The organism is Roseitalea porphyridii (genome assembly GCF_004331955.1).
In the GTDB taxonomy this organism is placed as follows: Bacteria; Pseudomonadota; Alphaproteobacteria; order Rhizobiales; family Rhizobiaceae; genus Roseitalea; species Roseitalea porphyridii.
Window position 1 is genome coordinate 2189223 of the sequence record NZ_CP036532.1, and the last position, 55574, is coordinate 2244796.

The window sequence follows — 55574 nt, forward strand, 5'->3', positions numbered from 1 at the left end:
CCTGCCCGGCAAGATCGACACCGACCGCATCCGCCAGACGATGGTCTACGCGGCCGAAAAGCGCGGCGTAGAGCTCGACGACGAGCGCCAGCGGCAGATCGACCAGATCCCGGCCCGGCGCCTCGGAACCCCCGAGGAGTTCGGCGCGACATGCGCGTTCCTGTGCTCTGTCCATGCGGGCTATATCACAGGCCAGAACGTCAAGCTCGACGGCGGCGTCTATCAGGGGGCGTTCTGAGGCCCGCTGCGACGATCGGATTGAAGTGCGCGCGCGGCCGGGCTACCGCTCGCCCATAACACACGACCGGAAAGGATCGGGCATGAGCGCGGATACGGACGAGGCGACACGGCCGGCAGGCCATTCGGATCTGGACGAGAACGCGCTGTTCTTTCACCAGAACCCGGTCCCCGGAAAGCTCGAAATCCGCGCCACAAAACCACTCGGAAACCAGCGCGACCTGGCGCTCGCCTATTCGCCCGGCGTTGCCGCGCCCTGCCTTGCCATCGCCGCCGAGCCGGACCGCGCCGCCGACTACACCGCGCGCGGCAATCTCGTCGCGGTCGTCTCGAACGGGTCGGCCGTGCTGGGGCTCGGCAACATCGGCCCGCTCGCCTCAAAGCCCGTCATGGAGGGCAAGGCGGTCCTGTTCAAGAAGTTCGCCGGCATCGACGTCTTCGATATCGAGATCGACGCGCCCGAAGTGGACCGCATGGTCGATGTCGTCTCGGCGCTCGAGCCGACCTTCGGCGGCATCAATCTCGAGGACATCAAGTCGCCCGAATGCTTCGAGGTCGAGGAACAGCTTCGCGAACGGATGGGCATCCCCGTCTTTCACGACGACCAGCACGGCACGGCGATCATCGTTGCGGCCTGCATCCTCAATGGGCTCGAACTGGCCGGAAAGTCGCTCGATCAGGTCAAGATCGTCACCTCGGGCGCCGGCGCGGCCGCGCTCGCATGCCTCAATCTCCTGGTCTCACTCGGCGCGAGGAAGGACAACATCATCGTCACCGACATCGACGGCGTGGTCTATAAGGGCCGCCCCGGCGACATCGACCGCTGGAAGGCCGTCTTCGCGCGTGACACGGACCTGCGCACCCTCGAACAGGCCATCGACGGCGCGGACGTGTTCCTGGGCCTGAGCGCGGCGGGCGTTCTCAAGCAGAGCTATCTGGCGAAGATGGCCGACAATCCGCTGATCATGGCGCTTGCCAACCCGGTCCCGGAGATCATGCCCGACGAGGCGCGCGCCGCCCGCCCCGACGCGATGATCTGCACCGGCCGCTCCGACTTCCCCAACCAGGTCAACAACGTCCTTTGCTTTCCCTACATCTTCCGGGGCGCGCTCGACTGCGGCGCCCGGACGATCAACGAGGAGATGAAGGCCGCTGCCGTCAAGGCGATCGCCCAGCTTGCGCGCGAGGAGCCTTCCGACATCGCCGCCCGCGCCTATTCGGGCGAGACGCCGATCTTCGGGCCGGACTATCTGATCCCCTCGCCGTTCGACCAGCGGCTCATCCTGCGGATCGCCCCGGCCGTCGCGAAGGCGGCAATGGACAGCGGCGTCGCCAGCCGGCCGATCCAGGACATGGATGCCTATCGCGACCGGCTGAACCGGTTCGTGTTCCGCTCGGGCCTGGTGATGAAGCCGATCATCTCGGCCGCCCAGACCGGCGAGACGCAGCGCGTCATCTACGCCGACGGCGAGGACGAGCGGGTGCTGCGCGCCGCCCAGATCGTGCTGGAGGACCGCATCGCCCAGCCGATCCTCGTCGGCCGGCCCGACGTGGTCGAGGCCCGCCTCAAGCGCTACGGGCTGCGCATCCGGCCCGGCACCGACTTCGAGCTGATCAATCCCGAGAACGATCCGCGCTACCGCACCTATGTCGACCATCTCATCGAGATCGGCGGGCGGCAGGGCTTCACGCCCGACTATGCCCGCACGCTGGTGCGCACCAACGCCACCGTGATCTCGGCGATCGCGCTGATGCGCGACGAGGCGGACGCGATGATCTGCGGTCTCGACGGTCGCTACGAACGCCATCTGCGCTCGGTGCGCGCCATCGTCGGCGTGCGGGAGACCGCGCGCGACCTTTCCGCCCTGTCGCTGCTGATCTCGGGCAGCGGCATGACCTTTTTCACCGACACCTATGTCACGATCGAGCCCAAGGCCGAGGAACTGGCCGAGATGACGATGCTGGCCGCCGAGGAAATCCGGCGGTTCGGCGTCGAGCCCAAAGCCGCGCTTCTGTCCCACTCCAACTTCGGCTCGCGCGACAGCGCCTCCGCCGCCAAGATGCGGCGCGCGGTGGAAATCCTGCACAAGACGGCGCCCGACCTTTGCGTCGATGGCGAGATGCACGCCGACAGCGCGCTGAACCCGGAACTGCGGGCGCGCGTGCTGCCCCACTCGATCCTGCACGGCGAAGCCAATCTTCTGGTCTTCCCGGACCTCGATGCGGCCAACATCACGCTCAACGCGGTCAAGTCGATGACCGACGCGCTCCATGTCGGCCCGATCCTTCTGGGCACGGCCCGCCCCGCCCACGTGCTGACGACGTCGGTGACGTCGCGCGGCGTCGTCAACATGACCGCGATCGCGGCCGTCGAGGCGGTGCAGCGGACGTCCGAGGCGACCGCGTGATCTTCACGTCCCGTTAACGTTCATCGTAAATTCAGGTCGCCCGCGACATGCTCGCCCTGACAGCTTAATGTTCTGGCCGTGCGTATCGGCAACCATGCGCACGGGGCGAGGTTTTGCGTTCATGGTTTCGCGCGTACACAGCGGCTGCTTGGCATGCCTTTGGCTGATTGCCATTGCAATCGGCGCGGCGGCACTGGTCGGCGCTTCGACCGGGCCCGCCCAGGCGCAGTCCTGCCGCGCGCTGCAGTCGCAGCTGGCCAGCGCCCGCAGCGGCGGTGGCAGCCGCGCCCAGTACCGCCGCTACGCCGAGGCGGCCCAGCGCCAGGCCCGCGAGCTGACCCGCGCCCAGCGCATCTATCACAGCCAGCGTTGCGCGCAGTCGGGCTCGCGCCAGTGCTACACGCTCGCAGACACCATCCGCCGAATGCAGTCGAACCTCGCCGAACTCGAACGCGTCCGCGACCGCAATCGCGGCGGCGCTTCCCAGCGCGAGATCCGGCGGCTCGAACGGGCCGTCCAGAGCGCGTGCCGCCCGCGCGAGACCCGTACGGCGGCCGTGCGGCGCGAGCCCGGAACGCGCGTCAAGGTGGAGCCCCGCGCGCCGGCCGCCACGATTCGACCGACCCCGCAACCCAGCTTTTCGGGCAACAACCGGACGCTGTGCGTGCGCACCTGCGATGGCTATTTCTTCCCGATCTCGTTTGCCACCAGCGCTTCGAACCTCGAGCGCGACGCGGCGATCTGTTCGGCCCTGTGCCCGGCCGCGCCGACCAAACTGTTCGTCCACCGCAGCGGCGACGACGAGGGCCCGCAGAACATGACGGCGCTCGACGGGACGCCCTACACCGACCTCGAGACGGCCTTTTCCTTCCGCGAGCGCAAGCGGAGCGCCGATTGCACCTGCGGACAAGCCAACATCGCGCTGATCGGGGTCGAAGGCGCCGAGCCCGCCGAAACCGAGGCCACGCAGACCCGGGACGAGGAGACCGTCCCGACGCTGCGGCCGGCACCCCGGCCCGATGCGGCGGCGGACCCCGAGACGGCGATGAATGAAAGTCAGGGGCTGACCGTGCGACGCATGGTCGACATCGCCCGCTCGGTAAGCGTCGGCGAAATCTACGATGTCGCCGAGGGACGCGACAAGATCAGGGTCGTCGGCGGAGAATTTCTTCCCGACCCAGAAGAGGCAATAGATCTGACAGCTCCGGCCCCCACGCCCTTCCCGTAAGCGCGATCCTGAGCGGCATGAACAGCGCCCGCCCCTTGCGGCCCGACTGCGCCTTGGCCGCGTCCGTCCAGGCCTTCCATGTCGTGCCGTCGACCTCGCCCTCGGGCAACACGTCGAATGCGTTCCGCGCATAGTCGAGATCGTCGCCGTCGAGCGCCGCCTCGTCCGTCGGCCCCGCCACGATGATCGGCCACCAGTCAGCCGCTTCGGGCACCTTCTTCACATTGGCGCGGATCATGGCCCAGAACGTTTCGGCGCGGCGATCGTCCACGTCGATCCCCGCATCGGCGAGCCGGTCGCGGACGGCGTCGAAGGCGAGCCCGTGCACGAGCGTCTCGTTGAGACCATCAAGATCGGCGGAATCGAACTTCGCCGCCGACCGGCTGGCCGCCCCGATGTCGAACGCCTCGGTCAGCGCATCCATGTCCGCCATCGCCGAAATCGCCGTGGACGAACCCGTCAGCACGGCAAGGCTCGCCACGGTCATCGGCTCGAAGCCGGCCCCCGCAAGGCTCTTGATCGACAGCGCGCCGCTGCGTTTGGAAAGCCCCTCGCCGCTCGCCGCCGTCAGCAGGTTGTGGTGACCGAAGGCCGGCGCTTCGCCGCCAAGCGCCTCGAACAGCGCGATCTGGGCACCGGTGTTGGTGACATGGTCGTCGCCGCGAATAACGTGGGTGACCTCCATCTGCATGTCGTCGACGACCGACGGCAGCGTGTAGAGGTAGGATCCGTCGCCCCTGATCAGCACCGGATCGGACATCGACGCCAGATCGACACCCTGCGGGCCGCGAACAATGTCGGCCCAGTGCACGTCGGTGCGTTCGGGTGCAAACGGATCGTCGTCGAAATTGGGCAGCAGGAACCGCCAGTGCGGCGTGCGCCCCTCGGCCTCGTAGGCGGCCTTTTCGTCTTCGGTCAGCTTGAGCGCCTCGCGGCCATAGACCGGCGGCAGCTTCCGAGACAGACGGATCCTGCGCCGGCGTTCGAGCTCGTCGGGCGTCTCGTAGCAGGGATAGAGCAGGCCCGCCCGCTTCAGCTTTTCGGCGGCGCCCTGATAGGCATCCATCCGTCGCGACTGATAGGCCGTGCGGTCGGGCTCGATGCCGAGCCAGCGCAGGTCGGCGGCGATCTGGTGGGCGAACTCGGCCTTCGAGCGCTCGGCGTCCGTGTCGTCGAACCTGAGGATGAACCGGCCGTCGTTCTGCCGCGCGAACAGCCAGTTGAACAGCGCCGTGCGGGCGTTGCCGATATGGATGTGGCCCGTCGGCGACGGGGCGAAGCGGACGGTGACACTCATGGCGCCCGCTTACGGAACCGTCGGCTGGTTGGCAAGCACATGCGCCCGGCGCCGCGCCAGAAGGCGTCGCGACGCGCCGGTCATGACGATCGCAACACCGGCGCAATAGACGCCCATCGCGACGATCTGCAGCGGATAGCTCACCCCGAGATCGATCAGCGCGCCGGTCAGGCCCGGCCCGACCGCGGTGGCGAACACCATCATGGCGACGATCACCGCGCGGATCGCGCCAAGCTGCCGCGTGCCGTAGATCTCCGGCCAGATGGCGCCGAACAGCGTCGACGAGAAGCCATAGGAGACGCCCAGAAGCGCCATGAAGACGAACGCGCTCCATTGCGCGTCGAGCAGGCCAAGCGCCAGGCACGCAAGCGACAAAGGGACCAGGAAGACCGGCAGCAGGGCCGTCGCCGAGAACCGGTCGATCAGCGCCCCCGCAATCAGCACGAAGACGATCGTCGTCACGCTCATCACGGCGAAGGAGGATGCGAAGACCGGCAGCGACCAGTCGCGCAGTTCGACCAGATAGACCTGGTGGAAGAAGATCGTCGTGCCGATGAACGGCGGCGCCAAAACGCCCGTCAGCAGCACCCAGAACAGCGGATCGCGCATCACCTCGCTGCGCGTCCAGTCGCGTGGCGCGATCGCCGTGGCGTCGGGCGCGTCCGATTGCGGCGAGCGTTCGCGTGCGGTCAGCGCGGCGATCGCCGGCAGCGCGACGATGACGAGCACGGCGGCCGCGACGAGCCACGCATTGCGCCAACCGAGCGCGGCGGCGACGGCGACGAAGGCGAACGGGAAAACCGCTTCGCCGGCATTGTGGCCCAGCGTGACCAGCGAGACCGCCCTGCCCCGGTTGGCCGCGAACCAGCGGCCCGTCGCCGTCAGCGCGTTCTGGGTCATCATGCCCTGGCCGAACAGGCGCAGCATGTAGATGACGACGACCAGCACGACCAGATGCGCCGAAAAGGCCATGCCGACCGCACCCGTCGCCAGAAGCGGCACGATGATCAGCGTCACCGTCGCCGCGCCGTAGCGGTCGGTGATCCGTCCCAGCCAGGGCAGCGTCAGCGCGCTGGCAAGCGTGGCGAGCATGTAGAGCCCGCCGAACTGGCCGTGCGTCAGCCCGTATTCGGCCCTGATGTCGCCGGCCGAAAGGGAGATGAAGAAGGTCTGGCCGAAGGACGAGAAGAAGGTCAGCAAAAAACCGCCGACGATCCACCGGGCATTGTTGGCCACGAAGCGGATAAATGGCATGAAAAGGCCTGCATTGAAAACGCCTTCCGCCCTAGCGTGCCGCCCGCAAAGAGGCAAGCCGCGCGGACGCGCGAAACCGACAGGGGACAAGACCATGGAACTGGAACACCGCCACGATCCGGCGGCCATCGCCGCGCGCCTCGCCCGTGGTGCCCGTCCCAACTATCTGCGCGACTGGGTCTACGGCGGCATCGATGGCGCCGTGACGACCTTCGCCATCGTTGCCGGCGTGGTCGGCGCGGCGCTTTCGGCCAACATCGTCATCATTCTGGGGCTCGCCAACCTGATCGCCGATGGCGTGTCGATGGCGGCGGGCAACTATTCGGCGACCAAGACCGAGCATGACGAGCTCGAACGCACCCGCGAGATGGAGCATCGCCACATCGCCATGGATCCCGACGGCGAGCGGGAGGAGGTGCGCCAGATCTTCCGCGCCAAGGGGTTCGAGGGCGAGACGCTGGACCGGGCCGTCGAAGCCATCACCGCCGACCGCGAACGCTGGATATCGACCATGGTCACCGAGGAGTTCGGCCTGAGCGAGAACGTGCGCGACCCGCTGACGGCGGCCGGGGCGACCTTCGCGGCCTTCGTGGCCTGCGGCGCGGTGCCGCTCGTGCCCTATTTCCTGTTTGACGCGGACGTCGCCAGCCCCGTCGCGCTCGTCATGACCGCGTCGGTCTTCTTCATGATCGGCTCGATGAAGAGCCGCTGGTCGCTTCAGCGCTGGTGGGTCTCGGGGCTCGAAACGCTGACCATCGGCTGCGGCGCGGCGGCGTTGGCCTTCGGCATCGGTTATGCGCTAAGAGGGTTCGGGGCAGGCTGAACGATTGGGGGAGTGAACCGCATGATCCGCAGATCAATGGCAGCGCTGGCGTTGGCGGTTCTTGCCGGCATGGGCACAACCAGGGCGCACGCGTCGCCGGGCTTCGATTTCGTGTGCTATGACCGCGACATCGTCGCCTCGGTCGGGCTCGATCTGGAATGGGCGAACGCCTATCTGGAGATCGGCGGCGAGGAGATCGTCCTGCCCGCAGCCGGCCAGGGCAACGCGAACAGGGACGCTTTCGCATTCTCCGGTGACGGGCTGTCGTTCCAGGGCTTTGCGCCCGAGGGTCAGTTGACGCTGGCCGACGGGCGCACGTCGCGCTGTTACCAGACCCGCAACTCGATCAAGACGATGGCGCTCTACGGCTCCGACAACAACTTCAGATGGTCGGTCTATGACGCGCGCGGCACTGGCAGCGGCAACGTTCGCGCCGCACCCTCGATCTTCGCGGAGAAGGTCGCTAGCCTCGGCGACGGCGAACCGGTGATCATCAGGCAGAACACCGACGAGTTCATGGACGGCTTCTTCTGGTTCCAGATCGAATTCGGCGAAGGCGAAACCGGCTACATCTGGGGCGCGCTGTTGTGCACCGATGCGGACATGCCTGAGCTGAACACGACCGTGCGGTCGTGCGATTAGCACCCGTCTGTCAGGGACTTATGATCGATCCCTGAATCGGTTCGTGATCGGATAGCGGCGGTCGCGGCCGAAATTCTTGCGCGTGATCTTCACGCCCGGCGCCGATTGCCGGCGCTTGTATTCGGCCACATAGAGCAGGTGCTCGATCCGGTGCACCAGTTCGCGGTCATGGCCGCGCGCGACGATCGCATCGACCGCCATCTCGTGTTCGACCAGACACTCCAGAATGTCGTCGAGCACGGGATAAGGCGGCAGTGAGTCCTGATCGGTCTGGTCCGGCCTCAGTTCGGCCGAGGGCGCCTTTTCGATGATGTTGACGGGGATCACCTCGCCCGTCGGCCCCAGCCCGCCCGGCGGCATGTGCGCGTTGCGCCAGCGCGCCATCGCGTAGACCTGCATCTTGTAGACGTCCTTGATCGGGTTGAACCCGCCATTCATGTCGCCATAGAGCGTGGCGTAGCCGACGCTCATCTCGCTCTTGTTGCCGGTGGTGACGACCATCGACCCGAACTTGTTGGAGATCGCCATCAGGATCGTCCCGCGCGTGCGGCTTTGCAGGTTCTCCTCGGTCACCCCCTCATTGGTGCCGGCGAACAGGTCCGACAGCGCCTCGAAGAAGCCTTCGACGGGCGCGTGGATCGGCACGACGTCGTAGCGGCAGCCGAGCGCCCTGGCGCACGCTTCCGCGTCGGCGATCGAATCGGGCGCGGTGTAGTCGTACGGCATCATCACGCAGCGCACCCGCTCCTCGCCGAGCGCATCGACGGCGAGCGCGGCGCAGATCGCCGAGTCGATGCCGCCGGACAGACCCAGCACAACGTTCGCGAAACCGTTCTTGTTCACATAGTCGCGCAGGCCTGTCATGCAGGCGCGGTAGTCCGCTTCAAGCGTGTCGGGAATGACCGACTTCGGCCCATCGGTGCAGACCCAGCCATCATCCGAGCGGCGGAACGTGACCACCGCGACCTGCTCCTCGAACTGGCTCATCTGGAAGGCGAGCGTGCGGTCGGCGTTGAACGCGAACGAGGCGCCGTCGAAGATCAGATCGTCCTGACCGCCAACCTGGTTGGCGTATATCATCGGCGCGTCGCTCTCGATCACCTGGCGCAGCACGACCTGGTGGCGCACATCCATCTTGTCGCGATAGTAGGGGGAGCCGTTCGGCACCAGCAGGATCTCCGCCCCGCTCTCGGCGAGCGTCTCGCACACGCCCATGTCGCCCCAGATGTCCTCGCAGATCGGAATGCCGATCCGCACGCCGCGGAAGTCGACCGGCCCGCGTATCGGCCCGGGCTCGAACACGCGCTTTTCGTCGAACTCGCCATAGTTGGGCAGATCGACCTTGAACCATTCCGAGGTCACCTTGCCGCCGTCGAGCACCAGGGCAGCGTTATGCCGCTTGCCGTCGCGCAGGAGCGGAAGACCCATGATCACGCCCGGACCGCCATCGGCGGTGTCCTCGGCCAGCGCGCGCACGGCCTTCTCGCAGGCCGCAAGGAAGGCCGGCTTCAGAACGAGATCCTCGGGCGGGTAGCCGGCGATGAAAAGCTCGGTGAAGACGACCAGATCGGCACCGTGGCGTGCCGCGTCGGCGCGTGCCTTGCGCGCCTTGTCGAGGTTGCCGGCGATGTCGCCCACCGTCGGGTTGAGCTGCGCGATCGCGATGCGGAACGTGTCGGAAATAGCCGTCATGGCGTTTGCCCTAGCCCGCCGCGAACCGCCGCGCAACATGGCCCCGCGCCGCAGCTAGAACGCCTCCAAGGCCCGCTGACGCCCGTTCAACTTGGGTCGATGGCGTTTTCCACTGTGTGGAACGATACCAAAGCTGTGTTTGACAGGGCCATGGTGAAGAACATAAGCGTATTTCGAGCCGGCTTTGCCATGAATTGCCGGCTTTTCGGGGGCGAAACTTCTTATGACAATGCATGTCGCTGACGGCCCGTTCGGCGGGCTGGAGCGGCGCTTGAGGGAGCGCGTCGAATACGCGCTCCTGCGCCGCACGTTCGACAAGGGCGAGCATCTTTATGCTGCCGGGAACGAGTATGCCGGCCTGTTCTGGCTGCGTTCGGGCGTGGCGCTGGCCTACAACCGGCGCGGCGACCGCTACGAATTCGCCGTGCCGCTGCACTGGGGCTTGTGGGGTGCGCCGAGCATCATCTCCCGCAAGCACAACAGCACGCTGGAAGCGCGAACCCGCTGCGTCGTCGACTGGCTTCCGCCCGAAGCGACGCGCGCGCTGATGGAAGAGGCCGAGTTCGTGCGCCTGGTCGCCAAGTGGACCGCCGACGACTATGCGATGCTGCTCGATATGCTCGCCGTCATGAGCATCGGCCGGTCCGAGGATCGCCTTTTGGGTTACCTGACGCGCATCCACGCCTTCGCCGTCGCAAATCCCGATGCCATGGCTGGCGCACAGTCCGCCTCGGGCATCGCGTGGCCCTTCACGACGGTCCAGCTTGCGGCCTTCCTCGGCCTGTCGCGGCCGCATCTGAGCGCCATCCTCGGCCGCCTGAACGGCGATGGCCGGGTCCGTATCGCCGACCGGCTGCTCTATATGCCCGAGCCGCAGCGCCGGGAGGGCAGCGCGGTGGACGGCGAAGCCGGAGCGGGCGATCAGTCCCGGCCCTGATAGACCGGCAGACCGTCGCAGATCTCGTAGTAATCGCCCTTGTCGGCGGCGAAGATGTGGTGGCTTGCGGCGAGGCCGCTCGGCAGGTCGAAACCGCCTGCCATGATCGACATGCCCTGCCCGCCCTCGCGCCGCCAGAACAGGAGCGATCCGCAATGGCGGCAAAAGCCGCGTCGCGCGTCGGGCGAGGCCGCATACCATGTCAGGTTATCGCCGCCCGTCACGGTCAGCGCCGCCGCGTCGCAGCGGGTCGCCGCCACGAAATGACCGGACTGTTTGCGGCACTGCGTGCAGTGGCAGTAGATGACCTCGCGCAGCGGTCCATCGACCGCAAAGCGCACCGCGCCGCAATGACAGCCGCCGGTTTTCATGTGCGTGGCTCCGCTGGCCGTGCGCGCCGGGCGCGCACGGCGGCCGGTCTCAGGCCGTTGCAGCGACACGCGGCGCCGCGCCCTTCCGCCCGTCCTTGAGCCGTTCGGCCACAAGGAACGCCAGTTCGAGCGACTGGTCGGCATTCAGACGCGGATCGCAATGGGTGTGATAGCGGTCCGAAAGCTGCTCCTCGGTCACCGCGCGCGCCCCGCCCATGCATTCGGTCACATCCTTGCCGGTCATCTCGATGTGGATGCCGCCCGGATAGGTGCCTTCGGCCTGATGAACGTCGAAGAAGCCGCTCACCTCGCCCAGCACGCGATCGAACGGCCGCGTCTTGTAGCCGTTGGCCGTGATCGTGTTGCCGTGCATCGGATCGCACGACCACACCACCTTCTTGCCCTCGCGCTCGACCGCGCGGATCAGCGCCGGAAGGTGCTTTTCCACCTTGTCGTGGCCGAACCGGGCGATCAGGGTCAGGCGGCCGGCCTCGTTGTTCGGATTGAGCGCGTCGATCAGGTTCAGAAGATCGTCCGGCTCGAGCGACGGGCCGCACTTCAGGCCGATCGGGTTCTTGATCCCGCGCGCGAATTCGACATGGGCGTGGTCGGCCTGCCGCGTGCGGTCGCCGATCCAGATCATGTGACCCGAGGTCGTGTAGTAGTCGCCAGAGGTGGAGTCGACCCGCGTCATCGCCTCCTCGTAGCCCAGAAGCAACGCCTCGTGGCTGGTGTAGAAATCGGTCTCGCGCAGCCGGGCGTAATTCTCTGCCGTCAGGCCGATCGAAGCCATGAAGTCGAGCGTCTCGGTGATGCGGTCCGCGAGTTGCTCGTACCGTTCGCCTTGCGGGCTGTTGGCGACGAAGCCCATGGTCCATTCATGGACGTTGTCGAGCCGGGCATAGCCGCCCTGCGCGAAGGCGCGAAGAAGGTTCAGCGTCGCTGCCGACTGCCGGTAGGCCATGATCTGGCGTTCCGGATCGGGAATGCGCGAGGCCTCGTTGAACTCGATGCCGTTGATGATGTCGCCCCGGTAGGACGGAAGCTCCGTGTCGTCGCGCTTTTCGATGTCCGACGAGCGCGGCTTGGCGAACTGACCGGCGATGCGGCCCACCTTGACCACCGGCTTGGACGCGCCGAACGTCAGAACGACCGCCATCTGCAGGAAGACGCGGAAGAAGTCGCGGATGTTGTCGGCGCCATGCTCGGCGAAGCTCTCGGCGCAGTCCCCGCCCTGCAGCAGGAACGCCTTGCCTTCGGCCACCTCGGCCAGCCCTGCCTTCAGCGAGCGCGCCTCGCCGGCGAAGACAAGCGGCGGAAAGCTGCGGAGACGGTCCTCGACGGCCGTCAGCCTGTCCTGGTCGGGATAGGCGGGCACCTGCAAGATCGGTTTGCCGCGCCAGCTCTGGGGTGTCCAATTGTCTGCCATGATCGTTACGCCTGCTCGTCCAAGGTCACGCGCATCGCGCGCGATGGGCTCTATAGAGCACGCATGACGGCCATGTCACCCCGCAAAGGCGGGCAAAGGTTCAGCCCTGTCGCTGCAGGAAGCCGTCGACATGGTTCAGATCGGCCGTCACCTCGTCGATCAGCGCCAGTTCGTCGGGCGCCAGCTTGACCGATCGCGGATAGAGCGGAGACGCGCGGTCGCGCACGATCGGCGTATCGAAGGCCGCCGTGCTCTTGACGAACCCGCGCGCGCCAGGTTCGCCGAACTGATGCAGATAGCCCTGCAGAACGGCGTCCAGATAGCTTTGCAGGATATGGTGCTGCGTGCCGCCCCGCGCCGGCGGCCGCGCCACATAGACGTAATAGGGAAGATCGGGCAGGTCCGCGCCCTCGCGCGCGAGGCGCAGTTGCGACCGGTCGAGCCGCACCCGGTCATAGCCGTGCTCGCGCTCGTCGACCGAGGGCAGGCTTTCGACGTGGTCGAAGACGAGAAGCCCGCTCAGCTCGGCCGCGCCGTGGTCGGCGTGATAGGCGCTCAGGAAGGAGACCGGATAGCGCGACCGGTCCGATCGTTCCTGCCAGCGGCGCCCGAAGCCGGACAGATGCGCCCGCTCGCAATGGATGACGTGCGTGCGATGGGTATGCGCGTTCACGAGCGAGCCGTAGCCGAAATAGGCCACGACGTCCTTCCTCGCTGCCAGTGTCGTCAGATCGTAGGCCATGGATCAGGCTGCGATGCGCTCTCCCTGCCGCACCAGATAGGTCGGCTTGTAGAGCGTGACCAGTTCCTCCGACGCGGTCGGATGAACGGCCATGGTCGCGTCGAAATGATCCTTGGTACAGCGCGCCTTCAATGGAATGGCCAGAAGCTGCGCCATTTCGCCGGCGCCCGGCCCGATCACGTGCGCGCCCACGACGATCCGGCTGGCCGCGTCAACGATGAGCTTCATCATCATCTTCTCGCGGCGGTCAGGCAGCACGTTGTGCATCGGCCTGAACTCGGTCTTGTAGATTTCCAGTTCGCCGTACCGTTCGATCGCCTGCGCCTCGGTCAGCCCGACCGTGCCGATCTCGGGCTGCGAGAAGACCGCCGTCGCGACGGTCTCGTAGTCCGGCCTCGTCGGATTGTCCTTGAACGCGGTTTCGAGAAAGCACATCGCCTCGTGGATCGCGACCGGTGTCAGCTGCATCCGGTTGGTCACGTCGCCGACCGCCCAGATGTTCGGCACGCTCGTGCGCGAATAGTCGTCGACCACGATCGCGCCGCGCAGGTCGGTTTCAACGCCGACCGCCTTCAGCCCCAGATTGTTGGTGTTGGGCCAGCGGCCGATCGCCATCATGACCTGGTCGACGACCATCTGCTCGCCCTTGGACAGGTGCACGTTCAGCCGGCCGTCCTCGCGCCGCGCGACGTCATGCAGGATCTGGTGGCAGATCACGCGGATGCCCTTGGCGACCATCGTGTCCTGCAGATGATCGCGCAGATCCTCGTCGAACCCGCCCAGGATCTTCGTGCCGCGATAGATCAGCGTCGTCTCGACGCCGAGCCCGTGGAAGATGTTGGCGAACTCGACCGCGATGTAGCCGCCGCCGGCGACGATGACCGAGCGCGGCAGTTCGTCCATCCGGAACGCCCCGTTCGACGTGATGCACAGCTCGTGGCCGGGAAGATCGATCGGCAGGTTGGGATGGCCGCCCGTGGCGATCAGGATCTGGTCCGCCGTCACGGTTTCGTCCGTGGCCTCGAGCCTGATCGTATGCGCATCGACCAGATGGGCGCGCGTGTCGTGGATCGTCACGCCGTTGCCGGTCAGCCCCTTGCGGTAAAGGCCCTCGAGACGTTCGATCTCGCGATCCTTGTTGGCGAGCAGCGTCGGCCAGTCGAACGTGACCGGTCCGACCTGCCAGCCATAGCCCGGCGCATCCTCGAAATGCTCGGAGAACTGGGAGGCGTAGACGAACAGCTTCTTGGGCACGCAGCCGCGAATGACGCAGGTGCCGCCCATCCGGTATTCCTCGGCCAGACCGACGCGCTTGCCCATGGCGCCGGCAAGGCGCGCGGCCCTGACGCCGCCCGACCCGCCGCCGATCACGAACAGATCATAGTCATGGTCGGCCATGGCCGGTCTTCCTTTCGACGTCGGTCTATTCGGTCGCGTTCTCGGTTTCCGTCTCGCCTTCGGCCTGCGGGGCCTGACGCAGGCCCGATTCCCGCAGGCGGTTCGAGACCGCCTCGAGAAGGTCGCGCTCGATGCCGCGCTGCCAGACGGCGGCCGCCTGCGTGACCTCGCGCGCGGCGATCGGCCCGTTGCGCAGCAGCGACTGGCCCGCCTCGGTCTGATAGAACGCGGCGATGGCCCGAAGATCATCTTCGGTCATCGCGCGGGCATAGATTTCGGCCGCCTCCCGCTCGAGATCGGCACGCCGCGCCGCAAGGGCGAGCGTCTCTTCGTCGACGAAGGTCAGGATCTCGTTTTCGAGATCGGGGTTGTTGGCGATCAGCTGCGCCTTGAGCGCCTCGGCCACCTGCGGCAGGATGTCGTCGTAGCGATCGGTGGCGTCGATCGCGCCGATCGCCGCGCGGGCCGCCTGAAGGTGGCTGTCGCTGACCTCCTGCGCGCTTGCCGGCGCGATGGCGACGAGCGCGCACGTAGCTGCTGTCAGAACTGCTTTGTGAAACGATTTCAATGGCATCTGTCTATCCCGTGATGAATGGCCGGCCAACCGCTCAACCGCATCGGCCTGCCCGATTTGTTCCGCTCATGGCACAGTCAGTTCGCGCACGCCAGCCTCGCCGGCGAAGATGGCGCGTGAGGCCATGGACAGGAAAAGCCCGTGCTCGACAACGCCCGGTATGGCGTTCAGAGCGCACGCCACCGCCTGTGGGTCGGAAATATGGCCGAAAGATGCGTCCGCGATCAGGTGTCCGCCATCGGTGATCAGCGGTTCGCCACGGCTGGCCGTCCGCAGCGCCACCTCTCCGCTGGCGCCATGGTCGCGGGCCACCGCCTCGATCGCCCGCCTTGTCGCCTCCGCCCCGAACGCATTGATCTCCACGGGCAGCGGAAACCGGCCGAGCGCCTCCACGCACTTGCTGTCGTCGGCGATCACAATCATCCGCGCGGCCGCGTGGGCGACGATCTTCTCGCGCAGCAGCGCGCCGCCACCGCCCTTGATCAGGTTGAGGGCGGGATCGATCTCGTCGGCGCCGTCGATGACGAGGTCGAGCTCGGGAACGTCGTCGAGCGATTCGAGCCGTATGCCGCCTTCCAGACACAGCCTAGCGGTGCGCTCGGAGGTCGGCACGCCGATGATCTCAAGCCCCTGACCGACCGCTTCGGCCAGAAACGCGACGAACTTCTCCGCGGTCGAACCCGTGCCGATGCCCAGCCGCATGCCGTTTTCGACATGGTCCATCGCCGCCCGCGCGGCGGCGGCCTTCATGTCGTCCGAACCCATTGGCGCGCTTTTCCCCTTGCCTGACCCGGCGGCTGCGTTAACACGGCCTGACCGCAACGCCAACCGCCGACCATGCGCGCCGGACGCCGCGACCGCACGAGGATCAATGCCCCCGCCCATCATCGTCTTCGATCTTGACGGCACGCTGATCGACACGGCGCCGGACCTGCTCGACAGCCTCAACCACGTCATCACGGCCGAGGGGCTGGCGCCCGTGCCGCCCCACGAATTGCGCGCCCATGTCGGCCATGGCGGCCGCGCGATGCTGCAGCACGTCCACGCGGCGCAGGGACGATCGCTCGACGAGCGGACGCAGGAACGCCTGTTCGACGCATTCATCGACCATTACGTCGCCGGCATGCCCGGCGCCTCCCGGCCCTTCGACGGAGCCCTCGCCTGCATGGACCGCTTCGCCCGGCAGGGCTGGCTGATGGCCGTATGCACCAACAAGCTCGACGGGCTCTCGCGAACGCTGCTGACCGCGCTCGGGATCGCCGACCGGTTCGCGGCGATCTGCGGCGCCGATACCTTTGCGATGCGCAAACCCGATCCGGGTCACCTGTTCGGCACGATCGACCGCGCAGGCGGCGAGGCGGAGAACGCCGTGATGGTCGGCGACAGCCGGACCGATATCGACACGGCGAGAGCCGCCGGCATTCCGGTCGTCGCGGTCGATTTCGGTTATTCGACCGAGCCGGTGAAGACGCTCGGACCGGATCGCGTGATCAGCCATTTCGACGCGCTGACCGTGCAGATGGCGCGGGCGCTCATCGACGCGCGTCCCGTTCAGACGGCGCGGCCCGCCGCGAGCCGTCGCTGAGCGCCGAAGGCGCGGCACACAGGGTCCCTGCGTGCCTTCCCTCGCCCCCGTTTGATGCTTGACTTGGCCACGGACCGCCGCCTATATCCCGCGCCGGTGCGGGCCCTTGGTCAAGCGCCTTTCGGGCGATTAGCTCAGCGGGAGAGCACTGCCTTCACACGGCAGGGGTCGCTGGTTCAATCCCAGCATCGCCCACCATTCGTTTCAACAGGTTGAGCGATCGATCGACGGTGCCTTGCGGCGGGCCCGACGCCTCAGATCCGCTCGAAACCGGTGCTCGTGGCATCGGGCGCCGGCACGCCCAGTCCGAGCACATAGACCGGCGCGTCGAGCACCGGATCGTCGAGCTGGCACAGTTCGGCGATCGCCCTGTGCGCGAGCGCAGCGGTCGGGCACGCGGTGAGCCCGTGATGGGTCGCCGCGAGCATGATGTTCTGGCCGATGTGGCCCGCTTCGATCAGCACGACCCGATAGGCATTCGGATCGGAATATTTCCACATGGTCCGGCCGAACGAGGCGCACAGAAAGATCAGGCAGGCCATGTCGTCCATCCAGGGCTGGTCGCCGACGAGCGCGCTCGGGCGGACCCCCGCGCCGGAGGACAGGGGCAGCAGGGACCGGTCTGCGGCGCTGTAGTGATAAAGGCCGGGCGCCAGCCCCTCGACACGCCGCGCCAGCACGTAGGCCTCGTAGGGATTGCGAGCGCCACCGGACGGCGTCATCGTCAGCGGCAGGACGCCGGCCTCGTTGCGCGTGTGACCGACCACGCCAAGCCCTGCATAAAGGCAGTCCGCCACGGCGCCAGCGGCGATCGGCGCCGTGGTGACCTCACGGTGGGTTCGTCGCCGCGCCATCAGCGCAAATAGTTCCGACTCCTCCGACTGCGGAGCGAACGCGATCGCGTCATCGCGCCCTTCGTGCCGGCGAACCAGTTCCGGCTGAGGCACGGTCCGCGCCTTTTCGACCTGCAGCCGCTCGAGTTCGGCGACGGACACGGGCGGATTGTCCTGCACCGAGAAATGCAGAAGCGCCGCCGGCAGCGCCCACTCCCAGTCGCGCACATAGGCCGTCTCGCGGGCCTCCTCGGGCGAGCCCTGTCGCAGCAGCACGCCGCAGGCGACGAGCTGTTCGACCAGCGCATCGGAGGCATCGTCGTCATCGATCGCCGACTTGACCGCCTCGGCGTCGGCCCATTCGGAAAGGCGCGACAGAACGTCGATCAGGTGCGGCGCGCAGCTGAATGTGGTCTTCTGAAGATAGTTGAATCCGATCAGATCGGCGCCGTCGTTGGTGAACACGAGCGTGCGGGCAGCGCGGAAGGCCATCACCGATCCCCAAGGAGACCGCGGCCGCCTCGCCGGCGGCCGCGCTCGATGTCAGCGCTTGTCGAAAAGGTTGGCCGGCTTGACGAACGGCGACTTCTTCTGCGGCTGGATCAGGGGCTGCTTGGTCATATCTTCCACTCCATGCTGGATTCGCCACGGGTCGTGACGCTGCGGAAGATTTTGCCGGAATGGTTAACAAAATCTTAACTTACAAAGTAATTCCAAGTTTACATCTGTAAACTTCCAAACTGACAAAAGTTATCACATTTTATTGTTTACGGCAGCCGGGCGGCGTGCTATCGAATTCGTGGCCTAGCGGGTGAGGGCCATCCAGCAACATCGAAGTATGTCGGAATTTCGACATGAATTGTGCTTGATTGCGTGATTGGCCGCAAGCGCAACATGGCGAATCCAGAAAACCGCCCAGTCTTTCCAGGCCTTCAAGGCCCCTTCATCACGTAATGTCGCGCCGCCCCTCGGTTTGCGTTGTGCCGCGGCGACAGGCGTACTGTGTAGGCATGCTTGCAGTCACTGGCGACAACGAGGTCGCGTCCGCTCCGGCTATTGGCCGAGCAGCGCACGCATGCGCGTCATCTCCTGGCGAACGATCGGCGGCACGTCCCTGTCGGTGATCGACATCGTGCGCGGTCGTTGCAGTGCCTCGCGCAGCGTGGAGACGGGGCACAGCGTCATCACGGCGGCCGCCACGGTACCGCCATCGACGTTCATCACCATCGATTGTCCCCGATAGAGCGGCACCGATGTGGCCTGCTTCTTGAGCGCGACGATCGACGGCTCATATGTCGGCAAGCGGTTGATCCCGCAGAGATAAATCGCATCGGCGGCCTGCACCGCGATGCCCCGGTGGTCGCCGCGGAAGAACCGCCAGTCGACCTGGTCACGCTGGTAGAAACTGGTGATCCGCCGGAATTCGACGGTCCCTTCCACATGCCGGGTCAGGACAAGCGAGCGCAGCACGGCATCGCGTTCGTTCGGATAGGAAAAGTACAGATCGAACCAGCCCTCGGGCAGGTCGGGGGGATCGGTGTGGGAAAGCGCCGCGATGATCTCCTGCGCGTAGCGGTACTCCCGCGACGACGTATCGGCGCGAAAGTCCGGATCGACGAGATCGGTCTCCTCCACCTTGAAGTACCGGCTCATGCGGGCGAGCGTCCGTTCGGTCGGAAGGCTCTCGGCCTGCAGATGCTTTGCCAGTTGCTGCCGCGTGATACCCAGTTGCCGGGCGACCTCGGAATTGTTGCCCTTTTCCGCGCAAAGCATGTTGAGGTTACGGGAAAAAACCTCGCGCACCTTCATCGTCCCACCCCCGATCGTCTTCAGGCACGACGCCCTGATCAGGGCTCATATGAAGCCTGGCAGTTACCATAGAAGCAAGGGACCCTACAGGCGAAACCTGTAGGGTCCCAAGGCACGGCCTAGCGGGTGAGGTCTAAAACCGCGCGCCGTGAATTTAATGCATTGTCGCGCGGCGTCTACAGCCAATGCAGCATTATTTGTCACAAACCAGATGTTTTTCTTTCATCGGCATTCGAAAATCTGGCGGTAAGCCATACCCTTGCGTGTACCGGGCGGGACAAAGAAGTGCCGATTTGTGCTATTCCGGCACAGCGCGCGGCGGTCATGCCGCCGTCGACAGCCGCTTGGGGTCCTCGTAGAGCATCGTGATGTCGGCCAGCGCCACCGGCGGCTGGTAGTAATAGCCTTGGAAAAGGCGGCAGCCGGCCACCGACGCCCGTACATTGTCGTCGCGCGTCTCGATCCCCTCGGCCACGACGATCCTGTCCATCTGCCCGGCGATCTGCGTGACCGCGCTGACGAACGTGTCCGTCACGATATCGGTGCCGATGTTCTGGATGTAGGATTTGTCGATCTTGATGATGTCGAAGGGCAGCCGCCGAAGCTGGTTGAACTCGCTGTAGCCCATGCCGAAATCGTCGAGCGCGATCTTGAAGCCGGCGCGCTTGATCTCGGCCATGCGGGCGACGAAATCGTCCGACGTGTTCAGCATCGCGCTCTCGGTGATCTCCAAGATCACCCGGTCGGGCGCCACGCCATTGCGTTCGAGCACCTCGATATAGTCGCGCAGGAACGCATCGTGCTTGAGCTGCCAGGCCGAGATGTTCACATTGACCGGCACGCCCGGCAGTTGCGGCATGTCCTCGCAGACCCGCTGCATCACATAAAGGCCCAGATCGTGGATCAACCGCGACTTCTCGGCGACCGGAATGAATTCGGCCGGCGAGATGACGCCGCGCACCGGATTGTGCCAGCGCACCAGCGCTTCGAGCGAATTGAGCTGACCGTCCGCGTCGACGATCGGCTGGTAGTGAACCGTCAGTTGCTTGAGCAGCAGCGCAGCGCGCAGTTCGCGTTCGATGAAGCGTTCCTGACGCATGTCCGCCAGGATCTCGGTCGAGAAGACCGACCAGGCGCCGCGCCCGTTGCGCTTGACCTCATACAGCGCAAGGTCGGCGTACGAGAGAAGTTCGTTCAGATTGCAGGTGTGTGAAGGCGCCATGGCGATGCCGAGCGAAGCGGACACCGACTGGCGGCGATTGTTGATGAACAGCCCCTCGCGCAGCGCGGCCAGATAGGCATCGCAGGCCTCGCCGACATAGCTTTCGGGGATCTGTTCGTCATGGGACATGAAGACGGCGAGCTCGTCGCCGCCGAGCCGGCCGACCGTGGCGTCCGGAAAGGTCTCGCGCGCAAGGCGCGTGCAGAAGCCCAGCACTTCGTCGCCGGCCGGATGGCCGAACACGTCGTTGACCTGTTTGAAGTGGTCGATGTCGATGATGACGAAAGCGACCGAACCGGAGGTGCGTCGACGCTCGAGTTCGCTTTGCAGCTTGCGCAGGAACTGGCCGCGCGCCAGCGCGCCGGAGACCGGATCCTTGGCATGTTGCCGGGTGAATTCCCGATGGACCGCCTGATAGTCGCGCAGCCGGCGCGCCATGACGAAGTAGATGAGCACGGCGAGCACGAGCGTCACCGCGTTGCCGACCGTCTCGATCCGCGCCAGCGAATAGCCGGGCATGGCGGCCAGCAGCGCCGAGTCGGGCACCAGGTGATGGACGGAATGCAGCACGGCGACGAAGGCCAGCGCGGCGATCAGCAGTCTTTCGAAGGTCGTGGATGCCGGACTTGTGGCGGGCACTCGCGTTCTCGACACGGGACGAAACCTGGTCGCGGACATGACGGCGCAAACCTTTCGCACGTTGCACCCGTCTGTCGGACCGGTGCAATGGTTACTCGAAAAACATGCCGTCTGACGGCTGCCCCATCCCACGCATCATGCGTGCCCCATGATGATCGGTGATAAAGCAGCGACGTCTATGCTTCCTTAACAGCCACCCCGCGAATTGTCCGGGGTTTGCTATACTGGGAGCGCCCGGAGACACCGCGCGATCGGCTGCGGCGGCGGGTCAGTTCTTCTTGGCAAGCCCTTCGAAAAGCAGCGCAACCGCCTCCGCCCCCGGATCATTGTGGCCGGCAAGGCTGTCCGATGACAGGTAGCTCGCCCGGCCTGCCTTGGCCCGGGTGATCGCGGCGGTGGCATCGGCGCCTTCGCGCGCCGCCCGGGCGGCCGGTTCGAGCCCCTTGTCGAGCGCGGCCAGCGCCGGCGCAAGCGCATCGATCATCGTCCGGTCGCCAGGCGCGGCGCCACCGACCTGCATGATCCGGTCGAGCCCTGCCGACAATGCTCCCACCGCGTCCTTGCCGTTCGCCGAAGCGTCGCCGGCTGCGGCAAAGAAGATCGCCAGAAGAACACCGGACGAGCCGCCCATCGTCTGGCTGAGTTCGCTGCCGAGCGCGCGATAGAGCTGGGTCAGGTCGGCCAGCGGCATCCGGTCGAGCGCCGAGGTCAGCGCCCGGCAGGCCGTTGCCAGCGTCGAACCCGTGTCGCCGTCGCCGGACTTGGCATCGAGTTCGTTGAGCCGGGCTTCCGCCCCGAGCAGGATCGTGCAGCACTGCTCGATCAGCGCGCGATGACCGGCATGGTCGGACGCCATCGGCTGGATCGGGGACAACCCGTCGGGAAGCGGGACGATCTGCGGTTCGCTCACTTCGGCCATCCCCGGCCACGCGACCGGCGCGACCGGCGCCTTGAGCGCGTTCAGTTCGTCCACGCCCACCGGAAGCAGCGAGACCGAAAAGCCGCGCATGTCGAGCGATGTCATCAGCGGCGCCGGCCCGATCATGTGGCTGACCTTGCCGGCGATCGACGACCGGCACAGTTCCTCGGCCAGGACCGACATTTCGAGCGGCGTGGTCGAGCCCAGATTGTTCAGCAGCGCGACATGGTGCGCATCGCGCAGATGCGGCTTGAGCTTTTCGGCCACCATGTCCATCGCATGGCGCGCGCCCTCGAAATCGACCTGCTCGACGCCGGCTTCGCCATGGATGCCGAGCCCCAGTTCGGCCTTGCCGGCGGCGATCCGGTCCTCCTTGGGCGAACCGGGCACCGTGCAGGTGTCGAGCGACATGCCGATCGAGAAGACCCCGTCGATGGTCTTCTGCGCGAGTGCGGCGATCGCGTCGAGCGAGGCGCCCGCCTCGGCCGCCGCGCCGGCGATCTTGTGCACGAACAGCGTGCCGGCGACGCCGCGCGGCTGCGGCAGGTCGGGCAGCGCCACGTCGTCGTCGACGACGACCATCGCGACCTTCAGGCCGAACGCGCGCGCCCGTTCGGCGGCAAGGCCGAAGTTCAGCCGGTCGCCGGTGTAGTTCTTGACGATCAGCAGGCACCCCGCCTCCCCGGTCACGGCGAGGATGCCGGCAAGCACGGCATCGACCGAGGGCGAGGCGAACACGTCCCCGCACACCGCCGCGGTCAGCATGCCCTGTCCGACGAAGCCGGCATGGGAGGGTTCGTGACCGGATCCGCCGCCGGAGACCAGCGCCACCTTCGACCGGTCCCAGTCGGTGCGCACGACCACCTTGATGTGCGGGAAGCCGTCGAGCCGCGCGAGGCGCCCGCCGGCATTGCGCAGAAGCCCGTCGATCGCCTCGGTGACGACGTCTTCCCTGGCGTTGATGAACTGCTTCATGGCCCCGTACTCCGCTTAATGTACCCGATTGCCGGCCGCGTCGAAGAACAGCGCGTCGCGCGGCGTCACGTGGACGCTGTCGCCATGGTCGAGCGTCGAATGGGCATCGGCGAGCGTCGTCAGCACCTGGCCCTCGACCTCCACATGGACCCGCGTCTGGTCGCCCAGATGCTCGACCCGGATCACCGTGCCCGCCTTGCCCCCCTCGCCGTTCATGACGATGTGCTCGGGCCTGAGCCCGATCCGCGCGGCGCCGGCCGGCGCGCCGCCGAACAGCACCGCCGGCACCAGATTGATGCGCGGCAGGCCGAGCCGCGTGGCGACATATTCGCTGACGGGGTTCTCGTAGATCTCGCGCGGCGAGCCGAACTGGACCAGCCGCCCCTCGTCGAGCACGCCCACATGGGTCGCCATCGTCATCGCCTCGATCTGATCGTGCGTGACGTAGAGCAGCGTCGCGCCCAGATCGGACTGGATCCGCTTGAGTTCGACGCGCAGATCGGCGCGCAGCTTGGCATCGAGCGAGGACAGCGGCTCGTCCATCAGATAGATGGCCGGATCGCGCACCAGCGCCCGGCCGATCGAGACGCGCTGCATCTCGCCGCCCGAAAGCTGGGTTGCCTTGTTGTCGAGCTTGTGCGGAATGCGCAGCACTTCCGCGACGGCATTGACCTTGCGCTCGACCTCGTCGGCCGGCGTTCTCAGGATCGGCGATTTCAGCGGAAAGGCGAGGTTCTCGCGCACCGTCATGTGCGGGTAGAGCGAATATTGCTGGAAGACCATCGCCACGTCCCGCTGGGCGGGCGTTTCGCCGACGACCGGGCGTCCTCCGATCATGATCTCGCCCCGGTCGGGCCGCTCAAGGCCGGCGATCAGCCGCAAAGTTGTGGTCTTGCCCGCGCCCGTCGGGCCAAGCAGCACGACGAACGCACCGTCCGGCACGTCGAGATCGATCCCGTCCACGCCGACCGTGTGGCCGAAGATCTTGGTGACGTCGCGCAGGATCACCTCAGCCATGACCGAGCACCTCCGCATTCAGGTTCGACCGGAGCGCCCGCCCCGTCTGATCATCGAAGACGGTCAGCGTGCGCGGCAGCAGATCGAGCCCCACCGTTTCGCCCGGCCGGACGGACTGGGCGGCGCCGGTGCGCGCCTTGACCTCGCCATGCGCGGTCTCGATCGTCACGATCTGCGTCGTGCCCAGATACTCGGCCGCCAGAACCTCGCCGCGCAGCCCCGCCGTGTCCGAAAGGATCACATGTTCGGGCCGGACGCCGAGCACGAGCTTGCCGGCCGCCGCCTCGTGCTGCACCGGCACGGCGATGTCGGCGCCGTTCAGCGTGACCTTCGAAGCGCCTTCGGTGACCGTGCCATCAAAACGCAGGAAGTTCATCGGCGGCGATCCGATGAAGTCGGCAACGAACATGGTGGCGGGCTTGTCGTAGATCTCCTGCGGCGTGCCGAACTGCTCGACGACGCCATGGTTCATCACCACGATCTTGTCGCCCATCTGCATCGCCTCAAGCTGGTCGTGCGTGACATAGACGGTGGTCGCGCCCATCCGGTCGTGCAGCGCGCGCAGTTCCTCTGCCATCCGCTCGCGGAACTCGGCATCGAGCGCACCGAGCGGCTCGTCCATCATGAAGGCCTTGGGATCGCGCACGATCGCCCGCCCGAGCGCCACCCTCTGGCGGTCGCCGCCCGAGAGCCCGCCCACCGGCCGGTCGAGGATGTTCTCGATGCCCAGGATCCGCGCCACCTCGGCAAGCTTGTCCTTGATCTGGGCGCGCGGCATGCCCTGGCTGACCAGCGGATAGGTGATGTTGCGGCGCACGTTCATGTGCGGATAGAGCGCGAACATCTGGAAGACGAAGGCGATGTCGCGCTGGCTCGCCGGCTTCTGGCCGACCTCCTCGCCGTCGATGTAGATCTCGCCCGACGTCGGCAGTTCGAGCCCGGCGATCATGCGCAGCGTCGTCGTCTTGCCGCAACCGGACGGGCCCAGCAGCATGAAGAACTCGCCGTCGGCGATCGTGAACGACGAGGACTGCACGGCGGTGAAATCGCCGAAATCCTTGCGCAGGTTCTTGATCACTATTTCTGCCAACCGCCCTACTCCGGAAAATGGCTGACGATCAGGAACATGACCGTGCCCGTGAGCGTGACGATGAACGAATAGGTGAACGCCCAGATCACGAAGGGCTGCATCAGCATGAACACGCCCAGCGCGATCAGCACGGTCGCCACCATCTCCCAGGGACCGCGCCGCAGCGCCAGCAGACCGCCGACGAACGTCCGCCGCGTCGGCGTGCCCCGATCGCCACCGGGCCGCGCGGCCGGCGGTTCGAAGATGCCCTGGTCATCCTCGGGCGGGACGTTGCCGTAACCGGGACCGCTCATTTGCGCACCGCTCCGAACGTGATGCCGCGCAGCAGGTGCTTGCGCAGGGCGACCGTGAAGATCATCACCGGCAGCAGGAACAGCGTCGCCCCGGCCGCGACCGCCGGCCAGTCCTGACCGCCGACACCGATGATCGTCGGGATGAAGGGCGGTGCGGTCTGCGCCGTGCCCGAGGTCAGCAGCACCGCGAAGGCATATTCGTTCCACGAGAAGATCAGGCAGAAGATCGCCGTCGCAACGATGCCCGTCATGGCCTGCGGCAGCACGACCTTGTAGAAGGCCTGAAAGCGCGTGTACCCGTCGATCAGCGCCGCTTCCTCGTACTCGCGCGGGATCTCGTCGATGAACCCCTTGAGCAGCCACACCGCCAGCGAGATGTTGACCGCCGTGTAGAGCAGGATCATGCCCAGATGCGTGTCCGAGAGGCCGAGGTTCCGGTACATCAGGAAGATCGGGATGGCGACCGCGATCGGCGGCATCATGCGCGTCGACAGGATGAAGAACAGAAGATCGTCCGACAGCGGTATTCGGAACCGCGAGAACGCGTAGGCGGCGAGCACGCCCAGAAACACGCTCAGAAAGGTCGAGCCGAACCCGATGATGATCGAGTTGAGGAACCGTTCGCCGTAACGCGACGGGCCGACGATCACCATGTCGTACTGGCGCACGATCTCCTCGTACCAGGTCTCGGGCGGGTTGGCCGCCAGGAACTCATCGGTCTGTCGCGTGCGGGTTGTGAACAGGTTCACATAGCCCTCGAGCGTGGGCTCGAACATGACCTTGGGCGGATAAGAGATGGCGTCCGCCGGGCTCTTGAAGCCCGTCGCGATGATCCACACGAGCGGGATCATGGTGATCAGCGCGTAGGCGATGACCAGCGTGCCGGCGACCCATTTCTGCCGCTTTGACGGCTCGGTGACCGAATAGGCGCTCATCGCTCCTTCACCTTGTTAAGGGCCTTAACGTAGATCGAGGCGAGGCCGAACACGGTCACGAACAGGATCACCGCATAGGCGGACGAGTAGCCCGTGCGCCACTTCTCGAAGGCCTCGCGCTTGAGGTTGATCGAGGCCAGTTCGGTGATGCTGCCCGGCCCGCCGCCGGTAAGCTGGACGACAAGATCGAACATCTTGAAGTTCTCGATGCCCCGGAACAGCACGGCCAGCATCAGGAACGGCAGCACCATCGGCACGGTCAGCGTCCAGAACTGCCGCCACTTCGACGCGCGGTCGATCTCGGCCGCCTCGTAGATGTATTCGGGAATGGATCGCAGCCCGGCAAGACAGATCAGCATGATGAACGGCGTCCACATCCATGTGTCGACGATCACAATGGCCCACGGCGCCAGCGTCACCGAGCCGATCATCTCGAACGAGGACGGATCGGCGCCGATGAAGAAGGCGACGATGTAATTGAACAGGCCGATCTGCGGCTGGTAGAGGAACGTCCAGAAATTGCCGACCACGGCCGGCGACAGCATCATCGGCAGCACGATGATCGTCGTCCACAGATCGTTGCCGCGGAACTTCTTGTTGATCAGGTAGGCCAGGGCAAAGCCGATCAGCACCTGGAAGAACAGCGTCCAGAACAGGAAGTGCGCCGTCGCCTGCATGTTCAGCCAGATGTCGCTGTCGGTCAGGATGCGCTCGTAATTGCGCAGACCAACCCACTCGACTTCGCGGTTCAGCCGGTTGGCGCGATAGTTCGTGAACGACAGGTAGATCGTCCAGATCAGCGGGAAGATGTTGATCGCCAGCAGAAGGAAGATCGTCGGCCCAACGAACAGCCACGCGATCGCCCGGTCCGACAGGCCACGCACCTTGCGGGCGACGCGGGGCGGCGTGCGCTGGGCGAGCTTGTCCATCGCGGTATCGGTCATCGAGACGCAAAGCCTCCGCCCGTGCCGGGGGCACGATCATGAAAGGAATGAAGCAACAAGGCAACGTCCCGGCCGCACCAGATCGGCGGCGCGGCCGGGAGGCCGGGAGTGATCAGAGCTTGCCTTCGTCCTCGAAGACCTCGGTCCAGTCCTCGATAAGCTTGTCGAGCGCCTCCTGCGCCGTGCCCTGGTCGGCAACGACGTAGTCATGCAGGCGCTTCTGCATGGCCAGCAGCAGTTCCGCGTAGGCCGGCTCCTGCCAGAAGTCCTTGACGTTCTCCATCGCCAGCAGGAAGTCGCCGGCGAACGGCGCGCTGTCTTCGAAGCCCGGATCGGTCAGCACCGAATTGTGCGCCGAGTAGCCGCCGAGCTCCCACCACTTGGCCTGCACGTCGGGCTGTGCGAACCACTTGATGTATTCGAGCGCCGCATCCTGCTTGTCCGAATAGGACACGACCGAGATGCCCTGCCCGCCCAGCGTCGAGGCCGGCACGTTCTGCGGCGGGTTGACGAAGAAGTCGATCTTGTCACCGCCCACGTCCGGATCGGCGTAGAGGCCGGGGAAGAAGGCGAACCAGTTCATGGCCATCGCCACCTGGCCCGATTTGAAGGCGTCGAGCGACTGTTCCATGTAGGAGTCGGTGTAGCCGGGTGGGGTGCAGCACTCGTAGAGCTCCTTGTAGAACTCGAGCGCCTCGACCGCCTCGGGCGAATTCACCGCCCCTTCCATCTGGTAGGTGCCGGGCTCGGTCTCGTATTCGAAGCCCCAGGTGTACAGCGCGCCGGTGGCGCCCATGGTGATGCCTTCCGAACCGCGCTCGGTGAAGATCGACACGCCATAGCGGGTCTGTCCGTCGATCTCGCGCTCCTGGAAGAACTTGGCGATCTGCATCAGCTCCATCTGCGTTTCGGGCTCGCGGAGCTCCTGGCCGGTTTCCTCCATGTAGGCGGCGCGGATGTCCTCGTTCTCGAACCAGTCCTTGCGGTAGAACCAGCCATTGGCGTCACCCATCGCCGGCAGCGCGTAATAGTTCGGCGTGCCTTTGGGCCAGGTCGAATATGCGTAGACGGTCGCCGGTGCGAAGTCGTCCATCGAGATGCCTTCGGCCTCGAAGAAGTCGTTCAGCTTGACGTAGTGGCCGTTTTCGGCGCCCCCGCCGATCCACTGGCTGTCGCCGATCAGAAGATCGCAGAGCTTGCCGCCCGAATTGAGCTCGTTGAGCATGCGGTCGGCGAAGTTCGGCCATGGCACGAACTCGAAGTTCATCGTGTGGCCGGACTGGGCCTCGAAATCCTTGGACAATTCGACCAGCGCGTTGGCCGGGTCCCAGGCGGCCCAGCAAAGAGTCAATTCCTCGGCCTGCGCGGCGTTCGCGCCCATGAGGCCGGCCGTCGACATGGCGGTTGCCATCAACAATGCACGTTTGATCATCGGTTTCCTCCCTGACGAAGCGATATCGGGCGCAAACCCGGATCGGGCCTCCCATGCGCCTGGCTTCAGTCGAAGCCTAATTGAAGTACGTACCTCATGTCGAGTCCGAATTTTTGCCGCCCGGTAGAAAAATCCGGGCGGCATTGTCGTACGGACCCTTCAGATGGCCAGTTTCGTCCAGGCGGCGTTGCGCCTGGATGACCGAACGCAGGCATCGACGAAGGCGACGCCGACCAGCCCGTCCCGGACCGTCGGGTGGATCACCGCCGGATCGGGCGTCTCGCCTGCCGCCCGGGCGCGGATCGCATGCGCGGCCTCGGTGTAGATGTTGGCGAAACCCTCCAGATAGCCCTCCGGATGGCCCGGCGGCACGCGACTGACGCGACCGGCCGCCTCGCCCGCGCCGGCACCGTTGCGGGTGATCAGCCGCTTGGGCTCGCCGAGCGGCGTGAACCACAGATAGTTCGGGTCTTCCTGGCTCCACTCGAGCCCGCCCTTGTCGCCATAGATACGAAGACGCAGCGCGTTCTCGTTGCCGGGCGCGACCTGGCTCGACCAGAGCGTGCCCTTCGCTCCGCCGGCAAAGCGCAGCATCACGTGGGCGTTGTCGTCGACCCGGCGGCCCGGCACGAAGCTGTCGAGATCGGCCGCCAGTTCGCTCAGTTCGAGCCCGGAGACGAACAGGGCGAGATTGAGCGCATGGGTCCCGATGTCGCCGGTCGACCCGCCCGCGCCGGACTTGTCCGGATCGGTGCGCCAGGCGGCCTGCTTCATCCCGGTCGCTTCCAGCGGTTCGGCAAGCCAGTCCTGCGGGTACTCGGCCTGAACGAGCCGGATCGTGCCCACATCGCCGTCGGCCACCATCTGCCGCGCCTGCCGCACCATCGGATAGCCGGTGTAATTGTGCGTCAGCACGAACAGGGCATCGGATTTCTCGGCCAGATTGACGAGCTTTCGGGCATCAGCGAGCGTCGCGGTCAGCGGCTTGTCGCAGATCACATGGATGCCGCGCTTGAGGAATTCGCGCGCCACCGGATAGTGCATGTGGTTGGGCGTGACGATGGCGACCGCTTCGATCCCCTGCTTGAAGCGCGCCTCGCGTTTGGCCATCTCCGTGAAATCGCCATAGACGCGATCGTCCGGCAGACCGAGATCGCGGCCCGAGGCCTTCGATTTCTCCGCGGTCGAACTGAACGCCCCGGCAACGAGCTGAAAGTGCCCGTCGATCCGGCTCGCGATGCGGTGCACCGCGCCGATGAACGCGTCGCGCCCGCCGCCGACCATGCCCAGCCGGATCGGCCGTCCGGCGATGTCGTCCCTGCCTTCGATTGCCATGATGTCCTCCCTTACGCGTTGTGTTCGGCGGCCGCCCAGCCGCGCCGGATCAGGTCGATCGCCTCGCTGAAGACCTGTTCTTCGCTGCCGAACAGCGGACGCCAGACCTTCGTGGCGGCGGCGATGTCGGGCAGTGCATGGCCGAACGCCTCGACCGTCAGCCAGCCGTCATAACCGGCCCGGCGAAGCGCATCGAACGTCGCCTGAAAGTCGATGTGTCCCCTGCCCGGCGTACCGCGGTCGTTCTCGGAGATGTGGACGTGTGCGATCCTGCCCGCCGTCTCCGCGATGACACCGACCGGGTCTTTCTCCTCGATGTTCGCGTGGAACGTGTCGTAGAGATAGCCGTATTGGTCCGCGCCGACCGCGTCGGCCAGCGCCGCCGCCCGCTCCGCCGTGTTCAGCGCGTAACATTCGAACCGGTTGAGCGGCTCGACCGCGATGGTCAGGCCCGCGCCGGCGGCGTGGGACGCCATGGCGCGATGCGCCTCCACCATGCGCTGCCACTCGTCCGGCGTCGGTCCCGTTCCGCTGAAGACGCCGAGCGGCTGATAGAACGGCCCGCACAGCACCTCGGCGCCGAGCGCGGCCGAACAGTCGACCAGCCATTTCAGATAGTCGATCCCGGCCTGGCGGCTCGCCGGATCGTCGCTCATTGGATTGCGCGCCTCGTCCTGCACGATGGCGACCACGGTGCTGTCGAGCCCGAGCCCGTCGAGCCGGGCCTTCAGGGCCGCATAGTGCGCCTCGTCGCCCTCGAACACGGGCACCTCCACCCCGTCATAGCCGGCCGCCTTGAGTTGCTCGAGGACGCCGGCGTCGGCATCGGTGACGTGCGTCGTCCACAGCAGCAGGTTGAAGCCGATCTTCACCGGTCCAGTCCGAGCATCTTGCGGTTGGCGGCATCGTCCGTACCCGCCCCGGCGAAGTCGTCGAACGCATGCTCGGTGATGCGGATCATGTGCGCCCTGACGAACTCTGCGCCCTCACGCGCGCCGTCCTCGGGATGCTTCATCGCGCACTCCCACTCGACCACGGCCCAGCCGTCGAAATCGTACTGCGTGAGCTTGGAGAACACGGCGCCGAAATCGACCTGCCCGTCGCCGAGCGAGCGGAACCGGCCCGCCCGGTTCACCCAGGACTGATAGCCGCCATAGACCCCCTGCCGGCCGGTCGAATTGAGCTCGGCATCCTTGACGTGAAACATCCGGATGCGCTCGTGATAGATGTCGATATTGTCGAGATAATCGAGCGCCTGCAGCACGTAGTGGCTTGGATCGTAGAGCATGTTGCAGCGCGCATGCCCGTCGAGCCGCTCCAGGAACATCTCGAACGTGATCCCGTCATGCAGGTCCTCGCCCGGATGGATCTCGTAGCAGACGTCGACGCCGTTTTCCTCGGCATGATCGAGGATCGGCCGCCAGCGCGCCGCCAGTTCGTCGAACGCCGCCTCGATGAGACCCGCCGGACGCTGCGGCCACGGATAGACATAGGGCCAGGCCAGCGCGCCGGAGAAGGTCGCATGGGCCCCGATGCCCATGTTGCGCGAGGCGCTGATCGCCTTCTTGACCTGGTCGACCGCCCATTCCTGGCGCGCCTTGGGATTGCCGTGCACGGACGGGTCGGCGAACCCGTCGAAGGCGGCGTCGTAGGCCGGATGCACGGCGACGAGCTGGCCCTGCAGGTGCGTCGACAGTTCGGTCACCTCGACGCCATTGTCCGCCGCCTTGCCCTTGATCTCGTCGCAATAGTCTTTGCTCTCGGCCGCCTTCGCCAGGTCGAACAGTCGCCCGTCCCAGCTCGGAACCTGGACGCCCGCATAGCCGCAGTCGGCCGCCCATTTGGTGATCGCGTCCCACGAATTGAACGGCGCCTCGTCGCCGGCGAACTGCGCCAGAAAGAGCGCCGGTCCCTTGATTGCCTTCATGATTTCTCCTCCCCTCGTTCGCGAGCTGGTTCAGCGCCATGGGCGCGGTTGTCTCAAGGCAGGTTCTCCTTGAGGAAGATTTCGGTGCGGATGCGTTCCTGCGACGGGATCGTCTCCATGCCGTCGACCTCGGCGCGCAGGACACGCAGCGCCGAGCGAACGATATGGCCCGGATTCTGCGCGATCACCGCGTCGAACGTTCCCTCGGTCAGCGCGGCGCGCGTGCACTCGGTCAGCTCGTGCGCGATCACGGTGAGCCGGGCCCCGGCGTCCGCCGAAGCGAGCGCCCGCACCAGCCCCTGATTGCCCGCGCCCGCCGAATAGATCGCGGCGATATCCTGGTGCCGGGCGAGCATTTCCGACACGCGGGCGGCGACGAGTTCGGCGCGGTCGTAACATTCAAGCGTCGGCAGCACCGACAGGTGCGCGAACCGCTCGGCCATCACCTGGTCGAAGCCGAGCCGCCGTTCGGCGTGGTCGCGCGCGGTCATCGTACCGGCGACCACCATCACCCGCGCCGGCCGTTCGGGCAGGAACCGGCCGAGCAGCGTTCCCGCGGTCCGTCCCGCCGCGACATTGTCGATGCCGACGAAATGGCCGCAATCGACCGTCGGCAGGTCGGCGACCATCGGAACGATCGAGGCGCCCGCCTGCATCACCCGGCGCACCGCATCGCGCACGCGCGGCGTTTCGGGGGCCATCAGCGCCAGCCCGTCCGGCGGCGCCTTGGCGAGCCCGCCGATCATCTCGGCGAGCGCATGGGTGTCGTCGGCGGGATAGGTGCGCATATCCACGCGGACGCGGTCCATCGCGCCCTGCGCCGCGATCTCGGCGACCGCATCGCGCAGCTCGCCCAGAAACTCGGTCGGCGCGTCCGGCATAACGCAAACGAAATCGTAGGTGCGCTGCCGGGCGAGATTGGCGGCCGCAACGTCGCGTACATAGCCGAGCTTTTCGATCGCCTCGTTGACGCGAAGGATCGTCTTCGCCCGCACGCCGGGCCGCTTGTTGAGAACCCGGTCGACCGTCGCCAGGCTCACGCCGGCGGTCTGCGCGATATCGTGCACTGTCGGTCGCGACATCGGTCGCAGGCTCCCTCACCGATCGATCGCGCCTTTATGAGGTACGTTCATCGGCAAGGTCAATGCGCGCCGCAACATCGACCTTGCGCGGCCGCCCTCCTGCCAAAGCCGCGATTGCGATCGGCCCACACTTCGCTAAAACGGCCACCGAAATCCGGAGGTTGTGATGAGCGCGCTGTTTCCCATGTCGAAGACCGACACCACCTTTCGCCGGCTGACGACCGATCATGTCGGCACCGACAGCTTTCGTGGCGAGCAGATGCTGGTGGTCGAGCCCGAGGCGCTGCGGCTCCTGTCCGAAGCGGCCTTCGCCGATATCAACCATCTGCTGCGCCCGGGCCACCTGAAACAGCTCGCCGCGATCCTGGAAGACCCCGAAGCGACCGACAATGACCGGTTCGTCGCCTACGATCTTCTCAAGAACGCCAACATCGCCGCCGGCGGCGTGCTGCCCATGTGTCAGGACACCGGTACCGCGATCGTCATGGCAAAGAAGGGCCGTCGCGTCTGGACCGAAGGCGGCGACGAGGACGCGCTCGGCCGGGGCGTCCGCGACGCCTACGAGAAGAAGAACCTGCGCTATTCGCAGCTCGCCCCGCTGTCGATGTTCGAGGAGAAGAACACGCGCAACAACCTGCCCGCCCAGATCGACATCTACGAGGAAGGCGAGGACGCCTACGAGTTCCTGTTCATCGCCAAGGGCGGCGGGTCGGCCAACAAGACGTTCCTCTATCAGGGCACGCCGTCCCTTCTGACCCACGACCGCCTGATCGACTTTCTGCGCGAGAAGATCCTGACGCTCGGCACGGCCGCCTGCCCGCCCTATCACCTCGCCATCGTGATCGGCGGCACCAGCGCCGAGATGAACCTGAAGACCGTCAAGCTGGCCTCGACGCGCTATCTCGACGGCCTGCCGACCGAGGGCTCGGAGGACGCGCATGCCTTCCGCGATCTGCAGATGGAGGCCGAGGTCCACAAGCTGACCCAGCAGATGGGCGTCGGCGCGCAGTTCGGCGGCAAGTATTTCTGCCACGACGTCCGCGTCATCCGCCTGCCCCGGCACGGCGCCTCACTGCCGATCGGGCTGGGCGTGTCGTGCTCGGCCGACCGCCAGGCGCTCGGTCGCATCACCCGCGACGGCGTGTTCCTCGAGCGGCTCGAGACCAATCCGGCCCAGTACATGCCCGATGTCGACGTGGCCGCGCTCGGCGGCGAGGTCGTCCGCATCGACCTCAACCAGCCGATGACTCGGATTCTGAACGAACTGAGCCAATACCCCGTCAAGACTCGTCTTTCGCTGACCGGATCGATCATCGTGGCGCGCGACATCGCGCACGCCAAGATCCGCGAGCGACTGGAGAACGGCGAGCCGATGCCCGACTATTTCAAGGATCATCCGATCTATTACGCCGGCCCGGCCAAGACCCCCGAAGGGTTCGCCTCAGGCTCGTTCGGCCCGACCACGGCCGGCCGCATGGATTCCTATGTCGACCAGTTCCAGTCCTTCGGCGGGTCGATGGTGATGCTCGCCAAGGGCAATCGCTCAAGGCAGGTGCGCGAAGCGTGCGCGCGCCATGGCGGCTTCTACCTGGGCTCGATCGGCGGCCCGGCGGCGCGGCTGGCGCAGGACTGCATCAAGAAGGTCGAGGTCGTCGAATATCCCGAACTGGGCATGGAGGCGATCTGGAGGATCGAGGTCGAGGACTTCCCCGCCTTCATCGTCATCGACGACAAGGGCAACGACTTCTTCAAGGAATTGAATCTGGGCTGACCGAGGCCGTGCAGGGCCTGCCCATCCCGCCGTCATCCCGGAACTTGATTCCGGGATCCATGGAAAGACGGGCACCGTGGATTTCGGGGACAAGCTCCGGAATGACAGCCCGTTGGCTGGCTCACCACATCGTCTTGGCCGCCCGTTCGGGCCACTCGGCGTCGTAGGCCGCGCCGTCGATGCGGCCCGCGGTCTGTGCGGCGAGCACATCGCCCGGCGTCGGGATTGCGCCCGGATCGACATGGTGCGCGGGGTCCCACAGCCCGGCGCGCAGCACCGCCCGGCCGCATTGCGTGTAGATCTCGCCGACCGTGACGACGATCGCCGAACGCGGCAGCTGGCTGTCGCGTTCGAGCGAGGAAAGCAGCTCCGCATCGGCGGTGACGATCGCCGTGCCGTTCAGCCGCACGGTCGTCTTCGATCCGGGAATGAGGAAGCAGAACGCCACACGCGGATCGCGCACGATGTTGCGCAGCGTGTCGATCCGGTTGTTGCCGCGCCGGTCGGGGATGATCAGGGTCTTTTCGTCGGCGATCACGAAGGCGCCGCCGCGTTCACCGCGCGGGGAGCAGTCGAGCCCTTCGGGCCCGACGCTCGCCAGCGTGAAGAAGGGCGAGGCCTCCAGAAGCCGGCGATATTCCGGTGTGATCCGGCCTGCCACCTTGGCGATGGAGGCCTCGCCCGGCGCACCGTAGAGCGCCTCGAGCGTCGCGATATCGGTGATTGGCTCGAAGCTCATCGGCTCAGCCCCTTTTCCTCGAGCTCGGCCAGATAGGCGGCCCATCTGGCCTCCTTTTCGCGACCGAGTTCGTCCAGATAGGTCCAGGTGAAGATGCCGGTCGAATGCATGTCGTCGAAGACGATGCGCACCGCATAGTTGCCGACCGGCTCGACCTGCATGATCCGCACGTTCTTCTTGCCGCCGATCGTCTTGCGCTGCTCGGGGCTGTGGCCCTGCACCTCGGCCGACGGCGACATGACGCGCAGCATCTCGGCCGGCAGTTCGTGCCGCGTTCCGTCGTCGAACGCGACCGTCAGCATCATGCGGTCCTGCGAGACCCGCAGTTCGGTCGGCCAGATGTCGCTCATGGGTTCGCATGTGCCGCCTGTCACCTTGACGCGTCAAGCGAAACCGGAGAACTGTGCCGTCATGATCGACCCCTTTGGCCGCTCCATCACCTATCTGCGCGTATCGGTTACCGACCGGTGCGATTTCCGCTGCGTCTACTGCATGGCCGAGCAGATGACGTTCCTGCCCAAGAAGGACCTGCTCACGCTCGAGGAACTGGACCGGCTGTGCACGGTGTTCATCGAAAAGGGGGTCCGAAAACTGCGGCTGACCGGCGGCGAGCCGCTGGTGCGCAAGAACATCATGCATCTGGTCCGCCAATTGTCGCGGCATCTGGCTTCCGGGGCGCTGGAAGAACTGACCCTGACGACCAACGGCTCGCAGCTTGCCCGGTTCGCCGATGAACTGGCCGATTGCGGCGTGCGGCGGGTCAACGTGTCGCTCGACACGCTGGACCCGGATCGGTTCAGGGCGATCACGCGCTGGGGCGATCTTTCCCGGGTGCTGGGCGGCATCGAGGCGGCCAGGCGCGCCGGCCTTCAGGTCAAGATCAACGCGGTCGCGCTCAGGGGCGTCAACGAGGCCGAGATCGAACCCATGATGCAGTGGGCGCACGGCGAGGGACACGATTTCACCCTGATCGAGACCATGCCGATGGGCGAGATCGACGAGGACCGCACCGACCGGTACCTGCCGCTGACGGAGGTCCGCGCCAGCCTTGCCGAGCGCTACACGCTCGAGGACATCCCCTATCGTACTGGCGGGCCGGCGCGCTACGTCCGCGTCGCCGAGACTGGCGGCCGCCTCGGCTTCATCACGCCGATGACCCACAATTTCTGCGAAAGCTGCAACCGCGTCCGGCTGACCTGCACCGGCACGCTTTACATGTGCCTTGGCCAGGAGGACGCCGCCGACCTGCGCGCGCCCCTGCGCGAATCCGAAGGCAACGACCGCGTCGCGGCGGCCATCGACGAGGCGATCGGGCGCAAGCCGAAGGGCCACGACTTCGTCATCGACAGGACGACGAGGGCGCCCGCCGTCGGCCGGCACATGAGCGTGACGGGCGGCTGACATGAAGATCGCCATCGTCGGCGGCGGCATCGCCGGCCTTTCGTCCGCATGGGCGCTGACCAAGGCCGGCCACCAGGTCACGCTCTACGAGCAGGGCCCGATCCCCAATCCCCTTTCGGCCTCCGGTGACGAGCACCGCATCATCCGCCGCGCCTATGGCGGCCTGTCCGGCTACGCGCGGCGTATCGACGAGGCCTACGGCGCATGGGACGAACTGTGGGACGATCTGGGCGAGAAGCATCTTGTCGAGAACGGCTTCCTGATCGTCAGCCGGCAGCCCGGCGACGAGGCCGAGCAATATCGCGACGGGCTGATCGCCGGCGGCTATCCGCTCGATCTGCTCGACTCGGGCGAGGCGGCAGAGCGCTTTGCGTTCCTTGAGGCCGGCACTTTCCGATATGCCGGCTTCAGCCCGGAGGGCGGCGCCCTGCTGTGCCAGAAGATCGCCGGCGGCCTTGAGGGTTGGCTCCGGAACCACGGCGCCGCCGTGCACGACAACACCACGGTGACCGCCGTCGATCCTGCCGGCACGGTCATAACGGCCGAAGGCGCAACCGATTTCGACATCGTCATCGTGACCGCTGGCGCCTGGGTGCTCGGCCTGGTGCCGGATCTGGCGGGGCGGCTGACCGCCTATCGCACGGCCGTCGCCTATTTCACGCCGCCGCCGGACCTCGCAGACGCCTGGGCCGACGCGCCCGTCATGCTGGATGCCGGCGCCGATTCGGACGGTTATGCGATCCCGCCGATCGGCGGGTCGGGCCTGAAGCTCGGCACCGGCAACCACAAGCGGCAATCGCCGCCGGACGCCGATCGCACGCCCGCCCCGGACGAGGCCGACGCGATCCGCAGATGGTTCTCGCCGCCGCTCGCAAGGCTGGACGAATACCGGCACGAAAAGACGGTCACCTGCGCCTACACCTTCACCGCCGACGAGCGCTTTGCACTGCACCGGCGCGACCGGCTGTGGGTGGTTTCCGCCTGTTCGGGACATGGCTACAAGTTCGGCGCGGCGGTCGGCCGGCGCGTCGCGCGCCATGTTCCCGGTGGCGAAGCGGACGCGCTGCAAGCCTGGCTCGAAGCGCGCGATTGATCCCGTCACAAGATTGCGCCTGTTCACGCAAGGGGCCGCGTGATAGGGGCGGACGGCCGGTCGGTCCGACCGTTTCCAGTACAGCCTCTCGCAATCCGTGACGAGATGGGGCCGCAACGAGCCCGTCACGGGGCGCAACAGAAGTCGTCCGTCCTGATGCCGTTGTCGGCGAACATCCGCGCCTGCCTGTTCATGTCCCTGTCGATGGCCGGGTTCACCATCAACGACACGCTCGTCAAGTCGGTCATGGACACGCTGAACACCGGCCAGATCATGTTCGTACGCGGCACGATGATCGTCGCCGGACTGCTCGTCTATCTGCGGCTGCGCCGACAACCGCTGTTCGTTCCTGGCCTGATCTCCGCTCCGGTCGTGCTGCGCACCGGCGGCGAGTTGACCACAACCATCCTGTTCCTGAGCGCGCTCGCCCACCTGCCGCTGGCCAACGCGACCGCCGTGCTGGCCGCGCTGCCGCTCGCCGTCACGATCGGCGCGGCGATGTTCCTCGGCGAACAGGTCGGCTGGCGACGCTGGTCGGCGATCCTGATCGGCTTTTGCGGCGTGCTGCTGATCGTGCGTCCCGGCATGGCCGGCTTCAACGCCGCGACCCTGCTCGTGGTCGGCGCGGTGGTCTTCGCGGCCGTTCGCGACATCGCGACCCGGAAGATCGCCGGTTCGGTCCCGTCACTGACCGTATCGGCGCTGACGGCGCTCTGCGTTACCCTGGCCGGGCTGGCGCTGGTCGGCCCGCTCGGCGGCTGGCGGCCGATGGATCTGCCGACGCTCGCGACGCTCGCGGCAGCGGCCGGATTTCTCTTCATCGGCTACCAGTTCGTGGTCATGGCGATGCGGGAGGGCGACATCGGGTTCGTGGCGCCGTTCCGCTACACATCGCTGCTGTGGGCGCTCGTGCTGGGATTTGTCGTCTTCGGCGATTTTCCCGACGTCGCCACGCTCGCCGGCGCGGGGATCGTCGTCGGAACCGGCATCTACACGCTCTATCGCGAACGCGTTCGGCGTTCGCAGACCCGCGCCGCGACGCGCTCGGCCGCTTCGCCACCGCCCGCGCGGGGAACCTGACATGTCCGGCACCCCGCTTCCCCTGCCCGAGCCCGTCACCCGCAATCTTCCGGCGATCCTGTTGATGGTCGTTTCGATGGCGCTGTTTGCGCTCGATGACAGCTTCATCAAGCTGGCGGCGACGCAGATCAATGTCGGCCAGGTCATCCTGTTGCAGTCGATCATCGCAGCGCTCGTCTTCGGCACGCTGACGAAGCTGTCCGGCAAGCCGCTGTGGACGCGGGCCTTTCTCGCCACTCCGATCGTGGCGCGCAACGCGGGCGAAGTGCTGGGCGTGGTGTGCTTCGTCACCGCGCTCGCGCTGATGCCGCTGTCGACCGCCTCGGCGATCCTGCAGGTCCAGCCGCTGGCGGTGACGCTGGGCGCCGCGCTGTTCCTGCGCGAATCCGTCGGCTGGCGGCGCTGGACGGCCGTGCTGATCGGCTTCATCGGCGTCCTGATCATCATCCGCCCCGGCATGGCCGGGTTCTCGCCCGCCGCCCTTCTGGCCGTCGCCGCCGTCGTCGGCCTTGCCATTCGCGATCTCGGCACCCGCCGCGTCGCCGTCGACGTGAGCAGTCTGCAACTGTCGACGATCGCCAGCGTCATCATCGTCCCGCCCTCGCTGGTGATGATGATCGTTTACGGCGGCTGGCAGCCGATGAATGTGACGACGATCCTCTACGTGCTCGGCGCGGCGACGTCCGGCATCCTGGCCTACTACACCATCACCGTCGCGTTGCGGATCGGCGAACTGTCGGTCATCGCGCCGTTCAGATACGCGCGGCTGCTGTTCGCATTGATTCTCGGCGCCGTCTTGTTCGGCGAGCGGCCCGACCTGCCCATGCTGATCGGATCGGCGCTGATCATCGGCACCGGCATCTACGCCTTCTACCGCGAGCGGCTGCACGCGCGTCAGGCGGCCGCCGCACTGAACGCCGAGGCGGGCTAGCCGCTCTTCCACATCCGGTCGAGTTCGGCCCTTTCGCCTTCGATTTCCTCCCGGACGAAGCCGCGGAACGCCTCGATCTTCGGCGAGGTCGAGACCTGCGGCAGGCAGCAGAAATAGAAGCTGGCATTGGCCGGCATGACCAGATCGAACGGCGCCACCAGCCGCCCGGCGCGAATGTCCCGCGCCGCCAGCGTCAGCCGTCCGAGTGCGATCCCGGCCTGGTCGACGGCGGCTTCCAGGGCATGGTCGGCATGGTTGAACCGCGCCCCGCGCGAGGCGTCGATGCCGTCCGCACCGGCCTGCTTGAGCCAGGTTGCCCACGTCACCGCATTGGGAAGGAACGCCGCCGAATCATCGTGCAGAAGCGTCAGCGCGGCAAGGTCGCCATAGGTCAGCGCGCCGCCGAACCGTTCGGCGAGCAGCACCGGGCTGATCAGCGGCAGCACCGCATCCTCGGCCAGCGGCTCGACCCGCAGGCCCGGATAGTGTCCCGCCCCGAACCGGATCGCCACGTCGATCGCATCCTTGCGCAGGTCCGACAGGCTCAGGTTCGCCGCGATCCGCAGCTCGATGTCCGGATACTGCTCCAGAAACCGGTGAATGCGCGGCGACAGCCACTTGGCGGCAAAAGAGGGTCCGGTGGTGACGGTCAGCACATCGTCAGGCGTCGACGGCCTGAGCTGGTTCATCGCCGCATGCAGGCGCTCGAACCCGTCCTGCACCGAAGGCGCGAACCGCGCGCCGGCCTCGGTCAGCGCGACCCCCCGGTTGAGGCGCTCGAACAGCGGCAGTTGCAGGAACTCCTCGAGCTGGCGGATCTGGAACGACAGCGCCGACGGCGTGACGTTGAGCTCCTCGGCCGCGCGCTGGAAGCTCAGATGCCGGGCCGCCGCATCGAACGCGCGCAGCGAATTGAGCGGAGGCAGACGGTCTTTCACATCAATTTTCCTTAACCGAAGGGTTGGAATTTCGCGTTTGTTCCGTGGTTTGGCAACAGATATTTTGCAGTCAACGAACGATATGCATCGCGAAAGGAACGCGCCATGACACGCAAGCCGCAGAACATCGATCGCCAGTGCGTCGACTATGAACGGGTTCGCCGCCGGGCGGCCGCCGAGCGCCGGCAGGTTATGAGCGAGGTCATCCGCACGGTCTTTTCCTGGCGCGCGCGGACAGGATCAAAACGCTGACGCATCGGCGTTTCGGAAGACGCAAGGGCTTGATCTGGCGGGTTTTCAGCGCAACGCCGCCGCTATAGACAGGAGCGACAATTCCTTTCCGGATCGCTCCATGTCGCAGGCCCTCTTCCAGGGGCGGGCAGCGTCCCGCCCGCTTCTTGTCACGCTGGTCATCCTGGCGGCCGTCAGCCCGCTTGCGATCAACATGTTCATGCCGTCGATGCCGTCGATCGCGGCCGATTTCGGCGTGCCCTACCCGACCGTCCAGCTCGGCCTGTCGCTCTATCTGGGCTTCATGGTGGTGCTGCAGCTCGTCGCCGGCCCGGTCTCGGACCGGGTCGGCCGTCGACCCGTGCTGATCGTCGGCATGGCGACCTTCGTCGCCGGTTCGCTCCTGTGCGCGGTCGCGCCCACGATCGAGACATTTCTCGCCGGCCGGATCATCCAGACCGCGAGCGCAACCGGGCTCGTCCTGTCGCGCACCATCATCCGCGACCTCTATCCGCGCGAGAAGGCCGCCTCGATGATCGGCTACGTCGTCATGGGCATGGCCGTGGCGCCGATGGTCGCCCCGGCGCTTGGCGGCCTTGCCGACGAGGTGGCGGGCTGGCGCGCCTCGTTCGTCCTGCAGGCCGGCTTCGGCGCGTTCGCGCTGGTCGCGATCCTGTTCCTGCTGCCGGAAACCAACGCCAGCATGGGCCAGTCCGCCCGCAACCAGTTCACGGCATGGGGCGCGCTCGGGCGGATGCGGCCCTTCTGGCTGTACGCGCTGACCACCAGCCTGTCCTCGGCCGTCTTCTTCGGCTTCCTCGGCGGCGGACCGGCCGTATCGAGCGCCTTTCTGGGTCAGTCCCCGTTTGATTACGGCCTCTGGTTTTCGCTGTGCGCGCTCGGCTACCTGATCGGCAACTTCCTGTCGGGCCGTTTCTCGCAGGTGCGCGGCGTCGAGCGCATGGTCCGCGACGGCGCGCTGATCGCGCTCGTCGGGACAGGCGTTTCGCTGGCGCTGTTCGCCATCGGCGCCGACCACCCGGCTTCGCTGTTCGTGCCGCTGAGCCTCATCGGCGTGGGCAACGGTCTGGTCCTGCCGAACGCCACCGCGGCCGTGATCGGCCTGAAGCCGGAAGCCTCCGGTGCCGCTTCCGGCCTGCTCGGCGCGCTGCAGATCGGCGTCGGCGCGCTCGCCTCGATCATCGGCGCGCTTGCGGCCGGCGTCGGCGGCTCGCCAATCGGCCTGACGGCGCTTCTGTTCGGGTTCGCCGGCGCGGCCACCTGCGTCGCGCTGATCGCGATCCGCTCGCCGAGCGAGGCTTTCTGACCGTTTTCGCGTTGAGCCGGCTCCTGCGCTCGGGCATGATCGGACGATGAGTGCGCTGACCAAACCAGACGCGGGGACCGGCTATCTGATCGCGCCCGATCCGGATGCGCCGGGCCTGTCGACCACGGTGACCGGCCACGACCAGGACGGCAATCCGGTCGAAACGCGCGTGGTCACCGAACGGCCGCTGACGCTCTATCTGAACCGCCAGGAGATCGTCACCATGATGACGATCGGCGATCATCCGGACCTTCTGGCCGTGGGCTATCTGGTCAACCAGAACATGCTGCGGGCCGACGACGAGATCACCGCGATCGACCATGACGAGGAACTGGACGTGGTCGTCGTGCGCACCGCGCGCGAAACCGACTACGAAACGGTTCTGCAGAAGAAGGTGCGTACGTCCGGCTGCGCGCAGGGGACCGTCTTCGGCGACGTCATGGACGGGTTCGACCGGATTGCCCTTCCGCAGGACGCGGTGCTGCGCACCTCGTGGCTGCACGCCCTCACAAGGGCGATCAACCTGACGCCCAGTCTTTACCTGGCGGCCGGCGCCATCCATGGCTGCGTCCTGTGCGAGCGCGACCGGCCGCTCGTCTATTTCGAGGACGTCGGCCGCCACAACGCCGTCGACAAGGTCGCCGGCTGGATGCGCATGAACGGCGTCGATGGCGGCGACAAGATCTTCTATACGACCGGCCGGCTGACTTCGGAGATGGTGATCAAGACGGTGATGATGGGCATTCCCGTGCTGGTTTCGCGGTCCGGGTTCACCGCCTGGGGCGTGGACCTCGCGCGTCAGGCCGGCCTGACCCTGATCGGACGCGCCCGCGGCAAGCGGTTCACCGTGCTTTCGGGCAACGACCGGATCGTCCGGGACATGGACTGGTCGAAGGTCGCCGACGATGCCCCCGAGCACAGGCGCAAGGGCGCGCGCGATGACTGACCTGACCGCTGGCAAGAAGACGATCCTCGGCGTGGTTCTGGCGGGCGGCCAGTCTCGCCGCATGGGCGGCACCGACAAGGCGCTCGTCCCGCTGGCCGGCCGGCCGCTGATCGCCCATGTCGCCGGGCGCCTGGCGCCACAGGTCGATGCGGTCGCCATCAACGCCAATGGCGATCCGGCGCGGTTCGAGGAAACCGCCCTGCCCGTCTTCGCCGATACGGTCGCGGGCCATGCCGGCCCGCTCGCCGGCGTGCTTGCGGCCATGGACCATGCCGCGCGGCATCATCCGTCCGTGACCCACGTCGCCACGGCCGCAACCGACACGCCGTTCTTTCCCGAAGACCTCGTTGCGCGGCTTTCGGCGGCGGCAACGACCGCCAACACGATCGCCATGGCCACCTCGGACGGCCACCGCCACCCCGTCTTCGCGCTCTGGCCCGTCGCCCTTGCCGACGATCTTGGCGACTGGCTTGAGACGTCCGATACGCTCAAGGTGATGGCCTTCGTGCAACGCCATCACCTCGCCGAGGTCGACTTCCCCGTCGGCCGCGACGGCACCGATCCGTTCTTCAACATCAACACGCCCGACGATCTGGCCCGCGCCGAAACGTTCATGCGGCAGGGGGCGGCCTGATGCGTGCCCTTCCGCCCCGTTTCGGCATCGTTGGCTGGAAGGACACCGGCAAGACGACGATGACCGCACGGCTCGTTCAGGAACTGGTCCGGCGCGGCTACCGGGTCGCGACGGTCAAGCGCGCCCACGCCGCCTTCGACATCGACCGGGCCGGCACCGACAGCCATACGCACCGGATGGCGGGCGCCGCCGAGGTGGCGATCGTCTCCCGCAACCGCTGGGCGCTCATGCACGAGAACGAGAGCGGCGAGGACGAGGCGACCCTGGACGAGATTATCGAGCGCCTGTCGCCCTGCGATGTCGTGCTGGTCGAAGGCTTCAAGGCCGAACGCCATCCGAAGGTCGAGATGCGCCACGCCGCCAACGCCGCCGCGCCGATGCTGGCCGATGACGATCCGGCGATCGTCGCACTCGTCTTCGATGAGGTGCCGCCCGAGGCGACCCGCTTCGGTCGCCCCGTGTTCCAGCGCGATCAGGTCGGTGCGATCGCGCAACTGGTCGAGGAAGCGTGCGAACTTGCCGGACACGCCAGGCGGACAGCGACGCGATGAGCACGGCACGCAAGCTGATCGACGATTGCTTCGTCCATGACAGCGGGCGCATGCGCCATGACGACGTGCTGGCGCTGCTTGCGGACCGTCTTGCGCCCGTCGCCGGCGTCGAGACCGTGCCCGTCATCGAAGCCGCCGGGCGCATCGCCGCGTCCGATGTGACCGCGCCGATCCACGTCCCCCGGAGCGACAATGCCGCCGTCGACGGGTTCGCCTTCTCGCACGCCGATTACCGCGAACGCGGCGGCCGCCTCGTGCCGGCCGCACGGATTGCCGCCGGGACCCTACCCGATGAGCGGCTCCCCGCCGGCGCGTGCGCACGCATCTTCACCGGCGCGCCGATGCCCGAGGGCGCCGACACGGTCGTGATGGAAGAGGATTGCCTGGTCGAGACGGACGGCACGATCCTCATCCCGGAGGGCCTGAAGGCCGGCGCCAACCGGCGGCTCGCCGGCGAGGATTTCCGCCCGGGCGATCCCGTCCTTCGCGCCGGCGAGCCGCTCCGCCCGCAGGATCTTGCAGCCCTTGCCGCGACCGGACACGACGAGGTAGCGGTGCGCGCGCGGCTGCGCATCGCGATCCTGTCAACCGGCGACGAGATCATCGAGCCCGGCCGGCCGGCGCACCGGGCACAGGTCTACGACTCCAACCGGCCCATGCTGCTGTCGCTCGCCACCGCGCCGGCGACCACTGTTACCGATCTCGGCCATGTCGGCGACGATGCGGACGAACTGCGCCGCACGATCGCCCGCGCCGCCGGGAACCATGACCTGATCGTCACGTCCGGCGGCGCCTCGCGCGGCGCCGAGGACCACATGCTCGACGTGCTCGATCGCCTCGGACGGCGTCATCTCTGGCAGATCGCCGTCAAGCCGGGCCGGCCGATGATGTTCGGCCAGATCGGCGACACGGTGCTGATCGGTCTGCCCGGCAACCCGGTCGCGGTGCGCGTCTGCTTTGCGCTCTATGCGCGCGCTGTGATCGGCCACCTTGCAGGCGCGGCGTTCTCGCGACCGACCGGCTATCCGCTGCCCGCCGGCTTCGAGATTGCCAGGAAGAAGACCGGCCGGCGCGAGTTCCTGCGCGGCTGGGTCGCCTCCGACCCGGAGACCGGCAAGCTGGTCGCGCACAAGTTCCCGCGCGACGGATCGGGGCTCGTCTCGGGTCTTCAGGCGGCCACGGGGCTGATCGAACTCGACGAGGAGACGAGCACGGTTGCGCGCGGCGATGCGGTGCGCTTCATACCCTTTGCCGAAATGGCCCTGCCGACAGGAACATGAACCAGCCGATGACCCTTGATGCGATCGACACCGGCGACGAGGAGGCCGAGGCCTACGCCGAACGGCCGTCCGGCCCGCCCCACAGTGCCGAACGGCGGCCCCTGCCCGCAGACCGGTTCGGCGGCTACACGGCGCTGTCGATCACGCTTCACTGGCTGACCCTTGTCGTGATCGCCATCCTCGTCGCCGCCTGGTTCGTCGACCGGCCCGACCTGCATCTGGTGGCCGGTATCGTCGCCGCGCCTGTTCTGCTGGTCCACGCCGTTCGCCGCTTCGCGCGTGGCTTTCCGCGCGCGCCCGACGAGCCGGCGGCCACGGCGCTGATCGCCCGCCTGGCCATCCTCGTCATGCTCGCCGCCATGATCGTGCTCGCGGTGTCCGGCCTTGCGATGCCGCTCGCGGCCGGCCTGCCGGCGACGGTGCTGGGCATCGCATTGCCCATCCTGCCCTGGCCGGCAAATCCGGCGATCGCGAACGTCGCAGCGACCATCCATGTCGGGGCGGCGATCGCTCTGGCCGGCGGGATCGGCGTGCACCTGCTGGCGGCGATCGGCTACGGCGCCCGCGGCATGCATGCGGTCACCGCGCGCGTCGTCCGCGCGATCCCGGCGGGGCGGTAGCGCTCCGCCCCTGACACCCAACCGTCATTTTCGGTTGCAAAGCGCTTTGACATCGGGAAGTGTTGCCGCCAATGCCCGCCCGGAGCGGCGGGCGCCCAACCGCCCGCGCCCGGCGCGGGCCACGCGTGACAAGAGGTATTCCATGCGTTCGACCAAGACAATTCTGGCCGCGGCCACGACCCTTGCGCTGTCGCTCGGCGCCGCCCAGGCCCAGGACCAGATGCAGATCAAGATCGGCACCGAAGGCGCCTACCCGCCCTTCAACACGCTCGAGGCCGACGGCACGCTGACCGGCTTCGACATCGATATCGCCAAGGCACTGTGCGAGGAAATGAACGCTGAGTGCGAATTCGTCACCCAGGACTGGGACGGCATCATCCCGGCGCTGGTGGCCGGCAAGTTCGACGCGATCATCGCGTCCATGTCGATCACCGAGGAGCGCAAGCAGACCGTCGACTTCACCAACAAGTACTACAACACCCCGCCGGCGATCGCCGTGCCGAAGGATTCCGACATCGAGGCGGCGACCGACGAGGCGCTCGCCGGTCGGTCGATCGGCGCCCAGTCGGCGACCACCCATTCGAACTATGCCGAGGAGAAGCTGTCCTCGGCCGATCTTCGCCTCTACCCGACGCCGGACGAGTACAAGCTCGATCTCGCTTCGGGCCGCATCGACGCGGTGATCGACGATGTGGTGGTGCTGTCGGAGTGGCTCGACACCGAAGACGGCGCCTGCTGCAAGATCCTCGACACGCTGACGCCCGATCCGGTGATCAACGGTGAAGGCGCAGGCATCGCCGTCCGCAAGGGCGAGGATGAACTGCGCGAAGCCTTCAACGCGGCGATCGAGGCGATCCGCGAGAACGGCACCTATCAGGAAATCAACGACAAGTATTTCGCGTTCGACGTTTATGGCGGCTGACCGCCGGACCTGAACCCTGAAACGGAAAATGGCGGGGACGGCCTGTCTCCGCCCTTTTCATATCCGCCCGCATGCGCGTGAAATGATTGCCGATGGAAGCACTGGGCTACCTCGCATTCGGTGACACCGGCTGGAGCGACGAGATCGCCGGCGGCGTCCTGATCACCGCGTCGCTGGCGCTGGCGACCCTGCCCATCGGCCTTGCCATCGGCTTCTTTCTCGCCCTCGCAAAACAGTCGCGCGAGGAAACGCTGCGGCTTGCCGCCGACGTCTACACGACCATCTTTCGCGGCCTGCCCGAGCTTCTGACCATCTTCATGGTCTATTACGGCATGCAGATCGGCATCCGGCAGCTTTCGCTGGCGCTCGGCTTCGAGGGCGGCTTCGAGATCAACGCCTTCATCGCCGGCATGATCGCGCTCGCGGTCGTCTTTTCCTCCTTTGCGAGCGAGGTGTTCCTGTCGGCGTTCCGCGCCATTCCAGCCGGCCAGTACGAGGCCGGCGACGCCCTCGGCCTCAGCCGCTGGCAGACCATGCGCACGATCATCGCCCCGCAGCTCATCCGCATCGCCCTGCCCGGCCTGGGCAATCTGTGGCTGATCCTTCTCAAGGACACCGCATACATCTCGGTGATCGGCCTTTCGGACATCATGCGCCAGGCCGGCATCGCCGCGCGCGTGACCAAGGAAGCGTTCCTGTTCTTCGGCATCGCCTGCCTGCTCTATCTGACCCTTGCCGTGCTCTCCTCGGTGGTCTTCTCGCGCATCGAGCGCGCCGCCCGACGCTCGGAGGCGCGGGCATGAGCGTGGTCCGCGAAGCCCTGTTGCCGCCGCAGCCCGCGCCGCCCGATATCGACCGGCGCTGGACGCGCGCCCGCATTGCCGGCCATCTTCTGATGACCTTCTGGGTTACCGCCGGCGTCGCCATGGTCTGGTGGCTGATCGGTGCCTGGGACATCGACTTCGTCGAGCGCTACCTGCCGCGCTATCTCGAGGGCCTTCAGACTACGCTGACGCTGGTCGCCATCTCGATCGTGCTCGGCGCGGGGCTGTCGCTGCCGCTGGCCTTCATGCGCATGTCCGACAACCGTCTCGTCGGCGCCGTCGCCTACGGTTATGTCTATTTCTTCCGCGGCACGCCGCTGCTCGCCCAGCTCTTCCTGATCTATTACGGCTTCGGCACGTTCCGGGCCGAACTGGAGGCGGTCGGCCTTTGGTGGTTCTTCCGCGATGCCTGGAACTGCGCTCTGTTCGCCTTTACGCTGAACACCGCCGCCTACCAGGCCGAAATTCTGCGCGGGGCGATCGAAAGCGTTCGGCCGGGCCAGTGGGAGGCGGGCTCGGCGCTGGGGCTGCGGCCCATCCAGACGTTTCGCAAGATCGTCATGCCGCAGGCGATGATCGTCGCGCTGCGCCCCTACGGCAACGAGATCATTCTGATGATCAAGGGGTCGGCCGTCGTCGCGCTGATCACCGTGTTCGACCTGATGGCAGTGACGCGCCGCGCCTTCTCCAACACCTTCGATTTCCAGACCTACATCTGGGCCGCCGTCTTCTATCTGCTGATCGTCGAGACCGTCCGCATTCTCTGGAACCGGCTCGAAAAGCGCCTGACCCGCCATCTCGAGCGCTGAATCGGCGTGTGAAGCTCCCGAATCATTCTCGCAACGGTTCCGCCTAAGCGATTCCGGCGCCAGCGCTTTCCGGCTTTGCGGCGGCGCGGTCGCGCGTTATGTCGGGGTCCGGACCAAACGGGAGACAGGCAATGGCGAAGACCGCTTTCATCGGGCTCGGCGTGATGGGCTACCACATGGCTGCGCATCTGAAGAACCGGGGCGGCCACGACGTCACGGTCTATAACCGTACCGCCGCCAAGGCCGAGCAATGGGTCGCCGAGCATGGTGGCGCCCGGGCCGACACCCCCGCGGCCGCGGCCGAAGGCGCCGATTTCGTCTTCGCCTGCGTCGGCCGCGACGAGGATCTTTGGCAGGTCACCATGGGCGAGGACGGGGCCTTCGCCACGATGGGCAAGGGCGCGGTCTTCATCGACAACACAACAGCTTCGGCCGACATCGCCCGCAAGCTCGACGCCGCCGCCACCGAGCGCGGCTTCGGCTTCATCGACGCGCCGGTTTCCGGCGGCGAGGCGGGCGCGGTCAATGGCGCGCTGACGGTCATGTGCGGCGGCGGCGAGGAGACCTTTGCCCACGCCAGACCGGTCATCGAGAGCTATGCCAAGATGGTGGGCCTGATGGGGCCGGCCGGCAGCGGCCAGCTCACCAAGATGGTCAACCAGATCTGCATCGCCGGGCTGGTCCAGGGGCTTTCCGAGGGCATCCATTTCGCCAAGCGCGCCGGGCTCGATGTCGAGCAGGTCATCGGCGTCATCTCGCAGGGCGCCGCAGGCTCCTGGCAGATGGAGAACCGCCACAAGACGATGGATGCGGGCAAGTACGACCACGGCTTCGCCGTCGACTGGATGCGCAAGGACCTTCAGATCGTACTCGCCGAAGCCGACCGCAACGGCACCGCGCTTCCGGTCACGGCCCTGGTCGACCAGTTCTACAAGGACATTCAGAACATGGGCGGCAACCGCTGGGACACCTCGTCCCTGCTCGCCCGTCTGCAACGGATCGCCGGCGACGGTTGACCCGCGCCTATTTGTCGACCGGCAGATAGTCGAGCGGCATTTCGGTGGTGAACTTGATCTGCTCCATGGCGAAGGTCGAGGAGACGTCGCGGATCTCGATCTTCTCGATCAGCCGCTTGTAGAACGCGTCGTAGGCCGGAATGTCGGGCACGACCACACGCAGCAGATAGTCGACATCGCCGCTCATCCGGTAGAATTCGACCACCTCGGGGAACTGCACGATCACCTCTGCGAAGCGCCTGAGCCATTCGGTCGAATGCGAATTGGTGCGGATCGAGACGAACACGGTCACGCGCGCATTGACCTTTTCCGGGTTGAGGATTGCCACGCGTCGATCGATGACGCCTTCTTCCTCAAGCTTCTGGATGCGCCGCCAGCATGGCGTCGTCGACAGGCCGACCTTTTTGGCGATGTCGGCGACGGCGATGGTCGAGTCTTCCTGCAACAGGCGCAGGATCTTGCGGTCGAGACGGTCCATGGCTGGAATATCTTTCTATGAGAAGCGCCAACGGCCCCATAGAACAGAAAATTCATCTCGCCAAGGCCATCACAGACGTTTGTGAACCGCCTGGCGCAGGACGGGAAGCAGGTCGGTCTCGAACCACGGGTTGCGCTTCAGCCATGCGGTGTTGCGCCAGGACGGGTGCGGGATCGGAATAACGGGGTAGGCCTTGTCCGGCAGCGCCTGATAGTCACGCCAGGCGGCCACGGTTTCCGTGAGCGTCTTCTTTCGGTGCGGGCCCAGATGGTAGGCCTGCGCATACTGGCCCACGGCGATGACCAGTTCCAGCTGGCCCATCGCGGCGAACAGATCGTCGTGCCAGGTGCGCGCGCATTCGCGGCGCGGCGGCAGGTCGCCGCCCTTGGCGTCGAGCCCGGGAAAGCAGAAGCCCATCGGCACGATCGCCAGCCGGTCCGGATCGTAGAACGTCGCCTCGTCGACATCGAGCCAATGGCGCAGCCGGTCGCCCGAAGGGTCGGTGAAGGGCCGGCCCGAGGCATGCACGCGCGTGCCCGGCGCCTGGCCGCAGATGGCGATCTTCGCCTTCGGCGAGACCACGCAGACCGGATTGGGCTCGTGCGGCAGCGGTTTGCCGGTCGGAGCGTCGCGGCAGATGCGGCAGGCGCCGATCGCAGCCGTCAGTTCGGCAAGTCTGTCTTCACTCATTGTGTCCGCTCCAGCCGACCAGCGCCCGCGCGCGCCTGACGAATGCCCCCGCACCGCCCGCCGGCACGCTTTCTCCGGTCTCGGCGGCCACCCGCCTGCGCCAGTCGGCGGGCCGTTCGAACTCCCACGCCCACAGGCCGCGCTTGTCGCCGCGTGCCCGCGCCTCTGCCCGTTCGTGATCGCCATAGGCGACGGCCCAGCCGGATGCCACCATCGCTTCGTTCAGATCGGTCGCCGTCGCGCCCGCCCCGGCCCTGCAATCGCCGAGAAACCGGCCGTAGCGGTCCGTGTCATGGCCGATGCAGGCAACCGGACGCGCCGCGATCAGCGTCTCCAGATAGGCTGACGACAATCGTCCGCAGGCATGTTCGGCGCCGTCGCCGCCGATGCACAATTGTTCAAGTTCGGGCGCGTCGATGCCCCGCAAGCGTACCGGTTCGCCCATCAGCCGGATCGTGTCGCCATCGGTCACGACGGCCGTTCCCTCGAGGGTCCGGCTGTTCCAGTCCTGCAGCGCGGCCGCAGTGACCGTGACCGCCCCGATCAGCAGCGCCGCGGTCACGAGATCGCGAACCCGTCTGCGCCCGCGTCCCATCAGGGGCACGCGATCGGCTCCGACGAGGCGGGTGCGCCAGTTCGAACTATCGTGAAGGGAGTCTTAACGAATGCGCTCCTATCTTCGTTTCGATGGCCGAACCGCGCCCGGCCGCCTCGATCGAAACGCGAAAAGCCCAGCCAGTTCATGACGGTGCTCGAACGACCGGACAAGACGATCGTCGACCGTCGCAAGTCCGGCCCCAACCAGGACCTGCGCCGCACGTTGCGCAAGACGCGCGACAAGCTGGCGCAGATGGGCCGACCCGATCGCGAATTCGACCTCGAACTGCTCGCCCTGCATGCCAACGCGCTGATCTCGTCGATCGCCGCCGTGCCGCTGCTCATCATCCTGACGGCGTTTGCCGGCTTTTCGGCCGGGTTCGATACCAACATCGTCATCTGGGCGGTCATCGCCAATCTCCTTTACGTCGGCATGGGCTATCTGTCCAAGCGGTTCCTTGGCCAGAAGGAGCAGGCCGACCCCAGGCGCTGGCGGATGATCTTCCTTGTCGCGCACGGCGTTGCGGGCTTTTCCTGGACCTATTTCGCGATCAGTTCCTGCGCCGCCTGCGGTCCGGACACGGCGCTGTTCTTCAAGGCCTCGGTGCTGCTGATCGCGATCGCGGCCACGGCGACGATCTGCTATGCGATCCGCTTTTCGATCCTGGCCGCCTTCACCCTGCCCGTCGCGCTTTTCGCGATCGTCAACTTCGACACCACGCCCAACACGCTGCTGGCGATCGCCATGGTGGTCTGCGCGCTCCTGTTCTTCTCGTTCGTCGCCGAACGGCTTCAGAAATCGTCGATCGCCTCGATCGCCTATCGCGCCGAAAACATCGCACTGATCGCCGAACTGGAAATGGCCAAGTCGATCTCCGACGAGGCCCGCCGGCGCGCCGAGGATGCCAATCTCGCCAAGTCGCGTTTTTTGGCCTCGATGAGCCACGAACTGCGCACGCCGCTCAATGCGATCCTGGGCTTCTCCGAGGCGATCACCAGCGAGATGCTGGGACCGATCGGCAACGAAAGCTACCGGAGCTATGTCGGCGACATCCACGCTTCGGGCAAGCACCTGCTCAACCTGATCAACGAGATCCTCGATCTCAGCCGCATCGAAGCGGGCAAGTACGAACTGCGCGAGGAAGCGCTTCGGCTCACCCACGTCGCCGAGGATTGCATGGCGCTGGTGCGCATGCGCGCCGCCCAGAAGCAGATCACCGTCAAGCCGGTCTTCCAGGACGGTCTGCCGCGCCTTCTGGCGGATGAAAAGGCCGTCCGGCAGATCATCCTGAACATGCTTTCGAACGCCATCAAGTTCACGCCCAATGGCGGCCAGGTCGAACTGAAGGTCGGCTGGACCGCGTCCGGCGGTCAGTACGTGACGGTCAAGGACGACGGCCCCGGCATTCCCGAAGACGAGATCCCGGTGGTTCTGGCCGCCTTCGGTCAGGGATCGATCGCCATCAAGAGCGCCGAACAGGGCACCGGCCTGGGCCTGCCGATCGTCCAGGCGCTGCTTGCCATGCATGGCGGCGCGTTCACGCTCAAGTCCAAGCTGCGCGAGGGCACCGAGGCGATCGCCATGTTCCCGGCCGCCCGGGTCATGCAGCCGCTACCCGCCGAACCGGTCGACACGCGCGGTGCCCGTCCGCCCCGCCGCATGGTCGCGTGATGGCCACGCCGATCAGCCGTCCTTGCCGCTGATCCCGGCCTGCTCGAAAGTCGCCATCCCCGAATGGCACTGCGCCGCCGCCTTGACGATGCCGGCGGCGAGCGCCGCGCCGGTCCCCTCGCCCAGCCGCATGCCGAGATCGAGGAGCGGCTCCATGCCGAGCCGTTCGACCAGCCGACGATGGCCGGGCTCGGCCGACACATGGCCGATCAGGCAATGGTCGAGCGCGGCCGGGTTGGCCGCGTGCAGCACCGCCGCCGCGCTCGTCGACACGTAACCGTCGATGATCACCGGAATGCGCTCGACCCGCGCGGCAAGGATCGCGCCGGCCATCGCCGCGATCTCGCGGCCGCCGAGCCGCCGCAGCACTTCGAGCGGGTCCTTCAGGTGCGCCCCGTGCAGCGCGACCGCGCGCGCGACGGCGTCGGTCTTGCGCGCCACGCCCGCCTCGTCCGCGCCGGTACCCGGCCCGACCCAGTCCGCCGCCTCGCCGCCGTAAAGGCCGTGGCAGATCGCCGCCGCAATGGTGGTGTTGCCGATGCCCATCTCGCCGATGCACAAAAGGTCGGTGCCGCCCGCAATCGCCTCCATGCCGAACGCCATGGTCGCGGCGCAGGACCGCTCGTCGAGCGCGGCTTCCTCGGTGATGTCGCCGGTCGGCATGTCGAGCGCCATATCGAACACCTTCAGGCCGAGATCGTGGGCGATGCAGATCTGGTTGATCGCCGCCCCACCGGCGGCGAAGTTCTCGACCATCTGCGCCGTCACCGAGGCCGGAAAGGGCGACACGCCCTTGTTCGTGACCCCGTGATTGCCGGCGAACACGGCGACCAGCGGCCGCGTCACCGCCGGCGGTCGGCCGGTCCATGCGGCGAGCCATTCGGCAATCGCCTCGAGCCGGCCCAGCGAGCCGGCCGGCTTGGTCAGCGTCGCCTCGCGGGCACGCACCGCTTCGGCCGCCCCATCGTCGGGGCCGGGCAGGTTGGCGAGCAGTGCGCGAAAATCATCGAACGGCAATCCTGAACTCAAGACCATCTCCCTCATGCTTTGCCGGGCACTTGCCTGCCCGCGGACGCCGTGTAAAGCGATCATCATGTCCCGGCAGACTTCGTCACAGATCAGCGAGATGTTTGCGCCTGACGCCGTCATGCGTGCGCTCGGGTTTCTGAGCCGCCTGCCGGTGCCGGCGCGCTTCTTCAACGAACCAGGCAAGCCGCCCGCCGACGACGCGGCCGCCTATCCGCTGGCCGGCGTGGTGATCGCCCTGCCCGGCGCGCTCGTGCTGCTGACAATCGGTGCGCTGGCCGCCCCGCTGCTCGCCGCCGCACTTGCCGTCCTGACAACGATCGCGCTGACCGGCGCGCTGCACGAGGACGGCCTTGCCGATGCAGCCGACGGGTTCGGCGGCGGCGCAAGCCCCGAACGGCGCCTTGCCATTATGAAGGACTCGGCGATCGGCGCCTATGGCGTGATCGCCATCGCCGGCTCGTTGCTGCTGCGCATCGTATCCCTCGCCGCGATCGCCCAGGCCGCCTCACCGCTCGCTGCCGCGCTCACCTTCATCGCCGCCCATGGCGTGGCGCGGGCCGCCATGGTCTGGCATTGGACCAGGCTCGCGGGCGCGCGCCCGGGCGGCACCGCCGATGCCGCCGGCCAGCCGACGCCGGATGCCATGAACGCCGCCCTGCTCGCGGGCGGCGCCGTCTTTCTGCTCGCGGCTGTCCTGCCTGCGGGGCTGGGCGCCGCGGCTGTCGCGGGCCTGCTCGTGCTCGCTGCGACAGCCGGCTTCGCAAGGCTATGCCGACGCATGATCGGCGGCCATACGGGCGACACGATCGGCGCTTCCGAGCAGATCGCCGAGGCGGCGATGCTGATCAGCCTTGCAATGGCGCTCTGAACGCCCAGATCATGGCGAGCGCCACCCGAGACCCATCAATGTCCGAACCCATCGAATC

56 protein-coding genes and 1 tRNA gene (2 of these 57 cut by a window edge) are annotated in these 55574 nt (G+C 66.7%); 27 read left to right on the top strand and 30 right to left on the bottom strand.

Going from position 1 to position 55574, the window contains the following annotated elements:
• The 3 genes from E0E05_RS10715 to E0E05_RS10725 all read left to right on the top strand — a co-directional run.
• Positions 1-238, top strand: partial view of an SDR family oxidoreductase gene (locus E0E05_RS10715; protein ID WP_131616699.1) — the 3' end only. It extends 539 nt beyond the left edge of the window; the window shows 238 of its 777 coding nt (coding positions 540-777); its start codon lies off the left edge, out of view; the stop codon is at positions 236-238.
• An 82-nt stretch (positions 239-320) separates the two neighbouring features.
• Positions 321-2645, top strand: coding sequence for an NADP-dependent malic enzyme (locus tag E0E05_RS10720; RefSeq protein WP_131616700.1), 2325 nt, complete (start codon positions 321-323; stop codon positions 2643-2645).
• A 121-nt stretch (positions 2646-2766) separates the two neighbouring features.
• Positions 2767-3873: a DUF2865 domain-containing protein gene (locus E0E05_RS10725; protein ID WP_158629345.1), complete on the top strand. Its 1107-nt coding sequence runs from the start codon at positions 2767-2769 to the stop codon at positions 3871-3873.
• On the opposite strand, the gene gltX is transcribed toward E0E05_RS10725, so the two are convergent.
• Together gltX and E0E05_RS10735 are read right to left on the bottom strand one after the other, a co-directional pair.
• The gene (gltX, locus tag E0E05_RS10730; protein WP_131616702.1) at positions 3791-5170 is read right to left on the bottom strand and encodes a glutamate--tRNA ligase; all 1380 of its coding nucleotides are present in this window, start codon (positions 5168-5170) and stop codon (positions 3791-3793) included. The two genes, E0E05_RS10725 and gltX, sit on opposite strands and share 83 nt — an antisense overlap.
• Positions 5171-5179: 9 nt before the next feature.
• On the bottom strand, positions 5180-6424 hold the full coding sequence (locus tag E0E05_RS10735; protein ID WP_131616703.1) for an MFS transporter: 1245 nt from the start codon (positions 6422-6424) through the stop codon (positions 5180-5182).
• Positions 6425-6518: 94 nt separating this feature from the next.
• Between E0E05_RS10735 and E0E05_RS10740 the strand changes: the two genes are divergently transcribed.
• Both E0E05_RS10740 and E0E05_RS10745 read left to right on the top strand, forming a co-directional pair.
• Positions 6519-7247, top strand: coding sequence for a VIT1/CCC1 transporter family protein (locus E0E05_RS10740; RefSeq protein ID WP_131616704.1), 729 nt, complete (start codon positions 6519-6521; stop codon positions 7245-7247).
• Positions 7248-7268: 21 nt separating this feature from the next.
• Entirely contained in the window at positions 7269-7889 is a 621-nt protein-coding gene (locus E0E05_RS10745) for an SH3 domain-containing protein (RefSeq protein ID WP_131616705.1), read from the top strand.
• Positions 7890-7907: 18 nt separating this feature from the next.
• Here the strand turns inward: E0E05_RS10745 and E0E05_RS10750 are convergent, their stop codons facing one another.
• On the bottom strand, positions 7908-9581 hold the full coding sequence (locus E0E05_RS10750; protein ID WP_131616706.1) for an NAD+ synthase: 1674 nt from the start codon (positions 9579-9581) through the stop codon (positions 7908-7910).
• A gap of 223 nt (positions 9582-9804) precedes the next feature.
• Here E0E05_RS10750 and E0E05_RS10755 point away from each other — a divergent pair, with 223 nt between their 5' ends.
• A complete protein-coding gene (locus E0E05_RS10755) occupies positions 9805-10518 on the top strand; it encodes a Crp/Fnr family transcriptional regulator (RefSeq protein ID WP_131616707.1) in 714 nt (237 codons plus the stop codon).
• Here E0E05_RS10755 and E0E05_RS10760 read toward each other — a convergent pair.
• From E0E05_RS10760 to rpiA, 6 genes are all read right to left on the bottom strand, one after another.
• The gene (locus E0E05_RS10760) at positions 10503-10889 is read right to left on the bottom strand and encodes a GFA family protein (protein WP_131616708.1); all 387 of its coding nucleotides are present in this window, start codon (positions 10887-10889) and stop codon (positions 10503-10505) included. The genes E0E05_RS10755 and E0E05_RS10760 overlap by 16 nt on opposite strands.
• A 49-nt stretch (positions 10890-10938) precedes the next feature.
• The gene (locus E0E05_RS10765; protein ID WP_131616709.1) at positions 10939-12318 is read right to left on the bottom strand and encodes a class II 3-deoxy-7-phosphoheptulonate synthase; all 1380 of its coding nucleotides are present in this window, start codon (positions 12316-12318) and stop codon (positions 10939-10941) included.
• Positions 12319-12418: 100 nt separating this feature from the next.
• A complete protein-coding gene (locus E0E05_RS10770) occupies positions 12419-13060 on the bottom strand; it encodes a gamma-glutamylcyclotransferase (RefSeq protein ID WP_131616710.1) in 642 nt (213 codons plus the stop codon).
• Positions 13061-13063: 3 nt separating this feature from the next.
• Entirely contained in the window at positions 13064-14458 is a 1395-nt protein-coding gene (gene gor, locus E0E05_RS10775) for a glutathione-disulfide reductase (protein WP_131616711.1), read from the bottom strand.
• Between the two features lie 25 nt (positions 14459-14483).
• Entirely contained in the window at positions 14484-15032 is a 549-nt protein-coding gene (locus tag E0E05_RS10780) for a DUF2059 domain-containing protein (protein ID WP_131616712.1), read from the bottom strand.
• A 66-nt stretch (positions 15033-15098) separates the two neighbouring features.
• The gene (gene rpiA / locus E0E05_RS10785) at positions 15099-15797 is read right to left on the bottom strand and encodes a ribose-5-phosphate isomerase RpiA (protein WP_131616713.1); all 699 of its coding nucleotides are present in this window, start codon (positions 15795-15797) and stop codon (positions 15099-15101) included.
• A gap of 106 nt (positions 15798-15903) precedes the next feature.
• Between rpiA and E0E05_RS10790 the strand changes: the two genes are divergently transcribed.
• Together E0E05_RS10790 and E0E05_RS10795 are read left to right on the top strand one after the other, a co-directional pair.
• Complete coding sequence (locus E0E05_RS10790; protein WP_131616714.1) at positions 15904-16617, top strand: phosphoglycolate phosphatase; 714 nt, start codon at positions 15904-15906, stop codon at positions 16615-16617.
• A 123-nt stretch (positions 16618-16740) separates the two neighbouring features.
• A tRNA-Val gene (locus tag E0E05_RS10795) sits at positions 16741-16815 on the top strand.
• A gap of 56 nt (positions 16816-16871) precedes the next feature.
• Here E0E05_RS10795 and E0E05_RS10800 read toward each other — a convergent pair.
• The 14 genes from E0E05_RS10800 to E0E05_RS10865 form a co-directional block, all read right to left on the bottom strand.
• A complete protein-coding gene (locus E0E05_RS10800) occupies positions 16872-17942 on the bottom strand; it encodes a SagB family peptide dehydrogenase (RefSeq protein WP_131616715.1) in 1071 nt (356 codons plus the stop codon).
• Between the two features lie 561 nt (positions 17943-18503).
• A complete protein-coding gene (locus E0E05_RS10805) occupies positions 18504-19253 on the bottom strand; it encodes a helix-turn-helix transcriptional regulator (RefSeq protein WP_158629346.1) in 750 nt (249 codons plus the stop codon).
• A gap of 328 nt (positions 19254-19581) precedes the next feature.
• Positions 19582-21120, bottom strand: coding sequence for a putative bifunctional diguanylate cyclase/phosphodiesterase (locus E0E05_RS10810; protein ID WP_158629347.1), 1539 nt, complete (start codon positions 21118-21120; stop codon positions 19582-19584).
• Between the two features lie 268 nt (positions 21121-21388).
• On the bottom strand, positions 21389-23014 hold the full coding sequence (locus E0E05_RS10815) for a dihydroxyacetone kinase subunit DhaK (protein WP_131616718.1): 1626 nt from the start codon (positions 23012-23014) through the stop codon (positions 21389-21391).
• 15 nt (positions 23015-23029) lie between these two features.
• Positions 23030-24031 carry an ABC transporter ATP-binding protein gene (locus E0E05_RS10820; RefSeq protein ID WP_131616719.1) on the bottom strand — a complete coding sequence of 334 codons (1002 nt, stop codon included), beginning with the start codon at positions 24029-24031 and terminating at the stop codon, positions 23030-23032.
• On the bottom strand, positions 24024-25121 hold the full coding sequence (locus tag E0E05_RS10825; RefSeq protein ID WP_131616720.1) for an ABC transporter ATP-binding protein: 1098 nt from the start codon (positions 25119-25121) through the stop codon (positions 24024-24026). The genes E0E05_RS10820 and E0E05_RS10825 overlap by 8 nt, the downstream gene beginning before the upstream one ends.
• 5 nt (positions 25122-25126) lie before the next feature.
• Positions 25127-25414 (bottom strand): hypothetical protein, encoded by a 288-nt coding sequence (locus tag E0E05_RS10830; RefSeq protein ID WP_131616721.1) that lies wholly within the window; start codon positions 25412-25414, stop codon positions 25127-25129.
• Positions 25411-26349, bottom strand: coding sequence for a carbohydrate ABC transporter permease (locus E0E05_RS10835; protein WP_131616722.1), 939 nt, complete (start codon positions 26347-26349; stop codon positions 25411-25413). The genes E0E05_RS10830 and E0E05_RS10835 overlap by 4 nt, the downstream gene beginning before the upstream one ends.
• Positions 26346-27293 carry a carbohydrate ABC transporter permease gene (locus E0E05_RS10840; protein ID WP_039722732.1) on the bottom strand — a complete coding sequence of 316 codons (948 nt, stop codon included), beginning with the start codon at positions 27291-27293 and terminating at the stop codon, positions 26346-26348. Before E0E05_RS10840 ends, E0E05_RS10835 begins: the two co-directional genes overlap by 4 nt.
• A gap of 112 nt (positions 27294-27405) precedes the next feature.
• The gene (locus E0E05_RS10845) at positions 27406-28725 is read right to left on the bottom strand and encodes an ABC transporter substrate-binding protein (RefSeq protein WP_131616723.1); all 1320 of its coding nucleotides are present in this window, start codon (positions 28723-28725) and stop codon (positions 27406-27408) included.
• Between the two features lie 159 nt (positions 28726-28884).
• On the bottom strand, positions 28885-30060 hold the full coding sequence (locus tag E0E05_RS10850; protein WP_131616724.1) for a Gfo/Idh/MocA family protein: 1176 nt from the start codon (positions 30058-30060) through the stop codon (positions 28885-28887).
• Between the two features lie 11 nt (positions 30061-30071).
• Positions 30072-30932 (bottom strand): sugar phosphate isomerase/epimerase family protein, encoded by an 861-nt coding sequence (locus E0E05_RS10855; RefSeq protein WP_131616725.1) that lies wholly within the window; start codon positions 30930-30932, stop codon positions 30072-30074.
• The gene (locus E0E05_RS10860) at positions 30929-31987 is read right to left on the bottom strand and encodes a sugar phosphate isomerase/epimerase family protein (RefSeq protein WP_131616726.1); all 1059 of its coding nucleotides are present in this window, start codon (positions 31985-31987) and stop codon (positions 30929-30931) included. The genes E0E05_RS10855 and E0E05_RS10860 overlap by 4 nt, the downstream gene beginning before the upstream one ends.
• 53 nt (positions 31988-32040) lie before the next feature.
• Positions 32041-33069 (bottom strand): LacI family DNA-binding transcriptional regulator, encoded by a 1029-nt coding sequence (locus tag E0E05_RS10865; RefSeq protein ID WP_131616727.1) that lies wholly within the window; start codon positions 33067-33069, stop codon positions 32041-32043.
• A gap of 166 nt (positions 33070-33235) precedes the next feature.
• On the opposite strand from E0E05_RS10865, the gene E0E05_RS10870 reads away from it, so the two are divergent.
• Positions 33236-34840, top strand: coding sequence for a fumarate hydratase (locus E0E05_RS10870; RefSeq protein ID WP_192900400.1), 1605 nt, complete (start codon positions 33236-33238; stop codon positions 34838-34840).
• A 121-nt stretch (positions 34841-34961) separates the two neighbouring features.
• On the opposite strand, the gene E0E05_RS10875 is transcribed toward E0E05_RS10870, so the two are convergent.
• Both E0E05_RS10875 and E0E05_RS10880 read right to left on the bottom strand, forming a co-directional pair.
• Positions 34962-35579, bottom strand: a complete 618-nt coding sequence (locus tag E0E05_RS10875) for a pyridoxamine 5'-phosphate oxidase family protein (RefSeq protein WP_131616729.1) — start codon at positions 35577-35579, stop codon at positions 34962-34964.
• The gene (locus E0E05_RS10880) at positions 35576-35929 is read right to left on the bottom strand and encodes a gamma-butyrobetaine hydroxylase family protein (protein ID WP_131616730.1); all 354 of its coding nucleotides are present in this window, start codon (positions 35927-35929) and stop codon (positions 35576-35578) included. The genes E0E05_RS10875 and E0E05_RS10880 overlap by 4 nt, the downstream gene beginning before the upstream one ends.
• 61 nt (positions 35930-35990) lie before the next feature.
• Between E0E05_RS10880 and moaA the strand changes: the two genes are divergently transcribed.
• The 4 genes from moaA (at position 35991) to E0E05_RS10900 (ending at position 40084) form a co-directional block, all read left to right on the top strand.
• Positions 35991-36980, top strand: coding sequence for a GTP 3',8-cyclase MoaA (gene moaA / locus E0E05_RS10885; protein WP_244597693.1), 990 nt, complete (start codon positions 35991-35993; stop codon positions 36978-36980).
• Between the two features lies 1 nt (position 36981).
• Positions 36982-38073: an NAD(P)/FAD-dependent oxidoreductase gene (locus E0E05_RS10890; protein WP_131616732.1), complete on the top strand. Its 1092-nt coding sequence runs from the start codon at positions 36982-36984 to the stop codon at positions 38071-38073.
• 156 nt (positions 38074-38229) lie between these two features.
• Positions 38230-39153 (top strand): DMT family transporter, encoded by a 924-nt coding sequence (locus E0E05_RS10895; RefSeq protein ID WP_131616733.1) that lies wholly within the window; start codon positions 38230-38232, stop codon positions 39151-39153.
• 1 nt (position 39154) lies between these two features.
• Positions 39155-40084 (top strand): DMT family transporter, encoded by a 930-nt coding sequence (locus E0E05_RS10900; protein ID WP_131616734.1) that lies wholly within the window; start codon positions 39155-39157, stop codon positions 40082-40084.
• On the opposite strand, the gene gcvA is transcribed toward E0E05_RS10900, so the two are convergent.
• The gene (gene gcvA / locus E0E05_RS10905) at positions 40081-41022 is read right to left on the bottom strand and encodes a transcriptional regulator GcvA (RefSeq protein ID WP_131616735.1); all 942 of its coding nucleotides are present in this window, start codon (positions 41020-41022) and stop codon (positions 40081-40083) included. The two genes, E0E05_RS10900 and gcvA, sit on opposite strands and share 4 nt — an antisense overlap.
• Positions 41023-41127: 105 nt before the next feature.
• Between gcvA and E0E05_RS17360 the strand changes: the two genes are divergently transcribed.
• The 11 genes from E0E05_RS17360 (at position 41128) to E0E05_RS10955 (ending at position 50182) form a co-directional block, all read left to right on the top strand.
• Complete coding sequence (locus tag E0E05_RS17360; RefSeq protein ID WP_158629348.1) at positions 41128-41274, top strand: hypothetical protein; 147 nt, start codon at positions 41128-41130, stop codon at positions 41272-41274.
• Positions 41275-41308: 34 nt separating this feature from the next.
• Positions 41309-42580 carry a multidrug effflux MFS transporter gene (locus E0E05_RS10910; protein ID WP_131616736.1) on the top strand — a complete coding sequence of 424 codons (1272 nt, stop codon included), beginning with the start codon at positions 41309-41311 and terminating at the stop codon, positions 42578-42580.
• 46 nt (positions 42581-42626) lie between these two features.
• Positions 42627-43526 carry a formate dehydrogenase accessory sulfurtransferase FdhD gene (gene fdhD, locus E0E05_RS10915; protein WP_131616737.1) on the top strand — a complete coding sequence of 300 codons (900 nt, stop codon included), beginning with the start codon at positions 42627-42629 and terminating at the stop codon, positions 43524-43526.
• Complete coding sequence (gene mobA, locus E0E05_RS10920) at positions 43519-44160, top strand: molybdenum cofactor guanylyltransferase MobA (protein ID WP_131616738.1); 642 nt, start codon at positions 43519-43521, stop codon at positions 44158-44160. The genes fdhD and mobA overlap by 8 nt, the downstream gene beginning before the upstream one ends.
• Positions 44160-44711 (top strand): molybdopterin-guanine dinucleotide biosynthesis protein B, encoded by a 552-nt coding sequence (gene mobB / locus E0E05_RS10925; protein WP_131616739.1) that lies wholly within the window; start codon positions 44160-44162, stop codon positions 44709-44711. The genes mobA and mobB overlap by 1 nt, the downstream gene beginning before the upstream one ends.
• Positions 44708-45991, top strand: a complete 1284-nt coding sequence (locus tag E0E05_RS10930; protein WP_131616740.1) for a molybdopterin molybdotransferase MoeA — start codon at positions 44708-44710, stop codon at positions 45989-45991. The genes mobB and E0E05_RS10930 overlap by 4 nt, the downstream gene beginning before the upstream one ends.
• Positions 45988-46611 carry a cytochrome b gene (locus E0E05_RS10935; protein WP_131616741.1) on the top strand — a complete coding sequence of 208 codons (624 nt, stop codon included), beginning with the start codon at positions 45988-45990 and terminating at the stop codon, positions 46609-46611. Before E0E05_RS10930 ends, E0E05_RS10935 begins: the two co-directional genes overlap by 4 nt.
• A gap of 142 nt (positions 46612-46753) precedes the next feature.
• A complete protein-coding gene (locus E0E05_RS10940) occupies positions 46754-47533 on the top strand; it encodes an ABC transporter substrate-binding protein (RefSeq protein ID WP_039724162.1) in 780 nt (259 codons plus the stop codon).
• A 92-nt stretch (positions 47534-47625) separates the two neighbouring features.
• A complete protein-coding gene (locus tag E0E05_RS10945) occupies positions 47626-48336 on the top strand; it encodes an ABC transporter permease (protein ID WP_039724161.1) in 711 nt (236 codons plus the stop codon).
• Complete coding sequence (locus tag E0E05_RS10950; RefSeq protein ID WP_131616742.1) at positions 48333-49166, top strand: ABC transporter permease; 834 nt, start codon at positions 48333-48335, stop codon at positions 49164-49166. Before E0E05_RS10945 ends, E0E05_RS10950 begins: the two co-directional genes overlap by 4 nt.
• A 131-nt stretch (positions 49167-49297) precedes the next feature.
• Complete coding sequence (locus E0E05_RS10955) at positions 49298-50182, top strand: NAD(P)-dependent oxidoreductase (RefSeq protein WP_131616743.1); 885 nt, start codon at positions 49298-49300, stop codon at positions 50180-50182.
• A gap of 7 nt (positions 50183-50189) precedes the next feature.
• On the opposite strand, the gene E0E05_RS10960 is transcribed toward E0E05_RS10955, so the two are convergent.
• The 3 genes from E0E05_RS10960 to E0E05_RS10970 all read right to left on the bottom strand — a co-directional run bounded on the left by E0E05_RS10960 (position 50190) and on the right by E0E05_RS10970 (position 51945).
• The gene (locus E0E05_RS10960; protein ID WP_131616744.1) at positions 50190-50660 is read right to left on the bottom strand and encodes an Lrp/AsnC family transcriptional regulator; all 471 of its coding nucleotides are present in this window, start codon (positions 50658-50660) and stop codon (positions 50190-50192) included.
• Positions 50661-50729: 69 nt separating this feature from the next.
• On the bottom strand, positions 50730-51350 hold the full coding sequence (locus E0E05_RS10965; RefSeq protein WP_131616745.1) for a uracil-DNA glycosylase family protein: 621 nt from the start codon (positions 51348-51350) through the stop codon (positions 50730-50732).
• The gene (locus E0E05_RS10970) at positions 51343-51945 is read right to left on the bottom strand and encodes a thermonuclease family protein (protein ID WP_244598070.1); all 603 of its coding nucleotides are present in this window, start codon (positions 51943-51945) and stop codon (positions 51343-51345) included. Before E0E05_RS10970 ends, E0E05_RS10965 begins: the two co-directional genes overlap by 8 nt.
• Before the next feature lie 147 nt (positions 51946-52092).
• Here E0E05_RS10970 and E0E05_RS10975 point away from each other — a divergent pair, with 147 nt between their 5' ends.
• Positions 52093-53619, top strand: coding sequence for a sensor histidine kinase (locus E0E05_RS10975; RefSeq protein ID WP_131616747.1), 1527 nt, complete (start codon positions 52093-52095; stop codon positions 53617-53619).
• Between the two features lie 12 nt (positions 53620-53631).
• Here the strand turns inward: E0E05_RS10975 and cobT are convergent, their stop codons facing one another.
• Positions 53632-54648 (bottom strand): nicotinate-nucleotide--dimethylbenzimidazole phosphoribosyltransferase, encoded by a 1017-nt coding sequence (gene cobT / locus E0E05_RS10980; protein WP_428977576.1) that lies wholly within the window; start codon positions 54646-54648, stop codon positions 53632-53634.
• Between cobT and E0E05_RS10985 the strand changes: the two genes are divergently transcribed.
• Together E0E05_RS10985 and E0E05_RS10990 are read left to right on the top strand one after the other, a co-directional pair.
• Positions 54602-55516: an adenosylcobinamide-GDP ribazoletransferase gene (locus E0E05_RS10985; protein ID WP_428977577.1), complete on the top strand. Its 915-nt coding sequence runs from the start codon at positions 54602-54604 to the stop codon at positions 55514-55516. The genes cobT and E0E05_RS10985 overlap by 47 nt on opposite strands.
• Positions 55517-55566: 50 nt before the next feature.
• Positions 55567-55574 carry the 5' portion of a DUF1289 domain-containing protein gene (locus E0E05_RS10990; protein WP_131618003.1) on the top strand. Its footprint extends 220 nt past the window's final position, so 8 of the gene's 228 nt are visible here — the first part of the coding sequence; the start codon lies at positions 55567-55569; the stop codon falls past the right edge of the window.

What these genes read in the sequence shown, in the direction of transcription:
- E0E05_RS10720 (WP_131616700.1), top strand. Translation starts at nt 321, where the DNA reads ATGAGCGCGGATACGGACGAGGCGACACGGCCGGCAGGCCATTCGGAT.
- E0E05_RS10725 (WP_158629345.1), top strand. Translation starts at nt 2,767, where the DNA reads ATGGTTTCGCGCGTACACAGCGGCTGCTTGGCATGCCTTTGGCTGATT.
- gltX (WP_131616702.1), bottom strand. Translation starts at nt 5,170, where the DNA reads ATGAGTGTCACCGTCCGCTTCGCCCCGTCGCCGACGGGCCACATCCAT.
- E0E05_RS10735 (WP_131616703.1), bottom strand. Translation starts at nt 6,424, where the DNA reads ATGCCATTTATCCGCTTCGTGGCCAACAATGCCCGGTGGATCGTCGGC.
- E0E05_RS10740 (WP_131616704.1), top strand. Translation starts at nt 6,519, where the DNA reads ATGGAACTGGAACACCGCCACGATCCGGCGGCCATCGCCGCGCGCCTC.
- E0E05_RS10745 (WP_131616705.1), top strand. Translation starts at nt 7,269, where the DNA reads ATGATCCGCAGATCAATGGCAGCGCTGGCGTTGGCGGTTCTTGCCGGC.
- E0E05_RS10750 (WP_131616706.1), bottom strand. Translation starts at nt 9,581, where the DNA reads ATGACGGCTATTTCCGACACGTTCCGCATCGCGATCGCGCAGCTCAAC.
- E0E05_RS10755 (WP_131616707.1), top strand. Translation starts at nt 9,805, where the DNA reads ATGACAATGCATGTCGCTGACGGCCCGTTCGGCGGGCTGGAGCGGCGC.
- E0E05_RS10760 (WP_131616708.1), bottom strand. Translation starts at nt 10,889, where the DNA reads ATGAAAACCGGCGGCTGTCATTGCGGCGCGGTGCGCTTTGCGGTCGAT.
- E0E05_RS10765 (WP_131616709.1), bottom strand. Translation starts at nt 12,318, where the DNA reads ATGGCAGACAATTGGACACCCCAGAGCTGGCGCGGCAAACCGATCTTG.
- E0E05_RS10770 (WP_131616710.1), bottom strand. Translation starts at nt 13,060, where the DNA reads ATGGCCTACGATCTGACGACACTGGCAGCGAGGAAGGACGTCGTGGCC.
- gor (WP_131616711.1), bottom strand. Translation starts at nt 14,458, where the DNA reads ATGGCCGACCATGACTATGATCTGTTCGTGATCGGCGGCGGGTCGGGC.
- E0E05_RS10780 (WP_131616712.1), bottom strand. Translation starts at nt 15,032, where the DNA reads ATGCCATTGAAATCGTTTCACAAAGCAGTTCTGACAGCAGCTACGTGC.
- rpiA (WP_131616713.1), bottom strand. Translation starts at nt 15,797, where the DNA reads ATGGGTTCGGACGACATGAAGGCCGCCGCCGCGCGGGCGGCGATGGAC.
- E0E05_RS10790 (WP_131616714.1), top strand. Translation starts at nt 15,904, where the DNA reads ATGCCCCCGCCCATCATCGTCTTCGATCTTGACGGCACGCTGATCGAC.
- E0E05_RS10800 (WP_131616715.1), bottom strand. Translation starts at nt 17,942, where the DNA reads ATGGCCTTCCGCGCTGCCCGCACGCTCGTGTTCACCAACGACGGCGCC.
- E0E05_RS10815 (WP_131616718.1), bottom strand. Translation starts at nt 23,014, where the DNA reads ATGAAGCAGTTCATCAACGCCAGGGAAGACGTCGTCACCGAGGCGATC.
- E0E05_RS10820 (WP_131616719.1), bottom strand. Translation starts at nt 24,031, where the DNA reads ATGGCTGAGGTGATCCTGCGCGACGTCACCAAGATCTTCGGCCACACG.
- E0E05_RS10830 (WP_131616721.1), bottom strand. Translation starts at nt 25,414, where the DNA reads ATGAGCGGTCCCGGTTACGGCAACGTCCCGCCCGAGGATGACCAGGGC.
- E0E05_RS10835 (WP_131616722.1), bottom strand. Translation starts at nt 26,349, where the DNA reads ATGAGCGCCTATTCGGTCACCGAGCCGTCAAAGCGGCAGAAATGGGTC.
- E0E05_RS10840 (WP_039722732.1), bottom strand. Translation starts at nt 27,293, where the DNA reads ATGACCGATACCGCGATGGACAAGCTCGCCCAGCGCACGCCGCCCCGC.
- E0E05_RS10845 (WP_131616723.1), bottom strand. Translation starts at nt 28,725, where the DNA reads ATGATCAAACGTGCATTGTTGATGGCAACCGCCATGTCGACGGCCGGC.
- E0E05_RS10850 (WP_131616724.1), bottom strand. Translation starts at nt 30,060, where the DNA reads ATGGCAATCGAAGGCAGGGACGACATCGCCGGACGGCCGATCCGGCTG.
- E0E05_RS10860 (WP_131616726.1), bottom strand. Translation starts at nt 31,987, where the DNA reads ATGAAGGCAATCAAGGGACCGGCGCTCTTTCTGGCGCAGTTCGCCGGC.
- E0E05_RS10865 (WP_131616727.1), bottom strand. Translation starts at nt 33,069, where the DNA reads ATGTCGCGACCGACAGTGCACGATATCGCGCAGACCGCCGGCGTGAGC.
- E0E05_RS10870 (WP_192900400.1), top strand. Translation starts at nt 33,236, where the DNA reads ATGAGCGCGCTGTTTCCCATGTCGAAGACCGACACCACCTTTCGCCGG.
- E0E05_RS10875 (WP_131616729.1), bottom strand. Translation starts at nt 35,579, where the DNA reads ATGAGCTTCGAGCCAATCACCGATATCGCGACGCTCGAGGCGCTCTAC.
- E0E05_RS10880 (WP_131616730.1), bottom strand. Translation starts at nt 35,929, where the DNA reads ATGAGCGACATCTGGCCGACCGAACTGCGGGTCTCGCAGGACCGCATG.
- moaA (WP_244597693.1), top strand. Translation starts at nt 35,991, where the DNA reads ATGATCGACCCCTTTGGCCGCTCCATCACCTATCTGCGCGTATCGGTT.
- E0E05_RS10890 (WP_131616732.1), top strand. Translation starts at nt 36,982, where the DNA reads ATGAAGATCGCCATCGTCGGCGGCGGCATCGCCGGCCTTTCGTCCGCA.
- E0E05_RS10895 (WP_131616733.1), top strand. Translation starts at nt 38,230, where the DNA reads ATGCCGTTGTCGGCGAACATCCGCGCCTGCCTGTTCATGTCCCTGTCG.
- E0E05_RS10900 (WP_131616734.1), top strand. Translation starts at nt 39,155, where the DNA reads ATGTCCGGCACCCCGCTTCCCCTGCCCGAGCCCGTCACCCGCAATCTT.
- E0E05_RS17360 (WP_158629348.1), top strand. Translation starts at nt 41,128, where the DNA reads ATGACACGCAAGCCGCAGAACATCGATCGCCAGTGCGTCGACTATGAA.
- fdhD (WP_131616737.1), top strand. Translation starts at nt 42,627, where the DNA reads ATGAGTGCGCTGACCAAACCAGACGCGGGGACCGGCTATCTGATCGCG.
- mobA (WP_131616738.1), top strand. Translation starts at nt 43,519, where the DNA reads ATGACTGACCTGACCGCTGGCAAGAAGACGATCCTCGGCGTGGTTCTG.
- mobB (WP_131616739.1), top strand. Translation starts at nt 44,160, where the DNA reads ATGCGTGCCCTTCCGCCCCGTTTCGGCATCGTTGGCTGGAAGGACACC.
- E0E05_RS10930 (WP_131616740.1), top strand. Translation starts at nt 44,708, where the DNA reads ATGAGCACGGCACGCAAGCTGATCGACGATTGCTTCGTCCATGACAGC.
- E0E05_RS10935 (WP_131616741.1), top strand. Translation starts at nt 45,988, where the DNA reads ATGAACCAGCCGATGACCCTTGATGCGATCGACACCGGCGACGAGGAG.
- E0E05_RS10940 (WP_039724162.1), top strand. Translation starts at nt 46,754, where the DNA reads ATGCGTTCGACCAAGACAATTCTGGCCGCGGCCACGACCCTTGCGCTG.
- E0E05_RS10945 (WP_039724161.1), top strand. Translation starts at nt 47,626, where the DNA reads ATGGAAGCACTGGGCTACCTCGCATTCGGTGACACCGGCTGGAGCGAC.
- E0E05_RS10950 (WP_131616742.1), top strand. Translation starts at nt 48,333, where the DNA reads ATGAGCGTGGTCCGCGAAGCCCTGTTGCCGCCGCAGCCCGCGCCGCCC.
- E0E05_RS10955 (WP_131616743.1), top strand. Translation starts at nt 49,298, where the DNA reads ATGGCGAAGACCGCTTTCATCGGGCTCGGCGTGATGGGCTACCACATG.
- E0E05_RS10960 (WP_131616744.1), bottom strand. Translation starts at nt 50,660, where the DNA reads ATGGACCGTCTCGACCGCAAGATCCTGCGCCTGTTGCAGGAAGACTCG.
- E0E05_RS10965 (WP_131616745.1), bottom strand. Translation starts at nt 51,350, where the DNA reads ATGAGTGAAGACAGACTTGCCGAACTGACGGCTGCGATCGGCGCCTGC.
- E0E05_RS10970 (WP_244598070.1), bottom strand. Translation starts at nt 51,945, where the DNA reads ATGGGACGCGGGCGCAGACGGGTTCGCGATCTCGTGACCGCGGCGCTG.
- E0E05_RS10975 (WP_131616747.1), top strand. Translation starts at nt 52,093, where the DNA reads ATGACGGTGCTCGAACGACCGGACAAGACGATCGTCGACCGTCGCAAG.